Origin of the sequence: Streptomyces sp. NPDC050997 (assembly GCF_040660135.1) — a bacterium.
GTDB lineage: Bacteria > Actinomycetota > Actinomycetes > Streptomycetales > Streptomycetaceae > Streptomyces.
The window spans coordinates 46,124-103,794 of record NZ_JBFAGK010000030.1 but is presented as its reverse complement, the minus strand read 5'-3'; the positions used below and the strand labels follow the sequence as shown (position 1 = coordinate 103,794).

The 57,671-nt window shown below is 70.2% G+C and carries 42 protein-coding genes and 1 pseudogene (1 of these 43 cut by a window edge); 22 read left to right on the top strand and 21 right to left on the bottom strand.

Translation table 11 applies throughout. The annotated features are described in order from the left end of the window. A protein-coding gene (locus AB0H86_RS40530) for a TcmI family type II polyketide cyclase (protein ID WP_362450609.1) crosses the window boundary here: on the top strand, nt 1–159 show its 3' end. The gene continues 174 nt to the left of window position 1, outside the view; the window shows 159 of its 333 coding nt (coding positions 175–333); the start codon falls outside the window, past its left edge; the stop codon is at nt 157–159. Nucleotides 160–234: 75 nt separating this feature from the next. Here the strand turns inward: AB0H86_RS40530 and AB0H86_RS40525 are convergent, their stop codons facing one another. The 4 genes from AB0H86_RS40525 to AB0H86_RS40510 form a co-directional block, all read right to left on the bottom strand. After that, nucleotides 235–1,260, bottom strand: coding sequence for a methyltransferase (locus tag AB0H86_RS40525; protein WP_362450607.1), 1,026 nt, complete (start codon nt 1,258–1,260; stop codon nt 235–237). Between the two features lie 49 nt (nt 1,261–1,309). After that, the gene (locus tag AB0H86_RS40520) at nt 1,310–2,368 is read right to left on the bottom strand and encodes a right-handed parallel beta-helix repeat-containing protein (protein ID WP_362450605.1); all 1,059 of its coding nucleotides are present in this window, start codon (nt 2,366–2,368) and stop codon (nt 1,310–1,312) included. A gap of 94 nt (nt 2,369–2,462) precedes the next feature. Beyond that, entirely contained in the window at nt 2,463–3,083 is a 621-nt protein-coding gene (locus AB0H86_RS40515; RefSeq protein WP_362450603.1) for a LysE family translocator, read from the bottom strand. A gap of 26 nt (nt 3,084–3,109) precedes the next feature. Beyond that, the gene (locus AB0H86_RS40510) at nt 3,110–3,853 is read right to left on the bottom strand and encodes a metallophosphoesterase (protein WP_362450600.1); all 744 of its coding nucleotides are present in this window, start codon (nt 3,851–3,853) and stop codon (nt 3,110–3,112) included. Between the two features lie 166 nt (nt 3,854–4,019). On the opposite strand from AB0H86_RS40510, the gene AB0H86_RS40505 reads away from it, so the two are divergent. After that, entirely contained in the window at nt 4,020–4,637 is a 618-nt protein-coding gene (locus tag AB0H86_RS40505) for a CGNR zinc finger domain-containing protein (protein WP_362450597.1), read from the top strand. Between the two features lie 488 nt (nt 4,638–5,125). On the opposite strand, the gene argG is transcribed toward AB0H86_RS40505, so the two are convergent. Continuing rightward, on the bottom strand, nt 5,126–6,580 hold the full coding sequence (gene argG, locus AB0H86_RS40500) for an argininosuccinate synthase (RefSeq protein ID WP_362450636.1): 1,455 nt from the start codon (nt 6,578–6,580) through the stop codon (nt 5,126–5,128). A 115-nt stretch (nt 6,581–6,695) separates the two neighbouring features. Here argG and AB0H86_RS40495 point away from each other — a divergent pair, with 115 nt between their 5' ends. The 5 genes from AB0H86_RS40495 to AB0H86_RS40475 all read left to right on the top strand — a co-directional run bounded on the left by AB0H86_RS40495 (nt 6,696) and on the right by AB0H86_RS40475 (nt 20,168). Next, complete coding sequence (locus AB0H86_RS40495) at nt 6,696–7,733, top strand: LacI family DNA-binding transcriptional regulator (protein ID WP_362450595.1); 1,038 nt, start codon at nt 6,696–6,698, stop codon at nt 7,731–7,733. A 328-nt stretch (nt 7,734–8,061) separates the two neighbouring features. Next, nucleotides 8,062–10,548, top strand: coding sequence for a CBM35 domain-containing protein (locus tag AB0H86_RS40490; protein ID WP_362450593.1), 2,487 nt, complete (start codon nt 8,062–8,064; stop codon nt 10,546–10,548). A 198-nt stretch (nt 10,549–10,746) separates the two neighbouring features. Beyond that, the gene (locus AB0H86_RS40485) at nt 10,747–13,929 is read left to right on the top strand and encodes a glycoside hydrolase (protein ID WP_362450591.1); all 3,183 of its coding nucleotides are present in this window, start codon (nt 10,747–10,749) and stop codon (nt 13,927–13,929) included. Nucleotides 13,930–14,238: 309 nt separating this feature from the next. Further along, entirely contained in the window at nt 14,239–19,452 is a 5,214-nt protein-coding gene (locus AB0H86_RS40480) for a family 43 glycosylhydrolase (protein ID WP_362450588.1), read from the top strand. Nucleotides 19,453–19,517: 65 nt separating this feature from the next. Further along, nucleotides 19,518–20,168, top strand: a complete 651-nt coding sequence (locus AB0H86_RS40475) for a hypothetical protein (protein ID WP_362450586.1) — start codon at nt 19,518–19,520, stop codon at nt 20,166–20,168. A gap of 68 nt (nt 20,169–20,236) precedes the next feature. Here the strand turns inward: AB0H86_RS40475 and AB0H86_RS40470 are convergent, their stop codons facing one another. Beyond that, nucleotides 20,237–20,677 carry an ATP-binding protein gene (locus AB0H86_RS40470; RefSeq protein WP_362450584.1) on the bottom strand — a complete coding sequence of 147 codons (441 nt, stop codon included), beginning with the start codon at nt 20,675–20,677 and terminating at the stop codon, nt 20,237–20,239. A gap of 312 nt (nt 20,678–20,989) precedes the next feature. Here AB0H86_RS40470 and AB0H86_RS40465 point away from each other — a divergent pair, with 312 nt between their 5' ends. The 4 genes from AB0H86_RS40465 (at nt 20,990) to AB0H86_RS40450 (ending at nt 24,000) form a co-directional block, all read left to right on the top strand. Next, nucleotides 20,990–21,862, top strand: coding sequence for a helix-turn-helix transcriptional regulator (locus tag AB0H86_RS40465; protein ID WP_362450582.1), 873 nt, complete (start codon nt 20,990–20,992; stop codon nt 21,860–21,862). Then, nucleotides 21,859–22,110, top strand: coding sequence for a DUF397 domain-containing protein (locus AB0H86_RS40460; protein WP_362450579.1), 252 nt, complete (start codon nt 21,859–21,861; stop codon nt 22,108–22,110). The genes AB0H86_RS40465 and AB0H86_RS40460 overlap by 4 nt, the downstream gene beginning before the upstream one ends. Nucleotides 22,111–22,198: 88 nt before the next feature. Beyond that, entirely contained in the window at nt 22,199–23,023 is an 825-nt protein-coding gene (locus AB0H86_RS40455; RefSeq protein WP_362450577.1) for an SAM-dependent methyltransferase, read from the top strand. A 200-nt stretch (nt 23,024–23,223) separates the two neighbouring features. Further along, the gene (locus AB0H86_RS40450; protein ID WP_362450575.1) at nt 23,224–24,000 is read left to right on the top strand and encodes a polysaccharide lyase family 7 protein; all 777 of its coding nucleotides are present in this window, start codon (nt 23,224–23,226) and stop codon (nt 23,998–24,000) included. A 64-nt stretch (nt 24,001–24,064) separates the two neighbouring features. Here the strand turns inward: AB0H86_RS40450 and AB0H86_RS40445 are convergent, their stop codons facing one another. From AB0H86_RS40445 to AB0H86_RS40425, 5 genes are all read right to left on the bottom strand, one after another. Further along, a complete protein-coding gene (locus AB0H86_RS40445; RefSeq protein ID WP_362450573.1) occupies nt 24,065–26,212 on the bottom strand; it encodes a beta-L-arabinofuranosidase domain-containing protein in 2,148 nt (715 codons plus the stop codon). 74 nt (nt 26,213–26,286) lie between these two features. Continuing rightward, nucleotides 26,287–28,254 (bottom strand): beta-L-arabinofuranosidase domain-containing protein, encoded by a 1,968-nt coding sequence (locus AB0H86_RS40440; protein WP_362450571.1) that lies wholly within the window; start codon nt 28,252–28,254, stop codon nt 26,287–26,289. Nucleotides 28,255–28,393: 139 nt separating this feature from the next. Continuing rightward, complete coding sequence (locus AB0H86_RS40435; protein ID WP_362450569.1) at nt 28,394–29,215, bottom strand: carbohydrate ABC transporter permease; 822 nt, start codon at nt 29,213–29,215, stop codon at nt 28,394–28,396. A gap of 56 nt (nt 29,216–29,271) precedes the next feature. Beyond that, a complete protein-coding gene (locus tag AB0H86_RS40430) occupies nt 29,272–30,234 on the bottom strand; it encodes a sugar ABC transporter permease (protein ID WP_362450566.1) in 963 nt (320 codons plus the stop codon). Between the two features lie 123 nt (nt 30,235–30,357). Further along, a complete protein-coding gene (locus AB0H86_RS40425) occupies nt 30,358–31,668 on the bottom strand; it encodes a sugar ABC transporter substrate-binding protein (protein WP_362450563.1) in 1,311 nt (436 codons plus the stop codon). 276 nt (nt 31,669–31,944) lie between these two features. On the opposite strand from AB0H86_RS40425, the gene AB0H86_RS40420 reads away from it, so the two are divergent. The 3 genes from AB0H86_RS40420 to AB0H86_RS40410 all read left to right on the top strand — a co-directional run bounded on the left by AB0H86_RS40420 (nt 31,945) and on the right by AB0H86_RS40410 (nt 37,917). After that, a complete protein-coding gene (locus tag AB0H86_RS40420; protein WP_362450562.1) occupies nt 31,945–32,973 on the top strand; it encodes a LacI family DNA-binding transcriptional regulator in 1,029 nt (342 codons plus the stop codon). Between the two features lie 160 nt (nt 32,974–33,133). After that, nucleotides 33,134–36,424 carry a discoidin domain-containing protein gene (locus tag AB0H86_RS40415; RefSeq protein WP_362450559.1) on the top strand — a complete coding sequence of 1,097 codons (3,291 nt, stop codon included), beginning with the start codon at nt 33,134–33,136 and terminating at the stop codon, nt 36,422–36,424. After that, nucleotides 36,421–37,917, top strand: a complete 1,497-nt coding sequence (locus tag AB0H86_RS40410; protein WP_362450558.1) for a family 43 glycosylhydrolase — start codon at nt 36,421–36,423, stop codon at nt 37,915–37,917. The genes AB0H86_RS40415 and AB0H86_RS40410 overlap by 4 nt, the downstream gene beginning before the upstream one ends. 103 nt (nt 37,918–38,020) lie before the next feature. On the opposite strand, the gene AB0H86_RS40405 is transcribed toward AB0H86_RS40410, so the two are convergent. Beyond that, entirely contained in the window at nt 38,021–39,193 is a 1,173-nt protein-coding gene (locus AB0H86_RS40405) for a PP2C family protein-serine/threonine phosphatase (RefSeq protein WP_362450557.1), read from the bottom strand. 100 nt (nt 39,194–39,293) lie between these two features. Then, nucleotides 39,294–40,052: an IclR family transcriptional regulator gene (locus tag AB0H86_RS40400; RefSeq protein ID WP_362450555.1), complete on the bottom strand. Its 759-nt coding sequence runs from the start codon at nt 40,050–40,052 to the stop codon at nt 39,294–39,296. Nucleotides 40,053–40,304: 252 nt separating this feature from the next. Between AB0H86_RS40400 and AB0H86_RS40395 the strand changes: the two genes are divergently transcribed. Beyond that, on the top strand, nt 40,305–41,426 hold the full coding sequence (locus tag AB0H86_RS40395) for a glycosyl hydrolase 53 family protein (protein WP_362450553.1): 1,122 nt from the start codon (nt 40,305–40,307) through the stop codon (nt 41,424–41,426). Nucleotides 41,427–41,691: 265 nt separating this feature from the next. Next, nucleotides 41,692–43,098 (top strand): cytochrome P450, encoded by a 1,407-nt coding sequence (locus tag AB0H86_RS40390; RefSeq protein WP_362450551.1) that lies wholly within the window; start codon nt 41,692–41,694, stop codon nt 43,096–43,098. Nucleotides 43,099–43,188: 90 nt separating this feature from the next. Here AB0H86_RS40390 and AB0H86_RS40385 read toward each other — a convergent pair. Beyond that, nucleotides 43,189–43,424: pseudogene (locus AB0H86_RS40385) on the bottom strand (hypothetical protein); the annotation flags it as partial. 47 nt (nt 43,425–43,471) lie between these two features. Between AB0H86_RS40385 and AB0H86_RS40380 the strand changes: the two are divergent. Further along, nucleotides 43,472–44,137, top strand: coding sequence for a hypothetical protein (locus AB0H86_RS40380; protein WP_362450548.1), 666 nt, complete (start codon nt 43,472–43,474; stop codon nt 44,135–44,137). Nucleotides 44,138–44,277: 140 nt separating this feature from the next. Beyond that, nucleotides 44,278–45,453, top strand: coding sequence for an FAD-dependent oxidoreductase (locus AB0H86_RS40375; protein ID WP_362450545.1), 1,176 nt, complete (start codon nt 44,278–44,280; stop codon nt 45,451–45,453). Nucleotides 45,454–45,474: 21 nt separating this feature from the next. On the opposite strand, the gene AB0H86_RS40370 is transcribed toward AB0H86_RS40375, so the two are convergent. From AB0H86_RS40370 to pgm, 5 genes are all read right to left on the bottom strand, one after another. Continuing rightward, complete coding sequence (locus AB0H86_RS40370) at nt 45,475–46,653, bottom strand: hypothetical protein (RefSeq protein WP_362450634.1); 1,179 nt, start codon at nt 46,651–46,653, stop codon at nt 45,475–45,477. A 167-nt stretch (nt 46,654–46,820) separates the two neighbouring features. Further along, nucleotides 46,821–48,086, bottom strand: coding sequence for a bifunctional glycosyltransferase family 2/GtrA family protein (locus tag AB0H86_RS40365; RefSeq protein WP_362450542.1), 1,266 nt, complete (start codon nt 48,084–48,086; stop codon nt 46,821–46,823). Between the two features lie 259 nt (nt 48,087–48,345). Further along, the gene (locus tag AB0H86_RS40360) at nt 48,346–48,903 is read right to left on the bottom strand and encodes a hypothetical protein (protein ID WP_362450539.1); all 558 of its coding nucleotides are present in this window, start codon (nt 48,901–48,903) and stop codon (nt 48,346–48,348) included. A gap of 10 nt (nt 48,904–48,913) precedes the next feature. Continuing rightward, entirely contained in the window at nt 48,914–49,420 is a 507-nt protein-coding gene (locus tag AB0H86_RS40355) for a SigE family RNA polymerase sigma factor (protein WP_362450537.1), read from the bottom strand. Nucleotides 49,421–49,849: 429 nt separating this feature from the next. After that, a complete protein-coding gene (pgm, locus tag AB0H86_RS40350) occupies nt 49,850–51,490 on the bottom strand; it encodes a phosphoglucomutase (alpha-D-glucose-1,6-bisphosphate-dependent) (RefSeq protein ID WP_362450535.1) in 1,641 nt (546 codons plus the stop codon). 151 nt (nt 51,491–51,641) lie between these two features. On the opposite strand from pgm, the gene AB0H86_RS40345 reads away from it, so the two are divergent. Continuing rightward, nucleotides 51,642–53,180 (top strand): CYTH and CHAD domain-containing protein, encoded by a 1,539-nt coding sequence (locus AB0H86_RS40345; RefSeq protein ID WP_362450532.1) that lies wholly within the window; start codon nt 51,642–51,644, stop codon nt 53,178–53,180. A gap of 100 nt (nt 53,181–53,280) precedes the next feature. Here AB0H86_RS40345 and AB0H86_RS40340 read toward each other — a convergent pair whose 3' ends face one another. Further along, nucleotides 53,281–54,294: an MASE1 domain-containing protein gene (locus AB0H86_RS40340; protein ID WP_362450530.1), complete on the bottom strand. Its 1,014-nt coding sequence runs from the start codon at nt 54,292–54,294 to the stop codon at nt 53,281–53,283. A 51-nt stretch (nt 54,295–54,345) separates the two neighbouring features. Continuing rightward, nucleotides 54,346–55,176 carry a PP2C family protein-serine/threonine phosphatase gene (locus AB0H86_RS40335; protein WP_362450528.1) on the bottom strand — a complete coding sequence of 277 codons (831 nt, stop codon included), beginning with the start codon at nt 55,174–55,176 and terminating at the stop codon, nt 54,346–54,348. Between the two features lie 457 nt (nt 55,177–55,633). Here AB0H86_RS40335 and AB0H86_RS40330 point away from each other — a divergent pair, with 457 nt between their 5' ends. The 3 genes from AB0H86_RS40330 (at nt 55,634) to AB0H86_RS40320 (ending at nt 57,534) form a co-directional block, all read left to right on the top strand. Further along, nucleotides 55,634–56,131, top strand: coding sequence for a hypothetical protein (locus AB0H86_RS40330; RefSeq protein ID WP_362450526.1), 498 nt, complete (start codon nt 55,634–55,636; stop codon nt 56,129–56,131). A 123-nt stretch (nt 56,132–56,254) separates the two neighbouring features. After that, nucleotides 56,255–56,935 carry a class F sortase gene (locus tag AB0H86_RS40325; protein ID WP_362450523.1) on the top strand — a complete coding sequence of 227 codons (681 nt, stop codon included), beginning with the start codon at nt 56,255–56,257 and terminating at the stop codon, nt 56,933–56,935. 149 nt (nt 56,936–57,084) lie between these two features. After that, on the top strand, nt 57,085–57,534 hold the full coding sequence (locus tag AB0H86_RS40320) for a hypothetical protein (protein ID WP_362450521.1): 450 nt from the start codon (nt 57,085–57,087) through the stop codon (nt 57,532–57,534). Nucleotides 57,535–57,671 lie beyond the last annotated feature (137 nt).

Here is a 57,671-nt window from a genome sequence, read left to right as displayed (position 1 = left end):
GGTCCGGCCATCGCCAAGATCACGGGGCATCCCGAGTTCCGTGATGTGAGCGAGCGCCTGTCGGCGTACGTCAGCGCGTACGACCCCGAGACCTGGCGGTCCCCGAAGGACGCCATGGCGCAGCGCTTCTACCTCTGGGAGCGTGACCCGGCCGGCTGACCATACCCACCACGAACGACCGCCGGGCCCGCGACGCTGCGGGCCCGGCGGCCGTCGGTCTGTGGGGAGAGCGGGTCACCCGGGGACGTGGCAGTCGAACGCGTGCAGGTAGGGGTTGACCGGCCGGATGTCGTCGATGACCAGGCCCGCCTCGGTCAGTCGGCCGACCATGCTCTCCGTGGTGTGCTTCGCCCCTCCGACGTTGAGGAGCAGCAGCAGGTCCATGGCGGTGCTGAACCGCATGGAGGGCGTGTCGTCCACGAGGTTCTCGATGACCACGACCCGCGAGCCGGGGCCGCCCGCCTCGATGACGTTTCGCAGTGTCCGCGCGGTGCTCTCGGCGTCCCACTCCAGGACGTTCTTGATGACGTAGACGTCGGCCTTGACCGGGACGAGCACGCGGACGTCGCCGGGCACGATGCGGGCGCGGTGCGCGAGGTCGCCCTCACGCAGCCGTGGCAGGGCGTTGTCGATCACGCGCGGCAGATCGAGCAAACTGCCGTGCATCGAGGGGTACTTGTCCAGCAGGCTTGCCAGCACGTGCCCCTGGCCGCCGCCGATGTCCGCGACCGACGAGCTCCCCGACAGGTCGAGGTGAGCCGCGACGTCCCGCGCCGACTGCTCGCTGGAGGTCGTCATGGCACGGTTGAAGACCGTGGCCGACTCGGGGGCGTCCTCGTTGAGATAGGTGAAGAACTCCTTGCCGTACAGGTCCTCGACGACGTTGTGGTCGGTGCGCACCGCCTCGTCCAGCTTCGGCCACGCGTCCCAGGTCCACGGCTCGGTGCACCACAGGGTGATGTTGCGAAGGCTGTGCGGGTCGTCCTCGCGCAGCAGCCGGGACATGTCGGTGTGTGCGAACGTCCCGTCCGGCCGTTCGGCGAAGACGCCGTAGCAGGACAGGGCCCGCAACAGCCGCTGCAGCGGCCGGGGTTCGGTCTTCACCGCGGCCGCCAGGTCCGCCACGCTCATGGGGCTGTCACCGAGGGCGTCGGCGATCCCCAGCCGGGCGGACGCGCGCAGGGCGGCGGCACAGGCCGCCCCGAACACGAGTTCCCTCAGGCGCATGGACGGCGGTGGGGCAGTCTGAGCGGTCGTCATGTGCCGCCCTCCTTCTTTCTCGGGTCCACGGGTGGTGAGGTTCGGCCGGTCAGCACAGACCCACGGGCTGGGACGCCTTGCAGGAGTTGCCTTCGAAGGTGTTGTCCTTGCCGGGATCCGTGTTCACGATGTCCGCCGGGGAGTTGCCCTCCAGCTTGTTGTCGCTGATCCGGTTCCGCTCGCTGGTGGTGCCGACGAAGCTCTTGAACAGCACGATGCCGCCGGAGAGCGGGGAGGTGCCGACGTTCTCCGTGATCACGTTCCGTGTCACCAGGCTGTCCTCGGCGCCGGTCAGGACGATGCCCGAGCCCTGCAGAGCGTCCAGCCGCGCGGTCTTCGGACAGGACTTGTTGTTGCGCGCGATGAGGTTGTCGCTCACGGTCACGAAGCCGGCCCTGGGCTTGTTCTCGTCCCCGACGACGAACACCGCCGCGCAGTTGCCGGTGATGTCGTTGTGCGCGACGGTGAGGTTGCGCAGGCGCCGGACGGTGACGCCGATCCGGTTGCCCTCCAACCGGTTGCGTTCGACCACCGTGCCCTGGGTGTCCGCCGCGCCCTCCTCCGCCTTGATCGCGTTGGCGAGGAACAGACCCGCGTCGCCGTTGTCGCGGGCGGTGTTCTTCCGGAACACACCGCGGACCGACTGCTCCTGGGCGATGCCCCACACCCCGTTCTTCACCGCCGTCACGTTCCGCACGGTCAGCCCGTCCGTCGCCATGGCGAACACTCCGGTGCCGGCGAAGCCGGACACGGTCAGCGAGGCGACGGTGACGCCCTCGACGTTGCGGTCCTTCGTGCCGATCACACAGATGCCGTTGCCGTTCTCGGCGCAGGCGTTGGCTGTCTTGTCCGTGCCCGGTTCGATCACCGTCTTCCGGCCCTTGCCTCGCAGGGTCAGCCCGGGCGTGGTCACCTTGACGCTCTCGTGGTAGGTGCCGGGCATCACGAGGACGGTGTCACCGGATCGGGCGGTGTCCACCGCTTTCTGGATCGACTCCCCGGCGGTGACGACGTGGGTCGCATGAGCGGGGACCGGCGGAGCGGCCCCGAGCCCCGTCCCGACGACCGCTACAGCGCATGCCAAATACGAAATGCGGCTTTTATTCATATTCCGGACAGTAAGCCAGCGGGGTCCGCGGACGGCCCGGATGGGCCATCCGGCGGCGTGTCATGCGCGGGGTCGGCGATGGTCCGACGTCCTCCTACGTTGCGACGGTCCGGATCCCGAGGGCAAGAAACACCACCGCTGCGATCTTGGCCGCCGTGCGCTTGAAACGGAGTTTCCGCAGGACGCGTGAGGCACGCCGGATGAGGACGGTCCAGGCGAGGAGCCAGAGCGTCGTCAGCAGCGCGTGGGCGGTGGCCAGGATGAGGATCTGGCCGTCGAAGGATTGATCGGCGTCGATGAACTGGGGAACGAGGGTCAAGTAGATGGAGGCCGCCTTCGGGTTGAGGAGGTTGGCGAGCAAGGCTTGGGTGTAGACGGAGTCCGACCGCACCGGCAGATACCGGCGGGCGGGAGCGCGGGCCGGCGCCATGGCGGATCGCCATGTCCATAGGCCCAGGCCGATGAGGTAGGCCGCGCCGATGACCTTGACGGCCGTGAAGGCCTGGCTGGAATGCATGACCAGGGCCGAGAGGCCGGCTAGGGCGAAGGTGGCGTGGATGTACAGGCCGGTGACTGTGCCGAGGATGACGGGAAGAGCCTGGCGGCGGCCATGGTCGGTGACGTACTGGACCAAGAGGGCCAGGCTGGCTCCGGGGGTGGCAACCAGAGGAAGGACCGCCGCCAGGAACCCGAGGATGGCGTAGGGGTGGACCACGATGTCTCCGGGGCGAGCGGGTGGGGTCAGAGCACGACGCGGTAGTGGGTGGTCAGGCGCCGGTCGTCGCCCAGGACATGGAAGGCGAGGCCGGGCGGCTGGTCGCGGTCTGCGGGGCGGTCGCCCTCCCAGGGCATGCGCAGGGTCCATGTGACGGCCGGCCCGACGATCAAGGGGCGGCCGGCGAAGGTCGAGGCGGCTGCGGTGTGGGCGTGTCCGGTCAGGACGGCGACAACCTGCGGGTGTGCGTCCAGCAGGGCGGCCAGTTGCCCGGGCTGTTCGAGCATTCCCGAGTCGGGCAGCGGGTGATGGAGCTCGACCGGCGGCTGATGGAAGGCGATCAGCGCCGGGGTTTCCCGCCGCAGTCCGGTGAGCTGGGTGTCGATCCAGGCGAGCGTCCGGGCGTCGAGGCGCCCCTCGTCGCGGCCGGGGATGGTGGAGTCGCACATCAGGATGGCGGTTCCGGCGATGTGGTGGAGCCGGTTCACGGGGCCCTGGTCGGGTGCCTCTTTGAGGAGGGCCTTGCGATAGGCGGGACGCGCGTCGTGGTTGCCGGGGCAGGTGAGCACCGGGAAGGAGGCCGTCAGAATACGGGCCGCTTCCTCGTATTCGGCTTCCTCACCGTGATCGGCGATGTCCCCGGTGACCAGGACCGCGTCGACCGGGTGCGGCAGGGCCCGCAGGTAGTCCATGACGCGGCCGGCGCGCCGGGTGGCCCTCTCACTGCCATCCAGGTGCAGGTCACTGATCTGGGCAAGCAGCACCGTCATTCTCTGTCCCCTCCCATGGCGGCTCCGGCCGCCGGTTCACACCGAGGCGGGACTGTCACCCCCACCTCAGCCTCTAACGGAAGTTCAGATTTTTCCGTTAGAGACTCTAGGCTGTGCGTGGACATGTGATCAAGTGGTTGACGAACAGGCAGGGAAGGAGACGCTGATGGAGCGCTGGCTGGCACTGGAACTGGCGAGCACTGTCCGCCACGACGGGGACGGTGGCGTCACCGACGATCTCACCACGGCACACGGGGCGACCCGCTGGATCCAGGCGCAGGCCGACCTGCTCGCCGGCCATGTACCGGCTGGGGAAATGGCAGCGGACGAGGACCTCAGGATCGAGCTCGTCGAACTGCGGCGGGCAGTCCGGGCACTGTTCGCCCGAGCGGTCAGTCCCGCTCCCCCCAGCTCGGCGGACGCCCGTCAACTGATGCCGATCGACGAGGCGTTGGCCCACCTCAACACGGTTGCCGCCCGTGAAACGGTCGTCCCGCAGATGGACTGGCCGCCGGACGAGGCCCCCACAGCCCGTCTGCTGTCGGCGGAGAACGATCCAAGGGTTCGGCTTGTGGCGGCTCTTTCCCGCGCCACCATCGACTTCCTGAGCGGCCCTCAGCGCACGCGACTGCGAGCCTGCTCCGCGCCCCGCTGCGTGCGTTACTTCGTCAAGAGCCATGGGCGGCAGGAATGGTGCAAACCGTCGTGCGGAAACCGTGCCCGAGCAGCTCGCCACTACCGGCGTCAACGCGTAGCCACCGATGGCGGTTCCACCTCGTCCTGAACGTCACCTGCCCTGATGCCCGAGCCGTTGATCATTTGGCTTGGGGGTAGCCGCGAAGGACTCGGCTGAGTGGGGCGGGAGACTGGGGGCGTGAGCCCGAACTGTTCCGGTGTGATGCAGAGGCGGTGGGCGAGGACGGTGTGCTCGATGTCCGCTCGCGGGTTCCAACGGCCGCCCATCGGCCGCATCAGCACACCGCCCGAGTCGAAGAGGACGGTGCGGAGAACGTCGGGCGAGGCAGGTCGAGTGGTCATCCGCCCGGTCTGCTGAGCGAACGCCCCCGCGGGTCGCCCCTCCTGACCGGACACCGGGTCGGCCGGACCGGACACCGCGCCTGGCACTGGTCGCGGCGACGGGAAAGGCCGGCGCGACGCCGTTGGCGCCCAGCCGGCCCTTCCGGTGCTGTGACTTTCTCAGAATGCCGAGCTGCCCGCTCGACGGGACCGCGACGGATTTCGGCGAGCCCCGCAGGACCTCGACGGAAACGGTCAGTCCGTGCCGAACTCCATCGCGGCCCGGTCCAGCAGCACATCGTCCTCGGAGACCTCGCCGCGGGAGGCGATGGCCTCGGCGCCACCCTCCGGCATCTCCGGCATGCTGCCGATCAGTCCGGTCGCGGCGGCCTGGGCGGCGCCGATGGCGGGGCTGCCGGTGCCGATCAGGCCGAGCCCGACGTACTGCTCCAGCTTGGCGCGCGAGTCGGCGATGTCGAGGTTGCGCATGGTGAGCTGGCCGATGCGGTCCACCGGGCCGAACGCCGAGTCCTCGGTGCGCTCCATGGACAGCTTGTCCGGGTGGTAGCTGAACGCCGGGCCCGTGGTGTCGAGGATCGAGTAGTCCTCACCGCGCCGCAGCCGCAGTGTCACCTCGCCGGTGACGGCCGCGCCGACCCAGCGCTGCAGCGACTCGCGCACCATCAGCGCCTGCGGGTCCAGCCAGCGGCCCTCGTACATCAACCGGCCGAGGCGCCGGCCCTCGTTGTAGTACTGGGCGATGGTGTCCTCGTTGTGGATCGCGTTGACCAGGCGCTCGTAGGCCGCGTGCAGCAAGGCCATGCCGGGCGCCTCGTAGATGCCGCGGCTCTTGGCCTCGATGATCCGGTTCTCGATCTGGTCCGACATGCCCATGCCGTGACGGCCGCCGATGGCGTTGGCCTCCATCACCAGATCGACGGGGGAAGGGAAGTCCTTGCCGTTGATCGTCACCGGGCGGCCCTGGTCGAAGCCGATCGTCACGTCCTCGGTGGCGATCTCGACCTCGGGGTCCCAGAACCGGACGCCCATGATCGGCTCCACGGTCTCCACGCCCGTGTCGAGGTGCTCCAGGGTCTTGGCCTCGTGGGTGGCGCCCCAGATGTTGGCGTCGGTGGAGTACGCCTTCTCCGTGCTGTCGCGGTAGGGCAGGTCGTGGGCGACGAGCCACTCCGACATTTCCTTGCGGCCGCCGAGCTCGGTGACGAAGTCCGCGTCCAGCCAGGGCTTGTAGATCCGCAGGTGCGGGTTGGCGAGCAGGCCGTACCGGTAGAACCGCTCGATGTCGTTGCCCTTGAAGGTCGAGCCGTCGCCCCAGATCTGGACGTTGTCCTCGAGCATCGCGCGGACCAGGAGGGTGCCGGTGACGGCGCGGCCGAGCGGCGTGGTGTTGAAGTACGCACGCCCGCCCGAGCGGATGTGGAACGCACCGCAGGTGAGCGCCGCCAGGCCCTCCTCGACCAGCGCCGCGCGGCAGTCGACCAGGCGCGCGATCTCGGCGCCGTAGGTCTTCGCACGGCCGGGCACCGAGGCGATGTCGGGCTCGTCGTACTGGCCGATGTCGGCGGTGTAGGTGCACGGGACGGCACCCTTGTCGCGCATCCACGCGACCGCGACGGAGGTGTCGAGGCCGCCGGAGAAGGCGATGCCGACGCGCTCGCCGGCGGGAAGGGAGGTGAGGACCTTGGACATAGGAAGAGTATGCATGATCTCGCATGATCATGCAAAGCCCCGAGCTCCACCCTTCCCGTCGCGACCCCCTCACGGTCCCTTGACGACCCCTTTGCGATCAGTCACAATCCTGTCCATGAATGTGACCGGTCACACGAAACGTCCGGCGAGTATCAGGGATGTCGCCACCGCCGCCGGGGTCTCGTACCAGACCGTGTCCCGGGTGATCAACGACCATCCCAGCGTCAAGCCGTCCACCCGGGAGCGGGTGCTCTCGGCCATCGACGAGCTGGGCTTCCGTCGCAACGCCACCGCACTGGCCCTGGCCAGCGGACGCAGCAGGGCGGTGAACGTGCTGACCGCCAACACCACCCACTACGGCAACGCCTCGATCCTCCAGGGCATCGAGGAGGCCGCCCGTGCCGCCTCCTACACGGTCGGGATCGGCGTTCTCGAATCGGCGGACGAGGCGGCTGTGAACGCCGAGGTGCGGCGGGCGGCGGACACGGGCGGCGGTCTGATCGTGGTCGCCTACGATCCGGCCGGTGTACGGGCCCTGGGTGCCGTGCCCGCCGGACTGCCCGTCGTCGGTGTGGTCGAGACCCCCGCGAGTCCGCCCGGCGGTGACCGTCCCTGGGTGTGGGCCGACGACCGGGAGGCCGCCCATGAGGCGACCCGTCATCTGCTCTCCCTGGGCCACGAGACCGTGCACTACGTCGCCATCCCGTCCAGTACAAGGCGCACCAGTGCCCGCACCACCGGCTGGCGCCAGGCACTGCGGGAGGCCGGAGCACCGGAACCGCCTCCCGTGCAGGGCAGTTGGGGTCCGGCCGGCGGCCACGCGGCAGGCCTGCGGCTGGCGAAGGACCCGGCCGTCACCGCGATCCTGTGCGGCAACGACGACCTCGCGCTCGGGGTGCTGCGGGCCCTGCACGAGTCCGGCCGGTCCGTCCCGGGCGAGGTCAGCGTGGCCGGGTTCGACGACGCCCCGCACTCCGCCTATCTGACCCCGTCGCTGACGACCGTACGCCTGGACTTCACCGGCCTCGGGAGGGCCGCGTTCGCCCTGCTGCACGGGGTGTTGGAGGCGTCCGCGCAGATCGCCCCGCACCCCGTCTCCGTGCCGGAGCTGGTGGTCCGGGAGAGCTCGGGGCCGCCGCCCGCGGATCGCTGAACACCCCGTACGCGCACCGCTGTTCCCAGTCCCGCTTCCTGGCCCTGCGGCAGGAGGAGCCCGCAGCAGGTCGCCCAGGTGATCCAGGACCAGTTCGGACAGCGGTCGGCATCTCGTCCTCGCGTACGTCGTGGTGACGAGCCTGCCCATGGTCGTCGTGTTCCTCGTCGGCCGGCGAAGGATCGTGCCCGAATCACCAGTGGAGCCGTCAAGTGACCGGAGGTCCGACAGCGTGATCATCCCCACCCGCACGACCCTCAGCACGAGAGCGCCTGCCAGGTCCCGTACGAGAACCGCCCTCCTCACCGCCGTCCTGGGAGCAGCCGCCATGGCGAGTACCCTTCCCGCCGCCGGACCCGCGGCGGCCGTCGCCGAACCCGCCGCGGCCGTCGCCGAACCGCAGCGCCTCACCGTCGACCTCGCCGCCTCCGAGGGCCCGGTGATGCGGGGCGCCAACGGGGCGCTGTACGGACTCAGCGACGACGGGGTGCCCAGCGACGCGGCCCTGGCCCCGCTGAAGATAACCAGCGTCTCGCAGAAGCCGGAGGGCGGCGCCCAGCACCCCAACGGTGACGCGCTGTCCGTCTCCACGTCGTTCTTCCGCAACGGCGGCGGCGAGATCAACGTCATGATGCAGGACATCTACGCCAAGTGGCCCTACGAGGACCTCGGCATCGACGACTACCTCCCCAAGATCGCCAAGGAGGTGGCGGCCGACCCGAACAGCGACCGTTTCGTCTACATCCCGTTCAACGAGCCGGACCAGATCTGGTATCAGCTCGGCGTCTCCGACCAGGCGCGGTACGAGGTCAACCGCGACCGGTTCTTCAAGGACTGGAAGACGGTGTACCAGCGCATCCGGGCGATCGATCCGGACGCGAGGATCGCCGGCCCGAACGAAGCCGGTTACCACACACGCCTGTTGACCGACTTCCTCGCCTTCGCGAAGCGCGAGAACGTGCTGCCCCAGGTGATGACCTGGCACGAGCTGGGCTCCGGTTCGCTGCGGGACTTCCAGGGCCACTACGACAACTACCGTTCGATCGAGCGGGATCTGGGCATCGCACCCCTCAAGATCAACATCGATGAGTACGCCAACCGCCGCGACCTGTCCGTGCCGGGGCAACTCGTGCAGTGGGTCTCGATGTTCGAGCGGAACAAGGTGTACGCCAACCAGGCCTACTGGGACGCCGCCGGCAACATGGACGGCAACGTGGTGCGGTCGAACATCCCCAACGGCGGCTGGTGGTTCTTCCGCTGGTACGCGGGGCTGACGGGCGACACCGTCAAGGTGACCCCGCCGCAGGCGAACACCATCGACACCCTCCAGGGCCTCGCCTCCCTGGACACCTCGCGCCGTCAGGCCCAGGTCCTGCTCGGCGGCTCCGCCCAGGACTCCGACGTCGTGGTCCGGGGCGTCTCACGGTCCGTCTTCGGCCGCACGGTCACCGCGACGGTCGCCGAGGCCGCCTGGTCCGGCTACGAGGGGCAGCACGCGACACCGCGCGTCCTCGCGCGGACGAAGGTCAAGGTGGCGGCCGACGGTTCGGTGACCGTCCCGCTGCGCGGCACGCACAAGATGTCCGCGTACCGGATCGTCCTCACCCCGGGCGGCTCCGGGTCCCCCTCCGCCGCCTCCGTCCCCTGGTCCGCGTCGTACGAGGCGGAGGACGCGGCCATCACCGGCGGGCAGGTCTACACCCAGGGCACGGTCAGCAACGCCAACGGCTACGCGGCGTCCGGGACGAAGGACGTCGGCTCGCTGAACCAGGCCTCCAGCAAGGTCGACTTCTCCGTGAGCGTGCCGAAGGCCGGGACGTACGACCTGGCGGTCCTCTACGGCAACCAGTCCGGCGCCCCCGCCACCCAGAAGCTGTCGATCGACGGCGCGGCCCCGGTCGCGGTCACGTACCCCTCCACGGAGAACTGGACCTACCGCGCGAAGAAGGACCTGACGGTCCGCCTCACGGCCGGCGCCCATGTGCTGTCGCTGGCCAAGGGCGACGCCGAAGTCACCCTCGACCGCGTCGACCTGACCGCGCGCACCGGCGCTCCGTCCGCCTCGTACGAGGCCACCCTGGCGGACATCGACGGGAAGCCGTCGTACGACTACTCCTCGTCGGCCGGGGTGGGCACGGGCGCCCTCGTCCTGCGCACCGGGGACAAGGCGGTCTTCGACGTGTACGCCCCGCGTGACGGCTACTACACGGTGGTGTCGCGGGCCTCTGCGGCGGTGCGGCTCACTCTGCACGGCGAGCGGGTCACAGCGGCGCCCGGCCGGCCCCTGCGGCTGTATCTGGTCGCGGGCAACAACCGCGTCGCGGCGACCGCCGGGTACGCCTCCGTGCGTTCCCTCGACGTCTCGGGCGACGGCTCGGCCTCCGGCACGCTCTCCTACGAGGGCGCCTCGGCCACGCTGGCGGGCGGCGCGCGGCTCGTCGACTCCCCGCACGCCTCCGCCGGGTCGTACATCGGACAGCTCGGCAACAGCGCCGACAGCACCGCCGAGTTCACGGTGCGTGCGCCTGAGTCCGGCCGCTATCTGCTGGTCGTCCACTACGCGCACAACGACCGGCGCGACAACGGCCACGCCTACAACACGGACATCATGTCCCGTACGGCGGACGTCACGGTGGGAAGCGCCGCGCCGAGGAAGGTCACCTTCAAGAACACCTGGAGCGTGAACGACTACTGGACCCTGGGCATCCCCGTCGACCTGCGGAAGGGCGCCAACAGTGTGACGTTCGGCAACGCGAGTGGGTGGGCGCCGAACATCGACCGGATCGAACTGGGCCGGGTCGTCGGCCGACCGTAGCCCCGTCACGAACCGGCCCCTCACTCAGCGGTCGGCGGGTGCGAGCCCGCCGGCCGCTGGGACGCGAGGGGGCAGTGGCCCGCCGTGCGGCGAAGGACGCTCACCGTCTTGACGTGTTCATTACTGTCGTCAAGCATGCCTTGAACCCGATTGATTCTGGTCGGTTATGTGAATCCCCGTGCTGTGGAAGGGAGTTCCGTGTTCAACCGACATCGCATCGCCCAGGCGTTGGCGCCCACCATCCCCCTGGTGCTCGGCGCGGGTCTCGTCACCGCCCCGGCCGCCGTCGCGGACGCGCCGACGACGAGCGCGGTCACGGTGCGGATCGACCCGTCCTACCGGCAGCAGGAGTTCGAGGGATGGGGGACGAGCCTCGTCTGGTTCGCCAACGCCACGGGCGGCTACCCGGAGCCCATCCGAAGACAGCTGGTCGACATGCTGTTCGGCGAGGACGGGCTCCGCCTCAACATCGCCCGCTACAACATCGGCGGCGGCAACGCCCCCGACGTGCGCAAGGACTACATGAAGGCCGGCGCGACCATGGAGGGCTTCTGGAAAGCCCCCGAGGGGACCACCCGGCAGGACACCAACTGGTGGGATCCGGACAACCCGGACCACTGGAACTGGGATGCCGACGCGGGCCAGCGCTGGTGGGTCGACCAGATCAAGAAGAAGGTCACCCGCTGGGAGGCATTCAGCAACTCGCCGCCCTGGTTCCAGACGGTGAGCGGTTACGTCTCAGGCGGCTTCGACGCCGGCACGGATCAGATCCGCGCGGACCGCGTCGACGACTTCGCCACCTACCTGGTGCGCGCGAGTGAGCATCTGGAGCAGGCCCACCACATCAGGTTCGACACGATCGACCCGCTCAACGAGCCCAACACCTCCTACTGGGGCACCCAGTTGGGAGCGGACGGTCAGCCCACGGGCGGACGCCAGGAAGGCGCGCACGCCGGACCCGAGCTCCAGCAGAAGGTGGTCCTCGCTCTCGACGACGCGCTCGCCGAGGCGAAGACCGGCGGCAAGGTCTCCGCGATGGACGAGACCAACCCCGGCATCTTCACCCAGAACTGGAACGCCTACGGCGCGTCGGCGCGAGCCGCCGTCGACCAGCTGAACGTGCACACGTACGGCACGGGGATGCGCACCAGCGCCCGGGACATCGCCAAGGGCGCGGACAAGAAGCTGTGGATGAGCGAGGTCGAGGGCACCTGGGGCACGGGCACCGACTTCACCGGGATGGACCCCGGACTCGGGATCGCCGGCCGGATGGTCGACGACATGCGTGAACTGGAGCCCTCCGCCTGGGTGTTCTGGCAGCCTGTCGAGGACGCCGTCCCGCAGGCGGCGGCCGGCAAGAACTGGGGCAGCATCCACGTCCCGTTCAACTGCACGGCCGAGGACACCCTGGAGAGCTGCCCGATCCGGGCCAACTCGAAGTTCCACACCATCCGCAACTTCACCCATTACATCCGCCCCGGCGATCACTTCGTGAAGGCCGACGACCCGTCCAGCGTCGCGGCGGTGCGGAAGTCCGGCCGTGCGGCGACCGTGGTGCACGTGAACAGCGGTACGTCCGCGCGTTCCGTGACCCTCGACCTCTCGCGCTTCGGCGAGGTCGCGCCGGGGGCCACCGTCACACCCGTGGTGACGAGCGACGGCGGCGCCCTCGTACGCGGCACACCGGTCCGGGTCACCGACCGTTCGGCCACGCTCGCCGTCCCCGCGAGGTCGGTCACCACCTTCCTGGTCGACGGAGTCAGCGGCGTGGCGAAGGACGCCGCGCTCGTCCGGTCCGGCCACGCCTACCGACTGCAAGGGGCGCAGAGCGGGAAGTCGTTGGCTCCGTCGGACGACGGCAGTGGTGTCGTCATCCGCGCGACCGACGCCGGCAGTGCCGAACAGCTGTGGTTGGTCCGGCAGTTGACGCCGGGCACCGACAACCGCGAGCGCTACGCCCTGACCAGCGCCACCAGCGGCAGGCGCCTCACGGTGCGCGACAACCAGGCCGTCCTGGAGGACCCGGGCGGCACCCGGGCCGGCGAGGCGGCGCAGTGGATCATGTCGACGACCGGTGACGGCAGTTGGACCTTCGTCAACGTCGCCACCGGCCGTCTACTCGACGTCACCGGGCAGTCCTCGACGGACGGCGCCAGGGTGTCCACGTACACCCCGACCTCGGCGGCGAACCAGCGCTGGAGCGTGACCGACGAGACGGTGCTGCGTACCGAACCGGCCGACGCGTTCACCGTGCCCGGCCTGGCGCCGAAGATCCCGGGGACGGTGACGCCGGTGTACCGGGACGGCGCCCGCGGCTCGCTGCCCGTGGTGTGGAACCCGCCGCCGGACCGGACGTGGCGCGAGCCCGGAACGGTACGGGTGACGGGCCGGGCCACCGATCCGCTCGGACGGACGATCCGCGCGACGGCGGTGGTCACCGTGGACACGATCGCCTCGACCCTCCCCGGCCGCGCCAAGACGTACACGGGCGGCAGACCGGAGTTGCCGGCCACGGTCGTCGGTGTCGGCCGGCACGGCGGCCGGACCGATCTTCCGGTGACCTGGGATCCCGCGCCGGCCGGGGCGTTCGACACGCGAGGTGTCGTGACGCTGCGCGGCGTGGCACGGGTCGTCGACGGCGGCACCGTCGACGCGACCGTGCGTGTGCAGGTCACGACACCGGCGGAGACCAACATCGCGCCGGACGACGATGTCTCGGTCGCGGCCACGTTCACCGAGAGCGGCTACTCCGCCGAGGGCCTGCGCAACGGGAACCTGTCCGAGAAGGCCTGGTCCAACTGGAAGCCGGGCACCACCAAGAACCCGTCCGACACCGTCACCTTCGCGCTGCCGAAGGTCCGCGACCTCACCCGGGTCGTCGCGCACTTCCACCGGGACGGGAACACCGCGTCCTTCCCCGGGAGCCTGAAAGCGCAGGTGCGCGGCGCCGACGGGGCGTGGGGCGACGCGAGCGGCGACATCGAGGTGGGGACCGAGGGCTCGCCGGTGGTCGACGTTCCGGTGACGGCGGGACCGTCGGACGGGGTGCGCGTGGTCATGACCGCCCGCCTGGGCGGCTACATCACCATGAGCGAGATCGAGGTGTACGCCAGAACGCCCGGGGTCTCCGCGGACGCCGCCGCCGCGTCCGTCGAGGTGGCGGGGGTCCCGGTCGCGTCGTTCGATCCCGACACGCACGACTACCGTGTCATCACCGCCGATCCAAGCCGGGCCGTGGTCACGGCGGTCGCCCGCGACCCCTACGCGACCGTCTCGGTCAGGACTACCCGGGAGCCCCGTCGGACCCTGGCCGTCATCTCCGTGACCAGTGAGGACGGGGCGAGGACAGGGACGTACCGGATCGACATCGCACGAGGCTGAGAACGGCGCGGGACGGGGAGCGGTTGCCGCCGCTCCCCGGGCCCCGGCCTGGCCCCGACCCGTCCGCAACCTGGCGGCAACCCGGCGCCGAACGGCGGCCGTTGGGGGTCCGGAAGCCCAGCTTGTTCGGCTGGTCGAACTTCGTTCGAAACTCTTGACGTTGCACCACGCCCCGATTGACACTCTCGCAACACGACGTCACACAGCCGAAACGACCCGGTGCCCCACAACCGAGGCTCCCGTTGCCGGCCCGCTCCCCCTTGCCTTCCGTCCGTCCTCCGTCAGCCATGCCTCAGCAGGGAACCCCACATGACGTACACCGCACGTCCGCGCAGCCGCGCGAGACGCTGGGCGGGCCGGCTCGCCGGTCTGACCACCGCGTCGCTGTTCCTGGGCCTCACCGCGCCCGCCGCCCCCGCACAGGCGGCCGTACCGGCGCAGGCGGCGCAGACCGCGGACATCACCGACGGGCTGGCCCTCTGGTACAAACTCGACGCGGCCTCCGGCAACACCGTCGCCGACGCCTCCGGCAACGGCCGCGACGGCACGGTGAACGGCACCGCGGGCTGGTCCGGCACCGGCCAGGGGCTCGCCTTCAACGGGTCGGACACCTACGTCAAGGTGCCTGACGACGTCATGAAGGGCATGGACGCGATCACCGTCTCGACCGACGTGCTGATCGACTCCGCGCAGACCACGCCGTACTTCGTCTACGGCTTCGGCAACTCCAGCGGCAGCAACGGAAACGGCTACCTGTTCACCACGGGCAACGGCCTGCGGACCTCCCTGGCGACCGGCAACTGGTCGACGGAACAGACCACCAAGCCCGCCGACGGGCACAACCTGACCCGCGCGGTGTGGAAGCACCTCACGTACACCCAGAGCGGCGGTACGGGTGTGCTGTACGAGGACGGTGTCGAGGTCGGCCGCAACGCATCGGTCACCATCACCCCCGGTGCCATCGGTTCCGGCACCACCACCGCCAACTACCTTGGCAAGTCCGTGTACTCGGGCGACAAACTCCTCAAGGGCCGGCTCCGCGACTTCCGGGTGTACGACCGGGCGCTCGCCGACTCCGAGGTCGCGCAACTCGCCCTCCCCGTCGCCACCCAGGGCGTGGCCGACGACAAGGGCGCGCTGGGCATCGGCGACACCAGCGCCGTGACGGCCGACCTGGACCTGCCGAAAACCGGCACCGCCGGCGGTTCCACGATCAGTTGGGCGAGCGACCACCCGGACGTCGTCTCCGCCACCGGCGCCGTCACCCGCCCCGCCGCCGGCGAACCGGACGGCCACGCCACGCTCACGGCGACCCTCAGGAAGGGCACCGTGAGCGACACCAGGACCTTCGACATCACGGTCCTGCCCGCCTTCGACGACGAGACGGCCACGCGACAGGCCGCCGAGGCACTCGCCGTCCACAACCTCGACGACGTCCGCGGCAACCTGACCCTCCCGGCGACCGGCTCCTACGGCACCGACGTCACCTGGTCCTCCGCGAAGCCGGACGTCGTCTCCGCCGGCGGCGTGGTCCACCGCCCCGCAAACGGCGAGGGCGCCACCGCCGTCGAGCTGACCGCCACCGTCACCAAGGGCGAGGCGAGAGCTACCCGCGTCCTGACCGCCACGGTCCCGGAACTCCCCGTCAAGGCAGCCCTCAAGGGCTATATGTTCAGCTACTTCACCGGCGAGGGCACCTCGGACGGCGAGCAGCTCTACTCCGCCCTCAGCAAGGGCAACGACCCGCTGAAATGGCGGGAGTTGAACGACGGCAAGCCGGTCCTGACCTCCACCCTGGGCGAGAAGGGCCTGCGCGACCCGTTCATCATCCGCTCCCCCGAGGGCGACAAGTTCTACCAGATAGCCACCGACCTCAGGATCTACGGCAACGGCGACTGGGACGCCTCCCAGCGCACCGGCAGCAAGTCCATCATGGTCTGGGAGTCCACCGACCTCGTCCACTGGACGAACCAGCGGCTGGTCAAGGTCTCGCCCGACAGCGCGGGCAACACCTGGGCGCCGGAGGCGTTCTACGACGCGAAGCTCGGCGAGTACGTCGTCTTCTGGGCGTCGAAGCTGTACGACAACGCCGCGCACTCCGGCGACACGTACAACCGCATGATGTACGCGACCACCCGCGACTTCTACACCTTCAGCGAGCCCAAGGTCTGGGTCGACCGCGGTTACTCGGTCATCGACTCGACCATGATCCAGCACGACGGGACGTACTACCGGCTGTCGAAGGACGAGCGCGACAACAGCTCCTCCACCCCGAACAGCAAGTTCATCTTCGAGGAGAAGAGCGACTCGATCCTGAACCCGTCCTGGGACGCGGTCGCCGAGGGCATCGGCAAGGGCGCGATGAACGCCGCCGAGGGCCCGCTGGTGTTCAAGTCCAACACCGAGGAGAAGTGGTACGCCTTCCTGGACGAGTTCGGCGGCCGCGGCTACCTGCCGTTCGAGACGACGGACCTCGACTCCGGCGCGTGGACCCCGTCCACCGGCTACGGCCTGCCGGCCAAACCCCGTCACGGCACCGTCCTCCCGGTCACCCAGGCCGAGTACGACCGGCTGCTGCGCGCCTACCAGCCCGACCAGTTGGTGGAGAGCCTCGAGAGTGTGAAGGTGAGGACCAGGACCGGTCAGGCCCCGGTCCTGCCGGCCACCGTGATCGCCGCGTACGCCGACGGCGTCAAGCGTCCCGTCGCCGTCACCTGGGAGGACGTCCCGGAGTCGAAGTACGCGCAGGCCGGTACGTTCACCGTGACCGGCAGCCTGCCGGACAGCGCCGCGATACCGGTCCAGGCCGAGGTGACCGTGTCGGAGGAAGGCGCCGACGTCCCGGCCGACCTGCTCCTGCACTACGACTTCGACGAGACGGGCGGCGACATCGCCCGCGACGCCAGCGGCCACGGCAACCACGGCACCTACGTCCGTACGCCCGACTTCGGGACCGGCGTGCACGGCGGCTCGTTCAAGATGTCCGGCGGGACCTCTTCCCCTTATGTGAAGATCCCGAACGGCGTGCTGAAGAACGCCGACAGCGTGACCGTGTCGACGTACGCCAAATGGAAGGGCGGCAGCAGCTTCCAGTGGCTGTTCGGGCTCGGGCCGGACAGCGACAAGTATCTCTTCGCCACCCCCTCCAACGGCGGCTCCAGCCTGTACTCGGCGATCACGAAGGCGAGTTGGTCGGCGGAGTCGAAACTGACGGCCGGCTCGCAGCTCACGCCCGGCGAGTGGCGGCACGTCACGGTGACCCTCGACGGCCCCACCGGCACGATGGTCCTCTACGTCGACGGCATCGAGGCGGCCCGGGCGACCGGCGTCACCACCAAGCCGTCCGAGCTGTACGACGCCACCAAGGACTACAGCGGCTACATCGGCCGGTCCCTGTACTCGGCCGACCCGTACTTCGGCGGCGAGGTCGACGACTTCCGCGTCTACGACCGGGCCCTGTCGGCCGCGGACGTCATGGAGCTCAGCGGCAACACCACCGGCATCGCCAGGGCGACGCACCCGGCGCTGAAGGTCGACGCGCTCATCGACAACGCGGGCAGCGGGATCACGCTGCCGCTGAAGGAGGGCACCGATCTCACCGCCCTCGCACCGGAGTTCACCCTGGCGAACGGCGCGGCGATCAGCCCCGCCTCCGGCAGCGTCCACGACTTCACGAAGCCGGTGACGTACCAGGTGACCGGCTCCGACGGGCAGAAACGCACCTGGACGGTAGCCGCGCTCATCATGAAGAGCCCGGTCCTGCCGGGGCTCAACGCCGACCCGAACATCGTCCGCTTCGGCGACACCTTCTACCTGTATCCGACCACCGACGGCTTCGAGGGCTGGAGCGGCACGCAGTTCAAGGCGTACTCCTCCACCGACCTGGTCCACTGGAAGGACCACGGCGTCATCCTCGACCTCGGGCCGGACGTCTCCTGGGCGGACAGCAGGGCCTGGGCGCCGACGATCGCCGAGAAGGACGGGAAGTACTACTTCTACTTCTGCGCCGACGCGAACATCGGTGTCGCGGTCTCCGACTCGCCGACCGGACCGTTCAAGGACGCCCTGGGCAAGCCGCTGCTCAAGGCAGGCCAGTACAGCGGCCAGATGATCGACCCGGCCGTATTCACCGACGACGACGGACAGTCGTACCTCTACTGGGGCAACGGCCACGCCTACGTGGCTCCGCTCGGCGACGACATGACCTCCCTCGACACCTCGAAGGTCGAGGACATCACCCCCAGCGGCTACAACGAGGGCACCTTCGTCGTCGAACGCAAGGGCACCTACTACTTCATGTGGTCGGAGAACGACACCCGGGACGAGAACTACCGCGTCGCCTACGCCACCGGCCCCTCCCCCACCGGCCCCTGGACCAAGCGCGGCGTGATCCTGGAGAAGGACCTCTCCCTCGGCATCAAGGGCCCCGGCCACCACTCGGTCGTCCAGGTGCCGAACACCGACGACTGGTACATCGCCTACCACCGCTTCGCCGTCCCCGGAGGCGACGGCACCCACCGCGAAACGACCGTCGACAAGCTGGAGTTCGACTCCGACGGCCTGATCAAGAAGGTCGCGCCGACGCTGACGAGCATCGACCCGGTGACCATCGTGCACGCCGGCGACGCCGTCAGCGGGACGGAAGGCGACGCGATCGCGCTGAACGGCACCATCTCCGGTGCGGGCAGCCCGAGTTGGACCGTCGAGGACGGAGCGCCCTGCACCGTCGCCGACCCCGGCGCGGCGAAGAGCACGATCACCTGCACCGACAACGGCACCTACACGGTCACCCTGACCGGCGGCCGCAGCCGCGACACGGCGACCGTCAAGGTAGCCAACGCGGCACCGGTCATCACCTCCGCCAAGGGACCGCAGTCCGCCGCATCGGTCGGCCAACGCACGCTCGTCACAGCCGAGTTCACCGACCCGGGCGCGAACGACACCCACACCTGCACAGTCGACTGGAAGGACGGCGGCGACCCGCGGCCCGGCACGGTCACCGCCACCGGCTGCCGGGCCGAGCACACCTACGCCAAGGCGGGCATCCGTCGCCCGGTGATCACCGTCACCGACGACGACGGGGCCTCGGACAGCAGGACCCTGCCCGAGTTGATCGCCTACGACCGCGCCGCCGGGCCCGCGCTCGGTGTCGGCGTCCTCACCTCCCCGGCCGGCGCCTACCCCGCGAAGCCGGACCTGGCCGGCCAGGCCGCCTTCTCCTTCGCCGCGGCCTACACGAGAGGAGCCGTCGCCCCGCTCGGAAAGGTGACCTTCGACTTCGGTCGGGCCCGGCTGAAGTTCCGCTCCACCGGCTCCGACTGGCTCGTGGTCACCGGCTCCCAGGCCGTATACCAGGGCTCCGGAACGGTCGACGGCGCCGGAGGCTACGGCTTCCGCATCATCGCGACCGACGGCCCGGACAGCTTCCGTATCAAGATCTGGCGGAAGGCCACCGGTGATGTGGTCTACGACAACGTCACCGCCACCAAGATCGTGGGTGTCATCACCATCGGCACCCACTGACCGCACGAACCGGTCAGACCGTCACCCCCCACCGACGGCCCATCTCCCACAGGAGGACCTCCCCCATGAGTCCACTGAGTGCACGACAGACCGCGGTTCCCACCGTCCGAACGGCGACACCCTGGCGCGGCACGGCGGTCACCGCCGTACTGGCGGCCGCCCTGCTGGCCGGACCCGGCGTGGCGCAGGCCGCCGCCCCGGAGGCGGTGCCGGCCTCCCAGGAGCAGGTGGCGGCGGCCAGTATCACCTGGACCCTCGAACGGGCGGCCAACCCCACCCAGGACCAGTCGACGGCGTACAGCCTCATCACGTCGGCGATGAACGCCGCGGTGGCGAGGTACAACAACCTCAGCGACCTCGGAAAAAGCATCACCGTCCGTTACGACCCGAGCGTGCCCACCGCCGACGGCAACATCAACGGAACCATTCGCTTCGGCAACCGCGGCTACATGACCGAGCGGACCGCTCTGCACGAGATCGCCCACACCATCGGCGTGGGCACCAGTGCGGGCTGGTCCTCCCTCGGCGGCAGCGGAACCTGGCGCGGCAGCCAGGCCACGGCCCTGGTCAAGCAGTTCGACGGTTCGGGCGCCACGCTGTCCACCGGCGGCGGGCACTTCTGGCCGTACGGCCTGAACTATGAGAACGAGTTCTCGAACACGGCGGCCGATCGCCACGTCCAGATCGTCGCCGCGATGGTGCGTGACGGTCTGTAGAACCTCAAGGAGAGATTCAAAGACAGGTGAGCGGGGGCGGTCGCGCGGCGACCGCCCCCGCTCACCTGTCACATGACCAGCGTCGCCCACACCGCGTTGCCGCCGGTGAGCCGGGATCGGTCGATCCCCCAGGTGTCGGCGATCTCATCGACAAGGAACAGACCGCGGCCTCTCTCGTCCTCGGGCCCCGGCTCACAGCGCGGCAGCCCGCCGATGGCGTACGCGTGGTCGTGGACCTCGACGCGGAGGCAGTCGTCCGCGATGAGCCCGACGCCGCACAGGATCCGCACGCTGGAGGTGTGGCACACCGCGTTGGCGGCCAGCTCCGACAGGAGCAGCACCGCGTCCGCGGACATCTCGTCGGGCAGCCGCCAGGCGGCCATGTGCGCGCTCACCGAGCGGCGGGCGACTCCGACACTGGAGCGGTGCCCGGGCAGTTCGATCCAGTGCGTACGCTCCGGGCTCGCGACGTCCGAGAGCTGGGGGGAGGAAGCCGTGTGGGGGGACACGCTTGTCGCCTTCCGTCGAGGGGCCGCGGTGGGGAGACGGGGCCGAGGAGAGGGCCTGCCAGGGAGGGGTGTTCCCGGCAAAACGGCCGTGTGGGACCGAACTGTCGACGGATGCCAACTCCGCGCGGTGACACGGACGATGACGGCGATGCGCTCCCGGTCGACCGGATCGCCACACAAGTAACTATGCTCTCAGGCAAGTTCACACTGCAACCGTCCTCCTGATAATTTCAGCGCGACGGTATCCGTCTGACGGCGTCATCAAGTCATCGTCAGGTGACGGTCAGTGACGGTTCATCAGGAGGAGGCGCAGTGAGCGACGCTCGTTCCGGCGCGGGCACCAGCGCACCGACCGTCCTGCGCATGATCCTCGGCCGACGGCTCCAGGAGAGACGTCTCGGCGCCCATGTGTCGCTGGACGACGCGGCCAAGGCCCTGCGCGTGACATCGCTGACCATCCGCCGCCTGGAGAAGGCGGACGTCGGCCTCAAGCCGCTCTACGTGGAGAAGCTGCTCCAGACCTATGGGGCCGGCCAGCAGGAGATCGACGAGTTCGTCGAACTCGCCGAGCGCGCCAACGAGCCCGGCTGGTGGCACGCCTACCGCGATGTGGTGCCGAGCTGGTTCACCGCCTATGTGAGCCTGGAGAGCGGGGCCAAGACCCTTCGCACCTACGAACCCCACTATGTGACGGGGCTGCTGCAGACGCACGGGTACGCGCGCGCCGTGCTGCGCGGAGGGTTCCCCAACGAGAACGAGGAGGACCTGGAGCGGCGCGTCGATCTGCGGCTGCGGCGCCAGAGCCTGCTGGAGAAGCCCGACGCTCCCACGCTGTGGGTGGTGATGGAAGAGGCCGTCCTGCACCGGGTGGCGGGCGGCGCCGAGATCATGCGTGAGCAGATCGACCGGCTCCTGGAGGTCTCGGAGCTGGAGCACATCAGCGTGGACGTCGTGCCGTTCTCCGCGGGCGCGCACGTCGGAGCATGCGCGCCCTTCACCTACTTCCGGTTCGAGGAACCCGAGCTGCCCGACATCGTCTACAGCGAGATCCTGTCCGCCTCCGTGTACCTGGACCAGCGTTCCGACGTCTCGGCCCATCTGGAGGCGCACAACCGGATGTCGCTGGCGACCTCCTCCGCGGACAGCAGGGCTCTGCTGCTCCGCATGCGCAAGGAGTACGCATGACCATCGCCGACGGCCGTGTCTACAACGGAATGCCGGCCTCCGACCTCGGCGAGCAGGGCTGGGAGTGCCCCTGGAGCGGCCCCAACGGGGGTCAGTGCGTGGAGACCAAGCGGCTCGCCGACGGCCGGGTGGCGCTGCGGCAGTCGACCGACCCGACCGGACCGGCACTCATCTACACCCCGGAGGAGATCGGCGCCTTCGTCCGGGGAATCAAGCGGGGCCTCGCCGACCACCTGACAGCCCGCTGAACCGAACCGCGAGCGGGAACGAACGAAGTCGGCCCCGGCCGCGACCCGCCGCCCCGCACCCACCACGCACACCACCGAAGGGGACAGGATGAGCAACACCCAAGGCGCACGGGGCATAGACACCAGCAGGCCGCACTCGGCCCGAATGTACGACTACTACCTCGGCGGCAAGGACCACTTCGACATCGACACGCAGGCGGCCGAGACGGTCGCCGCGGCCTACCCCGGCATCTTCGTGTGCGCCCGCGAGAACCGGGCCTTCATGCACCGCGCCACCCGGGTCCTCGCCCAGGAGCACGGCATCCGCCAGTGGCTCGACATCGGCACCGGCATCCCCACCGAACCGAACCTCCACCAGGTCGCCCAGAGCGTCGTCCCCGAGGCCCGCGTGGTGTACGCCGACAACGACCCCCTCGTCCTCAAGTACGCGGAACGCCTGATGCGCAGCACCCCCCAGGGCCGCACCACGTACATCGAGGCGGACGTCAACGACCCGGACGCGCTCCTCAACGCCCCCCAACTGGCCGAAGTCCTGGACCTGAGCCGGCCCGTGGCTCTGTCCCTGAACGCCCTCATGCACTTCGTCACCGACGCCCAGGACCCGCACGGAATCCTCACCCGGCTGCTCGACGCCCTTCCGTCGGGCAGCGCACTGGCCCTCAGCCACTGCACGCCCGACTTCGACCCGCTCACCTGGCAGAAGGTCACCGACATCTACACCTCCGCCGGGACGCCGGTGCAGTTCCGCTCACAGAACGACGTCGCGCGCTTCTTCGACGGGCTCACCCTGCTCGACCCCGGGGTCACCGTCGGCCACCGCTGGCGTCCGGACGCGTCGGCAGGGGACGAGGCCCCGCAGACGCTCACGGACGCCGAGGTCAGCCTGTGGACCGGGGTGGGCATCAAGCCCTGATTCCGGCTGCGGGAGGCGCGGCAGGGCGAGGACGGCGACGGGCCGGCTGGGGCCGGCTCAAATCCCCTCCATGTGCGACCACTTGACGAGTTTGGTCCAGACCTTTACCGTCACGACACGCACATGGGTTCACAGGAACACTCGCTGTTCACTGATATGAACACCGCCTCGTCCTCCCCCCATCACCGAAGGACGGCACCATGATCCGTACCAGAGTTCTCGCGACGGCCGTCGTCACAGCCACCGTCACGGCGGTGACCTTCCTGGGCAGCCCCAGCGCGGGCGCCGCCGATCCCAAGGTCGCCCCGGGCGGCAACTTCGACCTGTCCGTCTGGCAGTTGCAGGAACCCGTGGGCTCCCCCGGCTCGCCCACCACCATCTCCTCGTCCCGGCTGCAGGGACCCAACGGCTTCCAGGACACGTACTTCTACACCGACACCCGCGACGGCGCGATGACCTTCTGGGCGCCCGAGAAGGGCGTCACCACCCCCAACTCCAACTACGCCCGCTCCGAGTTGCGCGAGATGAACCGCAACGGCGGCGCGGCCGACTGGTCGCTCGGCGGCAGCCACCGGCTGAGCGCGACCCTGCGCGTGGCGTCGGTGACGTCCAACGTCTGCGTGGGCCAGATCCACCTCGGCTCCGGCGGCTCCTCCACCAAACCGCTGGTGGAGCTGTACTACCGGGCGAGCGGCGACATCGTGGTCGGCACCGAGAACTCACCCGCCGGCGGCCAGACGCTGCACACCGTGGGGCATGTGTCGGTCGGAAAAACATGGACCTACACCATCGCCGTCTCTGGCGGCGACACCATCGACCTGACGGTCAACGGCAGCACCACGCACTACTCGATCCCGTCGTCGTTCTTCCCGTACAAGCAGTACTTCAAGGCCGGTTCGTACAACCAGTCCTCCTCCGACAGCACCACGAAGGGGGCACGGGTCGCGTTCTACGGGCTGACCGTCGCGCACAGCTGACAGACGACCGCGGGGCCGGGGCCGGGTCGCATCGGCCCCGCGGGTCGCGTCGGGCTCCCGGCCCTCAGCGCCGCAGGTCCGCGCGGGTCGCCGCCGCGACCACGCGGTCCCGTTCGGTCGGGGTGAACAGCCCCTCGGCCAGCCAATCGGCGGCGAGGGCGCGCACCGCCGCGACAAAACGGCCGGAGGTCGTGAAGGGCGCCCGCGCCCAGAGCATGTCGAGGAAGGTCAGACCGTCGCCGCGGGCGCGGTTCGGCACTCCCGAGTCGGTCGCGCCGAACACGACGACGGGTTCCGAGCGTCGGAAGTAGGCGTGGTAGCGGGTGTCGTCCGCGATGTGGAACGGTGCGAGGGTCAGGCCGTGTGTGGTGAAGTGCAGCGGCCTTCCCTCGGGTTCGATCGCGTCGGCGAGATCGCCCCGGAGCGTGAATTCCCGGTAGAAGGAGAACGAGCGGAACGCCGTCTCCGCGCTCTGCGCGACGAGCAACACCGGCCCGTAGAACAGGGACTGGACGGTGGGATCGTCCAGCGCCCTCTCGACGCGCAGGCGGTAGGGAGCGGAGATCCGGACCCGGTCACCGCGCCGCCAGTCCCTGCTCAGCGTGAGGTAGCTGTCGGGCACCGCCTCCACCTGCTGCCGGACCCCGTTGACGGTGACGATGAAGCCTCCCGTGGCCCAGGACGGAACCCTCAGCTTCAGGTCGAGCCGTCCGCCGCCCTCACGGAACGTCAGCGTGCGTACACCCTCGGCCGGGTAGGCGCTCGACTGCTCGATGACGAAGCCGCGTTCCGGCCATCGCAGGGTCGAGGCGAGGGAGAGGTTGACGTACAGGGCGTCGCCGTCGGCGGAGCGGAAGTAGACCGAGTCCTGGTACTTGGTGTGGTTCTCCATGCCGGTGCCGCCGCAGCAGGTGCCGGTGTTGTCGTACTCGCGCACGACTCCCGGACCCATGCCGACGAAGTACGTCACCTCAGGGCCGCTCGTGCTGGGGGCGTCCCGCCGGGAGGCGAGGATGTGGTTGGTCAGGCCCCGCTCGTAGTAGTCCATGTAGGCGGCGTCGGGCTCGTGGAAGAACAGCTGCCGGCTCAGCTTGAGCATGTTGTACGTGGCACAGGTCTCGGCGTTGTCGGCGTCCAGCGTGGCCGCGATGGCTCCTCTGGCCCGGAACATCTCGCCCTGGCCCGTGCCGCCCAGGCTGTACATACGGGGATCCACGACCATGCCCCAGAAATTGCGGGCAGCGGCCGCGTACTCCTCCTCCCCCGTGTGGTCGAACAGCCGTAGATAGCCGGTGAATTGGGGAATGTGCTGGTTGGCGTGCCGCCCGTTGAGGATGTCGCGGTCCTCGGCGCAGGCGTCCAGCAGCGCGGTGTTGTCGAAGCAGCGGGCGGCGGCGAGGTGTTCCTGCTTGCCCGTGAGGGCGTACAGGTCGGCCAGCACCTCGTTCATGCCGCCGTACTCACCGGCGATGTAGATCGACCACATGCGCTCCAGCTGCGCCGTCGGCAGCCGGCCCAGCCGGCTGTGCACCCAGTCGCCCATCTTCGAGGCGATGGCGAGGGCCTGCGCGTTCCCGGCCAGGGTGTGCGCGTCGAGGAGACCCCGCATGATCTTGTGGCAGGTGTAGTAGGGCGCCCAGATGGTGGGGTACGTCGTGTAGCTCTCCAGCAGGATGAACTGGGTCTCCGGGTACGCCGCCAGATAGCCGGGGTGGCTGGGTCTCGGCGAGCCGTGATCCGCCAAAGCCTGCTGGCACTCGCCGAGCGCGCCGACAAGGTAGTCGAGCTTCGCCTTGAGCGCGGCCTCCCTGGTGTCGGCGTACGCCTGCGCGATCAGGGTGACGAAGTGCCCGCCGAAGTGGCCGCGCAGGTTGCCCTCGGAGGTCTCCCAGCCGCCTGGCGGCCGGGCTCCTCGGGTGTCGAGCCCGGCGTTGGCCCGGAAGACGGCGAGGATACGGTCCGCCGGGTAGGACCTGGCGTAGCCGAGCATCAGGTCGCGCTTGCGGCGGAACACGCCGTCGCCCAGGGTCACTTGATCGAGGGCGAAGGGGCGTACGGCCCAAGTGGGCGGCGGGGTCGGAGCCGCCGACGGGGTGGCCGCCGGGGAGGCCGGGGCGGCCTGGGCCGGTGTGGCCGCATGGACGAGGGGCACGGCGACCGCCGTACCGGCTGCGAGACTCAACAGACGGCGGCGGGTGGGGGGTTGGGACATGCGCGGTCTCCGATCGTCAGTCGTCGGTCTTCGGTCGTCGGCGGGTGTGGGCCGTCATGGGCCGTCATGGGGCGTCATGGGGCGACGACGCCGCCGTCCGATCCGGGTTCTGTCGTCGGCAGCCACACGCGCATCGTCGAGGGCCCGCGGTTGGCCCAGGAGTGGTAGGGGCCCAGGACGATGGCGCCGGGTTCGGCGGCGAGAGCGGTTGTCCAGTGGAGCGGCGGGTACGGCCATGCGGCGTCGTGCGGTTCACCGGGTTCGGCCAGTTCACCGGGTACGACGACGGTGGCACCCGTGCCGTCCGGCCCGTCCTCCGGTTCGGCGGACGGATCCACCCGGACGGCGTCGACCTCGTGCCCGTCGGGCAGGTCGACGGACTCTGCGCAGTACACCAGCGGACCGCGCTGCACGGCCACCGTTCCGCGTACCGCGTCGATGCGCGGGTCGGCGCGGATCCAACGCGGCCGTACGGGCAGTTCGAGGCGTACCTCGTCGCCGGGCCGGAAGACCCGGGTGGTCTCGGCCGTGCCCGGGGCGACCGCGCGGCGCCGCCCGTCCGGGTCGACCAGCCACGCGGTGTCGCCCGCCGTCCAGTCGGGCACGCGCAACGACAGGGTCCACGGGTGATCCGGGGACCGGCCGATCCGCACGGTCACGGTGCCGCCGGACGGGTAGTCGGTACGGATGCGGAGGGCGGCGCCGTGCCCTCCGGCGAGGGAGGTGGCGATCTCCGCGTCGGCGTACTGGTGCACCTGCACGCCGTGGTCGTCGGCCGTCGCCAGATACGCGGGCAGCTGGGCCAGCGTCCGTGCCACGTTGGTCGGGCAGCAGGACACCGCGAACCAGGGGGCTCGCAGACTCGACTCGGCGCGCGGGCTCGGGGTCTGCGCGGCGGGTACGGCACCACGAAGGCGCCGGTGCAGGGTGTTGGCGTAGAAGAAGGACCGGCCGTCCGCCGACGGCGAGGTCGCGACCACGTTGAACAGGGTCCGCTCGGCGAGGTCGGCGAAGCGCGGCTCGCCGGTGGCCAGCAGCAGTCGCCAGCTGAGCATGACGGAGGCGACGCCGGCGCAGGTCTCCGAGTAGGCGCGGTCCGGCGGCAGCACGAAGTCGTCGCCGAAGGCCTCGTCCCGGTGGTGCGAGCCCATGCCGCCGGTCAGGTACGTCCGCCGGGCGACCGCGGTCTCCCACTGCCGTACGACCGCGGCGAGCAGGTCGTCGTCGCCGGTCTCCACGGCCACGTCGACCGCGCCGGCCGCGAGGTAGAGGGCGCGGACGGCGTGCCCGCGCAGCGCCGTGGCCTCGCGCAGCGGCATGTCGTCCTGGTAGTAGGCGCGGCCGAACTCGATGTCGGCGAGCGTGCGGTGGCCGCGCCGGTCGACGAACAGCGCGGCCTGGTCGAGGTAGCGCTGCTCCCCCGTCGCCCTGGCCAGTTCGACCAGGGCCGTCTCGATCTCCGGGTGCCCGCAGACGCCCTCGATGCCGCCCCGCCCGAAGGTGGCGCAGACATGGTCGGCGGCCCGCCGGGCGATCTTCGCCAGCTCGCCCTCGCCCCGGGCCCGCGTCTGGGCCACGCCCGCCTGGATCAGGTGCCCTTGGCAGTACAGTTCGTGGCCCCATTCGAGGTCGCTGTACCGGGGCTGCTGACCGGGGCGGCCGAAGGCGGTGTTCAGATAGCCGTCCGCCTCCTGGGCCGGTGCTATGACCTCGGTGAGTGCGGCGATGTCGGCGTCGAGGGCAGATCCGGTGCCGGACTGCCAGGCCATCGCTTCGAGGAGTTTGTAGAGCTCCGAGTCGGCGAACTCCCGTCCGCGCCGGTCCCGGTGGATCCGGCCCTCGGCGGCGGCCCGGAAGTTGCCGGTCCAGCCGACGCGTTCCGTCCAGTCGCGGCAGTGGCCGAGTGTCGCGGTCTCGTTGGTGTTCCGTCGCTCGGCCCAGAAGCCCCCGGTGATCCTGACCTCGTCGAGGCCGAGCGGTCGCAGCCGGCCGCGGGTCGGTGCCACCGGCAGTACGGACGACCGCCCCGTGTTCTCCCTCACCAGTTCATGCCTTCGGTTGTCCCTTCGGTCGGCGCCTTGGCCCGTTCGGTGTGAGCGGTTCGTGTGCGGTTCGGTGTGCGCGGTTCGGTGTGTGCAATTCGGTGTGTGCAATTCGGTGTGTGCGTCGGCCCGTTGGCTTTCAGCCCTTGAGCGCGCCGGACATGAAGCCCCGTATGTAGTGCCGTTGCAGCAGCAGGAAAAGGAGCAGACAGGGCACGGCCAGGACCACCACGCCCGCCTCGGTGGCGCCGTAGTCGACGGCGCCCATGCTCTGCTGCCGCAGGTTCGCCACGGCCAGCGGCAGGGGTGCCTTCTCGCTGTCGGAGATGAGGATCAGCGGGGCGATGAAGTCGTTCCAGGCCGCGAGGAAGGCGAACAGCCCCACGGTGATCAGTCCCGGCCGCACGGCCGGGAGGAGGATCCGGCGCAGTGCTCCGGCCGTGCCGCAGCCGTCGACGAGCGCCGACTCCTCCAGTTCACGCGGGACCGCCTCGAAGGAGATCCGCATCATGAAGGTGGCGAACGGCAGTTGGAACATGGCCAGTACCAGGCTCAGTCCGATCAGCGAGTTCTGCAGGTGGAGCCGGCCGAGCAGCACGTAGAGCGGGATGAGGAGGGTGGCGTACGGGACCATGAGGATGGCGAGGGTGAGCAGGAACAGCAGGTTCTTGCCCGGGAAGTCGAAGCGGGCGAAGGCGTAGCCGCCCAGCAGGGACACCCCGAGGGTGAGGACGACGGTCAGCGTCGAGACGACGGTGCTGTTGAGGAGGTATCGCCACAGTCCGGCGTCGTAGTCGAGCAGCGTCCGGTAGTTGCCGAGGCCGTAGCCGGATTCCTGCGCGGTGCCCGGCTGTCCGCTGACCGAGGCCCAGGCGTTCCACAGCAGCGGGAACACGAAGATGACGGCCAGACCTCCGGCGACGACGTAGTGGGGCGTCCGGCCGAGGGCTCGGGTGCGCACCGTGGTGTCCCTTCTCGTGGCATGGGTGTCATGACTCGTCGGCGCGGCCGGGGGTGTCATGACTCGTCGGCGCGGCGCAGACCGCGGAACTGGAGGGCGTTGAGCAGGAGCAGCACGGCCAGCACGGTGATCGACAGCGCCGCGGCGGTGCCGAGGTTCAGCCGTTGGAAGGCCTCTCGGTAGATCAACTGGACGATGGTGACAGTGCTGTTGTCCGGTCCGCCCTTGGTGAGGATGAAGAACTGGTCGAAGGCGAGCAGGGATCCGGTCACGCACAGCAGCAGGCTCAGGGCGATGGACGGGCGCAGCAGCGGCAGGGTGATGGAGCGGAAGATCTGGCCGCGGCTCGCGCCGTCCATCCGGGCCGCCTCGTACACCTCGTGGGGGATGCGCTGGATGCCCACGAGAAGGATCAGCATGTAGAAGCCGGCGAACTTCCAGACGATGAGGAAGACCGTCGACAGCAGAGCGGCGGTCGGTGTGCCGAGGAAGGACACCGGGTCGTCGACGAGGCCGAGCTTTTCCAGGGCGCGGCTGAGCGGTCCGGTGGTGGGGCTGTACAGGCCCCAGAACAGCAGGGAGGCGGAGGCGAGTCCCAGGGCGCCGGGCAGGAAGTAGACCGTGCGGAAGAAGCCCGCGCCGGGGCGGGACTCCTGCACGAGCAGGGCGAGCAGAAGCGCCAGGCCGAGCAGGGCGACCGTGACGATCGCCGTGTACAGGAGCGTGAAGCGGACAGCGGGCCAGAACAGGGTGCTGTCGGTGACGTCGGTGTAGTTCTCGGGGGCGTTGACACCCCGGTCGCCGGCCAGCAAGGGCCAGTCGCTGAGCGACATCTGCCCGACGAGCAGCAGGGGGAGCAGGAAGAAGACGGTGACGAACACGGCCGTGGGGGCCGCGTAGGCGAGCCCCTTGACCTTGCGGGACCGCCGGCGGGGCGCGGCCGCGCGGGGCGGACGGACCCGGCGTGCCGGCCGGTTCCGGCGTTCGGCCGCCGCGGGGCCGGCCACCTTCACCTCCATGGCTCTCCTTTGCCGTGTGACGTGCGAGGGATGTGCCGGGTACGGAGTGGGGTGTGCGGCGCGATCGGGGGTGAAGCCGGTGGAGCAGGAGCGAGGGGCGCGCGCCGGGCCGCCGGACGCCGCTCAGTCGGCCAGTGACGCGGAGACCGCCTCGTTGTCCTTGTCGACGGAACTCCCGTCGCCGAAGACGGCGTCGCGCATCAGGGTCAGCCAGGGCCCGTTGGGGTCGTTGAAGGTCTGGCCGAACTTCATCGCGTACGGCGTACGGCCGTCCGCCACCAGTTCGTTGATGGTCACCAGCCGCGGATCCGCCTTGGAGTACTTGTTGGACGCGAGGTCGGTGCGGGCCACCACGTCCTTGTGCGCGGCGACCACGTCGACCTGCGCCTCGTCGCCCAGGGTCCAGGCGAGGAAGTTCCAGGCCTGGTCGGTGGACTTGCTGGTGGCGGAGATGCCGATCGCGTCACCGCCGACGAAGGTGGACCTGCCGCCGTCCGGTCCGGGGATGGGCGCGACCCCGAGGTCGAGGTCCTTGGGCATCAGCCCCAGGGTGGTCGACGGCATGGGCATGACTCCGACCTTTCCCTTCGGGAAGACGCCGGTCCAGGTGACGCCCGTCTCGTCCCGCGCGCCGGGGGCGACGATGTCGTCCTTCACCCACCCGCGATAGGTGTCGTAGACCTTCTTCGCGGTGCCGGAGGCGAGCCGCGCCTCGGTCCCCTCCTTGTTCAGGACGTCCTCGCCCGCGGCCCAGATGGAGGGCCACCAGGTGAACACGCCGCAGCCGCCGCAGTTCCCGCCGAAGAAGGTGCCGTCGACGCCGCCCAGCGCGTCCACCGCCCGCGCCTGGCTGTCCCATTCGCCCAGCGTGGTGGGCGGCTTCTCGGGATCGAGTTTCGCCCGCCGGTAGAGCTCCTTGTTGTAGAAGAGCACCGACAGGTCCAGGGTGTGCGGGACGACGTACTTCTTGCCCTCGTACGTACCGGCCTTGATGTGCGACTGCGCCAGATCCTTGGCGAAGGGCAGGGCGTCGACGCGTTCGGTGAGGTCGGCGAAGAGCCCGCTGGAGGTGTAGTTCGGAACGAACACCACGTCGGAGGCGAACAGGTCGGGCAGGTCCCGGGATCCGGCGGCGGCACCGACCTTGGCCTGGTAGTCGTCGGTCGGTACGACGGTCAGTTCGACCTTGTTCTTGTGGCTCGCGTTGTACGCCTTGACCAGGGCCTCGCTCTGCGGGCGGGTCGCCGCGCGTGTCCACATGGTGAGCTTGGCGCCGTCGTCGACCCCCTTGGCGTCGGCCGGTCCGCCGCCTCCCCCGCCCGAGCCGTCCTCCCCCGACCCGCAGGCCGTGACCAGACTCGCGGCGGCGAGCAGCGCGACGGCACCGGTGACGAAGCGGCGCAGCTGCCCACGTGGTCCGACCGTGCTCCCCATGGTCGATCCCCCTTGTGTTGCGGCGGGCCGTGCAGGGGCCGGCCGGTCGGGACGATGGATGTGGTGGCACTGAACCGAGCGACGGAAAGGACCGAAAAGGCTTTCTGTGACGCTAGGACCCTGCCCAGTACCCGTCAATCCCCTTGCAGGGAACGGCAGTAGACGGATCACCGAAACCCGCGCGAGCACCCTCACCGAAATCTTTCGCGTACTGTTTTACGCATGGCGTGCCGCCCTCCACGGCGTCGGCAGGCCACGTGAGACAGGAGAGCGCCCATGTCACAGGCCGCCGGCCCGGCCCGTCCGCAGCCCGCCACGCTCGTTGAGGTCGCCCGGCTGGCGGGCGTGTCCGTCGCCACGGCGTCCAAGGCCCTCAACGGCCGCAGCCAGGTGCGCGCGGAGACCAGACAGCGGGTGATCGAGGCGGCCGAGCGGCTGTCGTTCAGGCCCAACCAGGTGGCCCGCGGCCTGCTGGCCGGGCGCACGGGCACCGTCGGTCTGCTCACCAGCGACCTGGAGGGCCGGTTCAGCATTCCGATCCTGATGGGCGCCGAGGACGCCTTCGGGGCGGGCGAGGTCGCGGTGTTCCTCTGTGACGCCCGCGGCGACGCGATCCGCGAACAGCACCATGTGCGCGCGCTGCTCGGGCGCCGGGTCGACGGCCTGATCGTGGTGGGCAGCCGCACCGATCCCCGCCGCTCGCTGGGCCGGGAGCTGCCCGTGCCCGTCGTCTACGCCTATGCCCCGTCACAGGATCCGGAGGACCTGTCCATCGTCCCCGACAACGTCGGCGCCGGCCGGATCGCGGTGGACCACCTGCTCGCCTGCGGCCGGACCCGGATCGCCCACATCACCGGCGATCCCGGATACCTCGCCGCACAGGACCGGGCCGCGGGCGCCCGGGCGGCGCTCGCCGACGCCGGCCTCGCCCTGGTCGGTGAACCGCGGTTCGGGGCGTGGTCGGAGGGCTGGGGGCGGGCGGCCACCGCGATGCTGCTCGACCGGCACCCGGACGTGGACGCCGTGCTGTGCGGCAGCGACCAGATCGCCCGCGGTGTCATGGACGTGCTGCGTGAGCGCGGCCACCGGGTGCCGGAGGACGTCGCGGTCATGGGTTTCGACAACTGGCAGGTCCTGACCTCCTCCTCCCGGCCGCCGCTGACCAGCGTCGACATGAACCTCGAACAGGTCGGGCGGGCGGCCGCGCACGCCCTGTTCACCGCGATCGGCGGGGCCCGGCGACCGGGGATCGACACCCTGCCCTGCCGTGTGGTGATCCGGGGGTCCACGGCGGCCCTGTCCTGAACCGTCCCGTGCACAACCTCGGTCCCCCACACCCCTCTTGACACCCAATCAGCTCGCTCCTACGTTGCGAAAACCTTTTAGGTCCGTTTCCGTGCTCTACGGACCATGAACGTCGGCGTCATCGTGAGCAAGCGCTTGTCAACGGGACAGGGAGCATCCGATGAGAAGACCGCACGCCCTACTGGTACGGCGCAGACGCACGAGGTGTCTCCTCGTCGCCCTGGCGCTCAGCTTCTGTTCCGTCGTCACCGCGACCCCGGCCGCCGCCGCCCAGACCATCAGGTTCCCCACCTTCACCGGCCCCGCGATCCCGGCCCCGCCCGTCGGCTACACGCCGGGCGACATGATGCGGACCATCTACGACGCGGAGAGTTCGGGAACCGACTTCTGGATGGACCGGCTGCTGGCCCGTTCGGGCAACGACCCGGCCGGCCCCTGGCTGATGAGCCGAGGTCGCGCGGTCTTCATGAAGGAGCACGACCCTTCCCGGCTCGGCTTCGGCGGCAAGGTCGCCTACTGGGAGAGCATCAACGACAACAACGCCTACACCGTCGCGATCACTCCGGGCACCTTCACCGAGCAGGTCTCCCAGCGCCGGCAGACGCCCAGCCACTGGAAGAGTGTGCACACCAGCGGCTCGGTCACGGTCGACCAGACCAAGTTCATCACCGACAACAACGTCGCCGTGACCAACCTGTCGATCAAGAACAACGGCAGCAGCTCGACCACCCTGCAGCTGCGGGCGACCTCGCCGTACGCCACGACCGGCACCGGCGGTGAGCTGACCGGGCAGGTGAACGCCTACAACAACCTCACCACCATCCGTCCGCGGCTGACCGGCGACGGTTTCGCCGTCTCGAGCGGCGGGCTGAACCGCTCCGTGACGATCGCCGCGGGAGCCACGGTGACCGCCAAGGTGGTGATGGGCTTCGTCACCGACGAGATCCCCGAGTCGCTCAGCGAGTACAACGCCTACGCGGGCTATTCCAACGCCACCGCGTTCGCCACCCACGTCAGGGCCTACAACCTGTGGTGGGCGCAGAACGTGCCCTACATCGACGTGCCCGAGCCCGCGATCAAGAAGAGCGTCTACTACCGCTGGTGGCTGATGCGCTTCAACAACCTCGACGCCGACATCCCCGGGCAGACCTTCCAGTTCCCGACCTCGACCGAAGGCGTCCTCGGCTACAACAACGCGATCGCGCTCACCCAGCCCATGCACATCGACGACCTCAAGTACCTGCGCAACCCCGCCTACGCGTACGGCGACTGGCTCAGCGTCGGCCAGACTTCGAAGGGCGGACGCTTCCTCGACAACCCGGGCGACCCGGAGAACTGGTCCAACAGCTACACCCAGTACATCGCCGAGGCGGCCTGGAAGAGCTACCAGATCCACGGCGGCCAGCCGGCCATCGCCGCCAACCTCGCCCGCTACGCGGAGGGCGACGTCAAGGGCCAACTCGCCTACTACGACCACGACAACAACAAGCTCATCGAGTACGACTGGGGCGCCCTGACCGGCAACGACGCCGACGCGGTGTCCTTCCACTGGAAGCCCGGGAACATGGACCGCGCCGAGTCCGCCTACCAGTACAGCGGTGCGCTCGCCGCCGCGCAGGCCTACGAGGCGACCGGCAACACGGCCAAGGCGGCCGAGCTGCGCACGCTCGCGGCGCAGATCAAGGACGCCATCGTCAACGTGCTGTGGAACCCGAACAGGCAGCTGTTCGAGCACCGGCTCAAGTCGACCAACGAGTGGGTGCCCTGGAAGGAGATCAACAACTACTACCCGTTCTCGGTCGGAGCCGTCCCCGACACCGCGACGTACAAGCAGGCCCTGCGTCTGTTCGACGACCCGGCCCAGTACCCCGTCTTCCCCTTCTACACGGCCAACCAGGCCGACAAGAAGGCGGCGGCCGACGCCGGGAACCCGGGCTCCAACAACTTCTCCACCATCAACTCCACCGTGCAGTTCCGGCTGTACTCCTCGGTGCTGCGCAACTACCCCAACTCCTGGATGAACGCGACCGACTACAAGAAGCTGCTCTACTGGAACGCCTGGGCGCAGTACGTCGGCGGCAACACCCAGTGGCCCGACGCCAACGAGTTCTGGGCCGACTGGAACGGCACCGGCATCGACTACCGGTCCTGGATCCACCACAACATCCTGGGCAGCAGCAACTGGACCGTGATCGAGGACGTCGCCGGTCTTCGGCCGCGCAACGACGCGAAGGTCGAGCTCTCCCCGATCGACATCGGCTGGGACCACTTCACCGTCAACAACCTCCGTTACCGGGGCGCGGATCTGACCGTCGTCTGGGACGACCCGGCCGACGGCGTGGTGCGCTACCCGGGCGTTCCCGAGGGTTACTCGATCTACGTCAACGGAAGCCGGGCCGCCACCGTCGACTCGCTGGTCCCCTTCACCTGGGACCCGGCCACCGGAGACGTCACCACGAGCGGCACGGTCACCCACCACACGGCCGTCGCCGGGCTGAAGGCCCCCAACCAGGTGGTGCAGAACAGCCCGCGGATGGTCGACATGCTCGCCAAGGCGGGCGTCGACCTGACCGCCGACCTGACCAACCTCGCCTCCGGAGCGACCGCGTCCGCCTCCTACACCGGCTCCGGCAGCAGTGTCGCCGGCGCGGTCGACGGCTACCCCACCAATGAGCCGTTCTGGGGCGCCGGCGGCTCCCCCAACAGCCAGGACTGGTACGAGCTGAACTTCGGCACCGCCCGCACGCTCGACGAGGTGCGCCTGTACTTCAAGGACAGCCGCCCGGCCAGTACGACCTACCGGGCGCCGTCCGCGTACACCATCCAGTACTACGACGGCAGTGCGTGGGTGAACGCCCCGAGCCAGACCAGGAGCCCGGCGGCGCCCCGCGCCAACTACAACGTGGTGCGGTTCCCCGCGCTCAATGCCCAACGCGTACGGGTCCTGGCCACCAACGCCACCGGCGCCAAAACAGGCCTCACCGAGGTCAAGGTGTTCAACCGGGGCGGTGTCCAGCCACCGGCCAACCAGGCGACCTCCGCGACGGCGTCTGCGTCGTACACCTCCTCCTGGGAGAGCGTCACCGCGGTCAACGACGGCATCGACCCGCCCTCGTCCAACGACACCGTGAACCCGCGCTGGGGCACCTGGCCACAGACCGGGCAGCAGTGGGCCGAACTGACCTGGCCGTCGGCCAGGAACCTCACCAAGGCCGAGGTGTACTTCTTCGACGACGACCAGGGCATCGACATGCCCGCCTCGTGGAAGCTCCAGTACTGGAACGGCAGTGCCTACGTCGACGTGCCCGGCGCGAGCGGCTACCCCCTGGCCAAGAACCAGTACAACACCGTCACGTTCACCGCGACGAACACCACGCGACTACGTGTGCAGCTCACCGGTAACGGCACCAACTCCGTCGGCCTCCTCGAAGCAAAGGTGTACGGCCCGTGACCCGTTCCAGGTGTCTGTCCGCGCTCATCGGCGTACTCACCATGGTGGTCGCCTTCCTGGTGGCGCCTCCACCCGCTGCCGCGGCCGTCACGTTCACCTCGACCGGGGTGAACCAGAACGGCGGCAACTGCCTTGACCTGCCGAACAGTTCGTCTACCGACGGAACTCAGCTGCGCGCGTTCACGTGCGGTTCCGGAGCGAACCAGAACCTCGGCTTCACTCCCGTCCCGGGGACGAGCGACACGTACACGATCACCACCCAGTCCGGTCGGTGCGTCGACGTCTACGGCGCGTCCGCCGCGGACAACGCGGCGATCATCCAGTGGTCCTGCCACGGCGGGACGAACCAGCAGTGGCGACTCGCACCGGTGACGGTGAGCGGAACCGACAAGACCTTCAACCTGGTCTCCGTCAGCTCCGGCAAGTGCGTCACACCGAGCGGCGGTTCGTCGGCCTCGAACACCAACCTGGTGCAGCTGCCGTGCGCCACGGCGAACGGCAGGGTGTGGCGGCTGCCCGGCTTCACCGGCGGCGGCACCAGCACCAAGACCTTCACCAACCCGCTCTCGCAGCACGGGCCCGACCCCTGGCTGACGTACTACGACGGGTACTACTACCTCGCCACCACGACCTGGAACTCGACGGTCACCATGCGCAAGGCCGGCACGCTGGCGGGCCTCGCCACGGCCACCGACCAGGTGATCTTCAACCTGAGCAGACCGAACGGTGCGGGCACGATGTGGGCCCCCGAATTCCATCTGCTCGACGGCCCGAGCGGGAAGCGGTGGTACTTCTACTACACCGCCGGGCGGGAGCCGTACGACCTCGGCACGCAGCGGATCCATGTCCTCGAGAGCGCCGGTCTGGACCCGATGGGGCCCTACACCTTCAAGGCCGATCTGCTCGACCCGACCCAGGACAACACCTGGGAGCTGGATCCGAGCATCCTCCAGCTGAATGGCCGGCTGTACCTGCTCGGCACGTTCTACAACGGCTCGCAACCCATGTTCATCCGGCCGCTGTCCAACCCGTGGACCGCCGAGGGCACCCGCCGGGTACTGTCCACGCCGACCTACAGCTGGGAGACGGTGGGCGGCGCGGTCAACGAAGGCGCCGAGGTGCTCCAGCGGGGCGGCAAGACCTTCATCGTCTACTCCGCGAGCCACTGCTCCACGCCGGACTACAAGTTGGGGATGCTGACGTACAACGGCGGCGACCCGCTCAGCTCCTCCTCCTGGGTCAAGTCGCCGACCCCCGTCTTCCAGCGGTCCAACGCCAACGGTGTGTACGGGCCAGGCCACAACGGCTTCTTCAAGTCGCCCGACGGGACCGAGGACTGGATGGTCTACCACGCCAACAACTCCGCCTCCGGCGGCTGCGACATGAACCGCACCACCAGGGCACAGAAGTTCACCTGGAACGCCGACGGCACACCGAACTTCGGTACGCCGGTGGCTCTCGGCGTCACACTGCCCGCACCGTCCGGGGAGTGATCGGAGCGTCAGCGGGGCGTCGGCCGGACGCCCCGCTGACGCGGCTGATCACGCGTCACCGCGGTCCGGGCCGTCCCGGTCAGGGCGACACGGCCAACAGCCGTCATACAACGGCCGGTTGGGGGACCGCCGGTTCGGGAACGGACGGTTTGCGGATCAGCAGCAGTGCCGCGTCGTCGTGCAGCCGACCGCCCACATGGGCCAGCAGTTCGTCGTGGAGCGCGGTGAGAGTGCGCTCCGGCTCGTCGGACACGTGGCGCATCAGGCCTTCGAGGAGCGGGTAGAACTCACGGCCCCGGTCGCGGGCCTCGGTGACCCCGTCCGTGTACAGCAACAGTTGGTCCCCGTCGGCGAACGGCAGCACCTGAAGGCCGGGACCCTGGCCCGCGAGGGCGCGCAGCCCGAGGGGCGGGGCCGGACGTGTGGGCTCCACGGCCACGACGTCTCCGGACTCGCGCACCAGCAGCGGAGGCGCGTGGCCGCAGTTCACCAACTCCAACTGCCCCGCCCTCGGGTATCCGGCGACCACAGCGGTGACGAAGTCGTCCGAGCCGAGGTTGCGCGCCAGGCTCCGTTCGATCCTGTCGACGACGGCGAGCAGGTCCGGCTCGTCATGGGCGGCCTCCCGGAAGATACCGAGCACCAGGGCGGCGGTCCCCACGGCCGGCAGCCCCTTGCCGCGCACATCGCCCACGATCAGCCGGACCCCGTACGGGGTGGGTATCAGTGCGTAGAGATCCCCGCCGATACGGGCCTCGGCCGCCGCGGCGCTGTAGCGGACGGCCGCCTGGAACGGGCCGACGGTCGCCGGTACGGGCCTGAGCAGCACGTGCTGGGCGGTCTCCGCGACCGAGCGGACGGCGGCGAGCACCCGTTCCCGACGCCCGCGCAGCGCACTGGCCAGTCCGCTCGCCAGAGTGACGGCCACCAGGGCGGACAGTACGGCCGCCAGTTCACGTGCCGGAACGCTGTCCCGGGATCCCAGCGTCGCGCCGAGCGCCGCGGCGAGGGCACCGACGCAGAGAACACCGCGGGGTCCGTTGGTGGTGGCGGCCAGCGCGGGGCCGGCCGCCAGCAGGGGCAGCCAGATCATCCCCGCTCCGCCGAGAAGGTCGGCGAGCACGACGAGGGAAACGATCAGCACGGGCAGTACGGGTGTCCCGGCGGCCAGCTGGGCGGCGGCCCGCCTGCGGGCCGGGGCCCCGGGTCCGGCCGCCCGGTCTCTGAACGACCGCGTAGGCCACTGGTCGCGACCATGCTCTCGGGCCTGGCTCATGTCTTGTCCGCTGTCCTCACTTGCGCACAGGGCGCATTCCTGAAATGTCCGCTTTCATCCAGGAAACGGATTCGGCCCGATTGTCACAAGAAGCAGGATTTCAGATAGTGAGCGAGAGGCTCCTGGTCACGCGGCTCGCGGTCGGGAGCAGCCGCTCCTGGACCTCCCGCAGCCGGGGGAGCCGGCCGGCCGGCAGCGAGACGCCGAGCGAGCCCAGAACGTCCCCGCTGTACACGGGCACGGCGACGCAGACCGTACCGAGGCTGTACTCCTCCAGGTCCGTGACGGCCGGGGCCACCGGCGAGGAGTCGAGTCGGCGCAGCAGCTCCGGCTGACTGGTGATGGTCCGCGGGGTGAGGTCGGCGAGGTGATGCCGGGAGAGGTAGTCCTTGCGGGCCTCCACGTCGAGTTCTCGCAGCACGGCCTTGCCCAGCGCGGTGGCGTGCCCCGCGTCCTCGAACCCCACCCAGAGATCGACGCGGGGCGTCCGCGGGCCGTCGACGATCTCCGCGACCCGGATCTCGCCATCCTCGTAGAAGGTGAGGTAGGCGGCGGCCGCGATCTCGTCCCGCAGCGCGGCGAGCGTGGGACGCACCCGGCTGAGCAGCGCCTGCCCCCGGCTCGTGGTGTGCAGGGTCTGCACCTTGTCCCCGAGGACGAATCCGCCGTCGGCGAGCTTGCGCACATAGCCGTCGTGGACCAGCGTCCGCAGCAGGTGGTAGGCGGTGGCCAGGGGCAGGCCGGTCTCCCGCGCCAGCTGCTTGGCCGGCGCGCCGTTCTCGTGTGCGCTCATGGCCTCCAGCAGCCGGAAGGCCCGCTGGACGGACGTGATGAGCGTAGGGCCGTCGTACCCACCCATGGGACCAGCGTGCTCCCGGCACACCGTGCAAGCAAGACTCGCCGGTCGAGAAGCCGGGACTGTACATGACACTGTGCACGTACCCAATGCGATCCCATGAGTCAACCGCCTCCCAACTGCACGAAATATCGACGACACATGTATTTACAGTGCAGACGGCCCTCTCTACTGTGAACGTTCACGGATTTCCACCATGCGCATGTCAGGGCCCTTCGGCCTCGACGTCGCCACGTCTCGAGCAAAGGAGTCGGGATGACCGTGAACGGCTCAGGCCGCACGATGAAGGCCGCCCTGCTGATGGCGGTCGTCGCCCTGCCGGCGACCCTGCTCACCACGCCCACGAGCGCCTCCGCCGCGAACTCGCTCAGCATGCTCGGCGCCGACGTCTCGACCGCGCAACGAGCACTGGACCTCGGCGCCAAGTACTACGACGCGAGCGGCACCGCCAAGGACCCGCTCGACGTCCTCAAGGGCCTCGGCGTGAACTACGTCCGCCTGCGGGTGTGGAACAACCCCGCCAGCGGCTACAACAACAAGGCCAAGGTGCTGACGTACGCGAAGCAGGTCAAGGCCAAGGGTCTCAAGCTGCTGGTCGACTTCCACTACTCGGACACCTGGGCGGACCCGGGCAAGCAGTACAAGCCGGCGGCCTGGGCGAGCCACGGCATCAACCAGCTGCAGACGGATGTGTACAACTACACGTACGACGTCTGCAACAGCCTCAAGTCCCAGGGCACCACCCCGGACAGCGTGCAGATCGGCAACGAGATCAACGTCGGCATGCTGTGGGACGACGGCAAGGTGGTCAACAACGACTTCACCAACCTGAGCCTGCTGCTGAAGTCGGGATACAACGCGACCAAGGCGTGCAACAGCGGCACCCAGGTGATCATTCACACCGCCAACTCGGACAGCGACGCGCACGCGCGCTGGTTCTACGACGGCATCAAGGCGAAGGGCGTCAGCTGGGACATCACCGGGCTGTCCTACTACTGCCCGTGGCACGGCACACTGGCCAACATGGGCAGCGTCGTGTCCGACATGAAGTCCAGGTACGGCAAGGACGTGGTGATCGCCGAGACGGCCTACCCGTTCACCTCGGCGAACGCGGACGGCACCGGCAACTCGATCACCTCCGGCTGCTCGGGCTACCCGCTCAGCTGGCAGGGCCAGGCCGACAACTTCACCGCCGTACAGAACACGGCTCGCAACGCCGGCGCGATCGGCGTCTTCTACTGGGAACCGACCTGGTACGCGGTCACCGGTAACGGATGGGATCCGGCCGACATCACCAACAGCGGAAACGGCTGGGACAACATGGCCATCTTCAACTGGACCGGCCAGGTGAACCCGAACATCAAGTGGGCCCCGTAGAGCGGGAGTTCGGCGATAGATCACACCCAGGAGGGCGAGGCCCGCGATCAGCGTCCGCGGCGCGCGGCGATCCGCGCGCCGCACCGCCTCGTCGCGCCGTAGCCGTGGCCTCGGCACCGGTGTCGTATCGAGCGCGTGGCAGCAGCACTGTCATGAGATCCGCCCCCGCTGTAGGCCCCCGGTGGTCGATCATCTTTACTCTGTCAGATCGTCATGTCCACAGCGTTCCGTGACAGGAGCGGCGCTTGACAGAGAGAAGGAAGCCATGGGGTCCCAACTGAGCAAGGGGTCGACGGCCCGTCACGAGCCGCTGGAGTCGATGAGCCTGGAGCCGCTCATGACCCGGGATTACGAAAGCCGCCCCGCGCTCGTCTACGAGCGGCTGCGCCAGGCGCACGGTCCGGTCGCACCGGTGGACCTGCTGGGAGTGCCCGTGTGGTTGGTGTTGGGGTACAAGGAGGCGCTGGAGGTCCTGCAGAACGACGCCGCCTGGCCGAAGGGTCTGGAGAACTGGCGGGCGCGGGAGGAGGGCCGGCTGCCCGAGGACTGGCCACTGGCCCCGTCACTCGACGTCAACCACGTACTGATCCAGGGCGGTGAGGGCTACCCGAGCCTGCGCGGCGCGTGGGACGCCGCTCTCAGGCCGTTCCAGGACCCTCGGCAGCCCCAGGCCCGGCAGCTCAGGGCGAAGATCACCCGCGACGCGGACGAGCTCATCACCTTGCTCTCCCAGGGAGGCCGCAGCGGCTGGGCGGATCTCTCCGCCCAGTTCTCACGGCCCTTGCCGCTCATGGTCGCCAGTCATCTGCTCGGCTTCCCCGGCTCGCAGCACGACGACACGCTGATGGACATGTGGCGGGTGCTGGACGCCGGCCCCGATGCCGGGCCGGCGCTGGAGCGGCTGCTGGCCGCCCTCGCCGAGCTGGGGGCCTGGAAGATGAAACAGCCGGGCGACGACTTCCCCTCCTACCTGCTCGCCGCCCACCCCGGCCTCGGCGTAGAGGAGTTGTCCCGCGAGCTGATGATGCTGCTCGGCATGACCTCGGACCACGTCGGCATCCTGATCTCCAACACGGTCGTCGAGGTGATCGGCGGGAACAGCTCGGCGCGCGCCAGTCTGTCGGCGGGAATGATGAGGGAGACCATGAACCGGGTGGTGATGGAGAAGCCCCCGCTGGTCAACTTCGTGCCGCGGTTCCCGCTGACCGACACCCGGCTGGGCGACTACACCATCGCCGCGGGCGACCCGGTGTGGGTGTCCGTCGGCGCCGCGCACGCCGACCCGGCGTTCTCCGACAAGGTCTGCCCCGCCCAGACGATCAGCACCCGGGCGCACCTGGCCTGGGGCGCCGGGCCCCGCCAGTGTCCGGCCAGGGAACTGGCGACCACCACGGCGTCGATCGGTGTGAGCCGACTGCTGGAGCGGCTGTCCGGGCTGGAGTTGTCCCTGCCGATCGACCAACTGCCGTGGCGGTCCTCCCCCTTCATGCGCGGCCTGCGCTCGCTCCCGGTCCGCTACACGCTCGCCGACACGCCCGCTCCCCCGGCCTCGGAGGCGGCCGGACTGCCCGCCGTCCCTCCCCCGCCCGGTCATCCACCGGCCGTCGACGGCGCCGAACGGCCGCGTTCATCGCTGTGGCGCTATCTGGCGGGGCTGGTCCGGGGACGGTGACGCTGCCTCGGACATTGTCCGCGGACCCGGGTGTCGCCGCGCGCAGGGTGAGCATCCAGGTCCTTCCGCTGGTGCGAAGCCGAGAGCGGTGGAGGGCGCCGCCGCCGCGCGGGGAGGGCGGCCCTGCCGATCGCGTGCGCCATGTCGTGCGCCATGTCGCGCGCCATGTCGCGGCGGCTGCCGACGGTTCGTGCCGCCTCTTCGTCAGCCCGGCGTTCCGCGGTGGAGGACACGGCCGTACCCAGCGGGCGCAGGAGCGGGTCGGCGCGCGCCGCCGGCCGGGCGGCGCGCGGGAACCGGTGGTGCCGGCCGGCGAGGTGGGCGCGCGCACCGCGTCCACGACCGTCGCCACCCCCACCCATGAGGAGACCCTGTGAGCGAACCGTCCGGCCTCCGCCCCGAGCACCGCGCGGACTTCGAGGCGGTGCTGCACCTGGCACTGAACACCCCGGACATCCGCAGCGCCCTGCGCGCCGATCCGGCCGGCCTGGCCGCCCGTCGCCTCCGCGTCCGTGCGCTCGCGGACGCCGAGGAGATAACCGCCGCGGCACAGGCCGATTACCACGCGTATCTCGACTGTCTCGATCTGGACGCGCCGGTGACGGAGGTCGAGTCGGCCGGGGCGCGTCGGCACGCCGAGGAGACCGGGCCACATCGGCGTGCCGAGGCCGGGCCGCTGCCGGCGCCGGTCGTTCTCACGCCCCTCATGGCGTCCTCGTCCGCCGTCGCCCTGCTCGTGCTCGGCTACCTGCTCCAACTGGCCGACGTAGGCGGCACACTGCCCGGTTCGCTCACCACCGCCGGCTGGATTCTCGCTCTCGTGGCGGCCTTGAGTACCCTCGTCGCGCTCCTCGCGGTGATGGGCGCGGCGGTGCGCGGACGTCTCGGTTCAGCGCACTTCGCCCGGCGGGATCAGACGTGGCTGGACTGGCGGCAGGCCCTGTTGGAGCGGGGCATGCTGCCTCATCTCCGGCGGTGCATCGAAGAGGATCCGTCACTGTGGCCCTCCCGCGCGGGTCGGCCGCGAACCCGCGACTGAGGCCCCGCCGCACGCGGTCCGGCCGTCCGGCCGTCCGGCCGTCCCACGCCCGTTCCGGCGGAACCGTCGCCGCCGCCCGGACGTTCACCTGCAAGGAGCCGCGGCCACGGGGGCCGGACCGGGAGCGAACGGGGTGTGATGTGGTGCGCGTACTCGTCATCGGCGGCGGAATCGCGGGTACGGCGGCGGCTGTGGCCCTGCGCAAGGCGGGGATCGACGTCGCCGTGTACGAGGCACACCCCGAGTCGGCCGAGGACATCGGCGCGTTCCTCACCCTCGCGAGCAACGGCATGCGCGCCCTCGCCCAGCTCGACGCCTCCGCCGCGGTCACCGCGGTCGGCTTCCCGCTGACCTCGATGCGCGTTCTCGACGGCGCGGGCGCGGAGGTGGCGCACGTCCCGCTCGGCGAGGCCGCGAACCCCCGGCTGCGCTACCGGTGCCTGCGCCGCGGCGAACTCAACACGGCCCTGCAGGCGGAGGCCGCACGCCGCGGCATCGACATCCGGCACGGCGCCCGGCTCGCCTCCGTCGAGGACGGCCCGGGCGGCGTCACCGCCCGCTTCGCCGACGGCAGCACCGCGACCGGCGACGTGCTCGTCGGCGCCGACGGACTCAACTCCACCGTGCGCCGGGCGATCGCGCCCGCCACCAGACCGGTCCACGCGGGCCAACAGGTCTTCTACGGCTACACCAGCGCCGCCCCGCTGCCCGGACCGGACGCCTCCATCACCATGGTGCGCGGCGGCCCGGGCGGCTTCGGCTGCGCGGTGTCACCCGACGGGGAGACCTACTGGTTCGCGCGCGTCCCCGGTGATCCCCTGCCCACGGACGAGATCACCCGGGGCACCGCCGCCGGGTGGCGCGACCTGCTTGTGCCGTTGCTGCGCGAGGACACCCCCGTCGCCGCGGACGTCGTGGCGGCCACCACCGACGACATCATGGTCACCAACGCCACCGAGCTGCCCCTGGGCGCCCCCTGGCGCACCGCCCGCACGCTGTTGATCGGCGACGCGGCCCACGCGGCCTCCCCCGCGACCGGGCAGGGTGCGTCCATGGCACTGGAGGACGCCGTCGTCCTCGCCAAATCCCTGCGCGACGCCCCCGACACCGAGACCGCTCTCTCCTGCTACGAGTCACTGCGCCGCCCGCGCACCGAACACAACACCACCGTCAGCGGAAACATCTCCCGCGGCACCCACACCCCCTCGCGCCCCGCCAGTGGAGCGCCCCCGTCCCGGCCCGGGGACGACGACCTGGCCCGGCTCCTGGAATGGGACTCCGACATCATGACCATGCGGCCCGCGCACCAGGGGTAGGTAGCGGGGCGGCAACGGGGCCTACGGGACTCCCAGTTCGAAGAGCACGTATCCCGCGTACGAGCCCGACGCGACCGCCGAGATGCCTAACAGGGTGAACAGCGTGGGCAGACCGAGGCCGCGCAGTTTGACGGCCAGGGGGATGAAGAGGGGGAAGACCGGGAGCAGATAGCGGGAGACGTTGCCGAATATCTGTCGGCTGCCCAGGACCAGGGCGATGGTGAGGAGCGTGTAGACGACCAGGACGGCGGGCGGGCGCAGGCGGATCAGCAGCGGGATCAGCAGCACCGCCGAGAGGACGACGACTGCCCCGATGGTGTCCTCGAAGGGGTACGCGAAGAGGTAGTCGAAGCGGCCCACGGCGATGGAGGTGAGGACGTCGCGGGTGTGTTCGCCGTAGTCGAAGGTGTGCGCCCAGGCTCCGGTCTGGAGCTTGAAGTAGCCGCTCAGGTCGCCCATCCGGTTGCCGACCCAGAGCAGGTAGCCGAAGAGCCCGAGCGGCGCGATCAGAATCGCGGTCCATGGACGGGCGATGTCGTCCTGACGACGGTGGAGGGCCACCAGCGCGGCGACGGTGAGCGCGGCGATGAGTGCGACGGCGGTGGGGCGGTTGAGGCCGGCGGCGAAGGTGAGGATGCCGGCGGTGAGCCAGCGGTCACTCATGACGGCGTGACAGGCCCAGACGGCGAGGGCGACGTAGAGGGACTCCGAGTAGGCCGACCACTCCATGCCCGAGCCGGGCCAGACGGCCCACAGTCCGGCCGCGGCCAGCCCGGCCCGCCTGCCGCCGAACCGGGCGGTGACGGCGTAGACGCCGAGGGCGGCGACGAACGAGGCGACGACCGACACGAGCATGCCGGAGCCGTACAGACCGAGCCCCGTTCCTTCGGAGACGATCCGCATCGCCGCCGGGTAGAGCGGGAAGAACGCGGCCGAGTTGCCTTCGAGGGTGATGAGTCCCTTGGCGTCGGGGACCCGGACGAGAGCGGGGTCGTAGCCGTACGCGGCGATCTGCTGGTACCACCAGCCGTCCCAGCTCGCCAGCACGTCCCAGGCATGGGCGCCGCCGCCGAAACGCGGGTGCTTCTTCCGGTACTCCCCCGCCGAGCTGAGCAGGTACATGAAGACGGAGAAGCCGATGAGCTTCAGTACGCCGTACAGGGCCAGCACGGGACCGTGGTGTCTGACCCAACGGCTCAGGCTGGAAAGCCAGTTGTGCCTCCAGTCGTGGTTCGGGTCGTGACTCGGATCGTGACTCGGGTCGTGACTCGGATCTCGGCTCGGATCGTGGGCGGGGCCCCGGCCGGAATCAAGGGGCTCGAAGTGGTCGGCCCCGGGGCGGATCGCCGGTGTCGTCATCGTGTGGTTCACGCGGCCGTGGACCCCGTCGCGCGGCGACGGGTGGGAAACACCCAGGCCCTCAGGAGCAGGAAGCGCAGGAGTGTCGCGGCCAGGTTGGCGGCGACCAGCACCCCGATCTCCGTGGGGCGCGCGGGTCTTGGTACCACGTGGTGCAGCACGGCCAGTGATCCGCTGGTCAGGATCAGCCCGACCGCGAAGACCAGCAGGCCTTTGGCCTGGTGGCGCAGCGCACCGCCCCGGCCGCGCAGCCCGAAGGTGAGCCGGCGGTTCGCGGCCGTGTTGGCGACCGCGCAGATCAGCAGGGCCAGCGCGTTGGCGGCCTGTGGTCCGGTCGGCGGGCGCAACAGCGCGTACAGCAGCACGTATCCGACGGTGCTCACGGCTCCCACCGCCGCGAAGCGCAGCAGTTGGCCCGCCAGACCGCTGGGCGTGTGGTCGGCGCCGCCGCGGCGCAGCCCGGCTGTCGGAAGTGTGCCGCGGGCCAGGGACCGGCCGATCCTGGCGATGCCACGCAGGTCGGCCAGCGCCGTGGAGAGGATGTCGACCCGGCTGTCGGGATCGTCCACCCAGTCGACCGGCACCTCGTGGATGCGCAGCCCGGCCCGTTCGGCTATCACCAGCAGTTCGGTGTCGAAGAACCACCCCGAGTCCTGCACAAGGGGCAGCAACCGCTCGGCGACATCACGTCGTACCGCCTTGAATCCGCACTGCGCGTCGGAGAAACCCACGGCGAGGGTGGAGCGCAACAGGACGTTGTAGCAACGGGAGATGACCTCTCGCCCGGGGCCCCGCACCACTCGGGCACCACGGGCCAGGCGGGTGCCGATCGCGATGTCGGAGTGGCCGGAGATCAGCGGGGCGACCAGCGGCAGCAGCGCCGCCAGATCGGTCGACAGGTCCACGTCCAGGTAGGCGAGCACCGGCGCCCGCGACCTGGACCACGCCGCGTGCAGCGCCCCGCCGCGTCCCTTGTCGGCCAGCCGCAGCCACTGCGCCTCCGGCAACTCGGCGGCCAGCCGGGCCGCTATCCGCGGGGTGTCGTCGGTACTGGCGTTGTCCGCGACAGTGATCCGGAACGGGTACGGGAAGGTCTCGCGCAGATGCGCGTGGAGCCGCCGCACGCTCGGCTCCAGGTCCGCCTCCTCGTTGAACACCGGGACCACCACGTCCAGAACCGGCTCCCGGTGGTGCGCCGACACCGGTGTGCGGAGCGGCAGTTGGCCCAGCGGGCAGTCGGTCGCGGAGTCCCTCGGGTGATCCGGATGATCCATGGAGTGGCCCTTCAATGCGGCCGTCCCGGTGTTTGTCACGATGTGTCCGTGTCTGTGTTCTGTCGCAGGGCATGCCGAAGACACTCGCGGCGATGGTGCGACCAACGGGCAGGGGGTCAGGAGTTACGAGGTGCCGGTCACGGCTTGACGTCGCCGGTCACGGCTTGACGTCGCCGGTCACGGCGTGGCTTTGACGCTCACGGCGTCGCTTTGACGCTCACCGCATGTCGTCGCCGGTCAGGGAAAACGTGGAGGCCCCCTATCCGGCATCGGCCGAACTCTCCGGCGCCGACGAGCCGACATTCGTAGGCAGGGTCGCCGGTGCGGACGGAGTGCGCGTCGCCCCCGAGTCCGAGTCCGAGGTCGGCGGCAGGGTGGTGGTCGAGGGGGCACCCGGGCCGGAGGGCACCATGTCCGAACTCCGGACCGTGGTCGGCGTCCCGGTCGGGCCGACGGTCCCCTCGACGCCCTCCTCGACGGTCGCGTCGGCGGTTTCGCCGGTCGTCGTGGCGGACGAGGTCCCGGACGGGGACACGTCCGGTGCCTGCGTCGAAGTCATGGTCGGTGCGGCCGGGCTCGTCGCGGGCCGGGGAAGGGGAGCCTGCGGCCTGTTCTCGACGGAGTCGCGGGGCAGCAGGAGGAAGCCGATGCCGAGTCCGGCGACGACCAGGGCGGAGCCGAGGGCCCGCTGTGCCACGCGGGCCCGCTGCCGGGACCGTACGCCCGACCGGAGGCGTTGGCGGTGCCGCTGCTCGAAGGGGGCTTGTTCCTGGGTGTCGCGCATCATCTGCGACAACTCCCGCTCGAAGTGATCCATGGCCTCCCCTTCACCCCACCGGCTCGATGACATCGGCCAGGATCTGACGCAGCCGAGCCACACCACGTGACGCATGGGATCGGGCGGTGCCCACGGGACACCCCAACACCTCTGCGACCTGCTTCTCCGACAGGTCCTGGTAGTAACGCAGCACCACCGCGGCTCTTTGCCGCGGCGGCAACTGGGCCAGCGCGGCTTCCAGCCGGGAGCGCTCCGCCACGGCGGCGAAGACGTCCCCCGTCTCCGCCAGGTCGGGCAGCTGCTCCACCGGGCGCTCGCCCCACCAGCGCCGCCGCGCCGAGCGCGCCGCCGCTCGTGCCAGCACCTTGCGCAGGTACGCCTCCGGCGCCTCGTCGGCGATCTTGGGCCAGACGAACCAGAGCTTGACCAGTGCCTCTTGGAGCAGATCCTCGGCGCGGTGCCGATCGCCTCCCACGAGGAGACGGGCCAGGTGCAGCAACGCCGACCAGCGGGCCGCCACGAACCCGTCGAACCCCTCGGCTCGACTCTGCTCCATCCGCACCGTCCCCGTTCCGGCCAGCCCTGTACATCTAGGTAAAGACGGTGGCCCCCACACCACGATGCACTCCGACCCTATGATCCAGATCACACCGCGCCCCGGACGGAGCCGGGCCGGGCGGCCGGGCGGCACGGAGGCCGGCTCGCCGCACGCGGACGTCCTTGTCGCGCCGCGGCACGGCGATGGCGCCGGGCGGGCCGCCCGGCTCGTGCACCAGCCGGTCGGGCCGCTCGCGCAGCGTGTGGTCGTCCGACGGACCGGGGGGCGGCACCGGCGGTCGTGCTCACGGCCGCCGGGATCAGTGCGGCGGACAGGCGGCGCGGCTGCGGGAGGCGTCACCGGAGGCTCCTGAGGGCTCCTGAGGGCTCCCGGAAGTGGGCTGAACTGTGGGTTCAGCCTCCCGAGCCGGGTGTCCGGATGTTCGCCTCAGCCGCCGAGTGTCGTACGGACCACCGCCTTGGCCTCCTCCTGCACCTGGGCGAGGTGGTCGGGGCCGAGGAAGGACTCGGCGTAGATCTTGTAGACGTCCTCGGTGCCCGAAGGGCGGGCCGCGAACCAGGCGTTGGCCGTGGTGACCTTGATGCCGCCGATGGGCGCCTGGTTTCCGGGCGCCTCGGTGAGTACGGCGGTCACCGCCTCGCCGGCCAGGGTGTCCGCGCTGACCTGGGCGGGCGAGAGCTTGCCGAGCAAGGCCTTCTCCTCGCGGGTGGCGGGCGCGTCGATGCGGGCGTACGCGGGCTCGCCGAACCGGGCGGTCAGCGCGGTGTAGTGCTCCGACGGCGTCTTCCCGGTGACCGCCGTGATCTCGCCGGCCAGCAGCGCGAGGATGATGCCGTCCTTGTCGGTGGTCCACACCGAGCCGTCCCGGCGCAGGAAGGACGCGCCGGCCGACTCCTCGCCGCCGAACCCGAGCGTTCCGTCGACGAGTCCGTCCACGAACCACTTGAACCCGACGGGCACCTCGACCAGCCGGCGCCCCAGGTCGGCGGCGACCCGGTCGATCATTCCGGACGACACCAGCGTCTTGCCGATGCCCGCGTCGGCGGACCATCCCTTGCGGTGGGAGTAGAGGTAGGAGATGGCCGCGGCCAGGTAGTGGTTGGGGTTCATCAGCCCCGCGTCGGGCGTGACGATGCCGTGCCGGTCGGCGTCGGCGTCGTTGCCGGTGGCGATCTGGAAGCGGTCGCGCTGCTCGATGAGGGAGGCCATGGCGTACGGCGACGAGCAGTCCATGCGGATCTTGCCGTCCCAGTCCAGCGTCATGAACCGCCAGGTCGGGTCGGCGAGCGGGTTGACCACGGTCAGGTCGAGCCCGTGCTCCTCGGCGATCCGGCCCCAGTAGTCGACCGAGGCCCCGCCCAGCGGGTCGGCGCCGATACGGACGCCCGCCGCGCGGATCGCGTCCAGGTCCAGGACGCTGGGCAGGTCGGCGACGTACGTGCCGAGGAAGTCGTAGCGCCCCGTGCCCTCGGCGCCGAGTGCCCGGGTGTAGGAAATGCGCCGTACGTCCTTCAGGCCGCTCGCGATGATCTCGTTGGCCCGGTCCTGGATCCAGGTCGTCGCCAGGGAGGCGGCCGGGCCGCCGTTCGGCGGGTTGTACTTGAACCCCCCGTCGGCGGGCGGGTTGTGGGACGGGGTGACGACCACGCCGTCCGCGAGGCCCGAGGTCCGCCCGCGGTTGTGGGTGAGGATGGCGTGCGAGACGGCCGGGGTGGGCGTGTAGCCGTCCGCGCTGTCGATGAGCACGGTGACCTCGTTGGCGGCGAAGACCTCGAGGGCGGTGACCCTCGCCGGCTCGGACAGCGCGTGGGTGTCGGCTCCCAGGAACAGGGGGCCGTCGGTGCCCTGGCCGGCGCGGTACTCGCAGATGGCCTGGCTGGTCGCCGCGATGTGCGCCTCGTTGAACGAGGTCGCCAGTGACGATCCGCGGTGCCCGGACGTTCCGAACGCGACCCTTTGCCCCAGTTCAGCCGGGTCCGGGTGCAACGCGTAGTACGCGGTGACCAGTTGGGCGACGTCGACGAGGTCCTCCGGACCGGCCTGCTTGCCCGCTCGCTCGTGCTGCATGCCCGCTCCCACAGATGGTTCGGCCTACGGTGAAGCCCCCATCCTTCCTCGTCACGGCGGTGTTCCGCGAGTCCGCCTCGGGTTTGGCGCGGGAGCCGCGGAAGCGGTTGTGCGGTGTTTGATTCCCGCTGAGACGTGTACGTGGATGTACATGGCCCAGTCGATACGAGAGACAGAGCGAAAGTACGAGGCTCCGGCGGCCGACGACACCTCCTGGCTGCCCGACCTCACCGACGTGGACGGCATCGCGTCCGTGGTGGACCGGGGCACCGACGACCTCGACGCCGTGTACTACGACACCGTGGATCTGCGGCTGGCCGACACCTCGGCCACCCTGCGCCGCAGGACGGGCGGCTCCGACGCCGGCTGGCACCTCAAGCTGCCGCTGCCCGGCGACAGCCGCGAGGAACTGCGCGCCCCGCTGTCCGACACGGTCCCGGGCGACCTGCGTGACCTGGCGGTCTCCCGTACCCGGGGTGCGGAACTGAGGCCGGTGGTCCGGCTGCGCACCGAACGGCACAGGCGGGAGTTCGCCGATGCCGAGGGCACCGTGCTGGGCGAGCTGAGCATCGACGCGGTCGAGGCGGAGTCGCTGCTCGCCGGGGAGACGCGGGCCTCGTGGACGGAGCTGGAGGTCGAGCTCGGCGAGGACGCCGACCCGGAGCTGCTGGGCGCCGTGGACAAGGTGCTGCGCGAGGCCGGCGTCGAGCGGCTGCCCGGTCCCTCCAAGCTCGCCCGCGCGCTGGAGGAGACGAAGGTGGGCACGCCCCGGCTGCCGGACGCGCGGGCCGAGGACGTGGTCGCGGACTCGGCCGGCGAGCTGGTCCTCGGCTATGTGGAGAAGCAGGTGCGGGCCCTGGTCGAGCTCGACCCCGCGGTCCGCCGGAACCTGCCGGACTCGGTGCACAGGATGCGGGTCGCCTGTCGTCGACTGCGGAGTGTGCTGCGCTCGTACCGTTCGGTCCTGGACCGCGCGGCCACCGATCCCGTGCGCGATGAACTCCAATGGCTGGCCGGTGAACTGGGCGCGGAACGCGACCACGAGGTGCTTCAGGAACGACTCGACGCCGGGGTCGGTGCCCTGCCGCGGGAACTGGTCCTGGGGCCCGTCACGGCCCGCCTCCAGGCATGGCACGTCACCAAGAGCTCCGAGGCCCGGTCACGTACGCAGGACGCCCTGGCCTCGCCCCGCTATCTGGCCCTGCTGGACTCGCTGGCCGGCCTGGTCACGCGGCCTCCGCTGCGCCGCAAGGCCGCCTGGAAGCCGAAGGGCGTGATGGCCGAGGCGGTCCTCAAGGAGTACGACCGGCTCGCCGGCCGTGTCGAGGTCGCCCTGGAGACGCCCCCCGGCGCGGACCGGGACGCCGCTCTGCACCAGGGTCGCAAGGCGGCCAAGAAGGCCCGGTACGCCACGGAGCCGGCCCGCGCCTCGCTCGGCAAGCCCGCCAAACGCCTCGGCAAGCGCGTCAAGGGCGTCCAGAAGGTGCTCGGCGATCACCAGGACAGCGTGGTGGCCCGGACCGAGCTGCGCCGAATGGCGGTGGCGGCGGAAACGTCCGGTGAGGCGAGCTTCACCTGGGGCCTTCTGTACGGGCGGGAGCAGGCGGCGGCCGGCGAGCGGCAACGGGAACTGCCTCACGTGTGGGCCCGCGCCTCGAAGCCTGCGCTTCGTAAGGCACTCGGGCACTGACGGCTGCGCGAGGCACTCAGACGCTGACGGCTGCGCGAGGCACTCAGGCGCCGACTTCCAAGGCCGCGGACTCGTGTCGTTCGACCGCCACGGCGGCGCGTCACGGCGGCCCGGGCCGGTCGCCGCGTTCGTCCGTGTCTCCGGGCGGCCGGGTGTGTGGGGTGTCGCCGGCTGTGAGGTGCTCCAGGATCTCGACCAGCTCCTGGCAGGCTCGTTCCACCGAGCGTCTGGTGTTGCGTTGCTCGGTGACGACGGCCGACAGGAGCAGGGCGATCATGGCCATGGTGCCGTTGAAGGCCTGCAGTTTGATCATCACATCGATGCTGGTCAGCCCGTCGAAGGGGCCGATCCCGTCCGTCGCGGCGAGGGTGGCCATGACGGACGTGAACAGGGCACAGAGCATGCTGCCGACCAACCGGAAGCGCAGAGCCGCCCAGATCAGCAGCGGATAGGCGAGGAACAGCAGGCTGGCCTCGTCGCGTGTGGCCACCGGTACGACAACGCAGGCGATGGCGGCCAGCCCCACGGCCTCCTTCCACCGGGCCATGGGCAGCGGTCGGCGCGCCCCGTGCAGCAACAGCAGGAGCGGGGTGACGATCAGGACGCCCATCGCGTCGCCCACCCACCACGCGAGCCACACCGGCCAGAAACTGTCGGTGTCGAGCCGGTCGGTGACCACGAGCATGCCGACGCCCACCGTGGAGCTGATCAGCATGCTGGTCAGGGCCCCCAGGAACACCAGGGCGAGGCCGTCCCGCAGCCGGCTGAGATCGGTGCGGAAGCCCACCCGGCGCAGCAGGAGGTACGCGCACACAGGAGCGACGGTGTTGCCCGCCAGGTTGCCGAGCACGTCGGGACGGAGCGTGGTGAGGTGCACGATGACGAGCAGGACACCCAGTGCGATGCCGGGCCAGGCGCGCAGCCCGAGGATCAGCAGACAGGCCACCGCCACACCCGTGGGCGGCCAGATGGGTGTGAACACCGCGCCCTCGACGACCATGTCCCGCAGAAGTCCGAGTCGCCCTGCCGCGTAGTAGCCGCCGGCGACTGCCAGCGTCTGGAGGGCGAAGGCGCCGGTGCGGCGCAGATCCTCGATGCCCACCACACCAGCCATCAGACACCGGCGCCGCCGTCCCGGCGAGACGGGGGGCCGCGCGCTGCCGCCCTATGGCTGAACCTCTGGCCCGTCGTAGCCGAGGACCAGCACCGCGGCGTCGTCCTCGTGGCCCACGCGATCGGCGCCCTTGATCACGGCGGCGGCCAGTGAGTCCACCGTCATGCCCGCCACAACGGCGACGCCCGCCAGCCGGACCACCTGGTCCAGCCCCTGGTCGACCTCCATCAGGGGGCCTTCCACCACGCCGTCCGTGAGCAGGACGAACACTCCGCCCGTGGTGAGCCGGTGCCGGGTCACCGGGTAGGTCATTCCCGCCTGGATGCCGAGCGGCGGGCCCCCGTTCCCGTCGGCGATGCCGGACCTTCCGTCCGCGGTGGCCCAGACACAGGGGATGTGTCCGGCCCGGGCGCTCTCCAGCACACCGGTCGACGGGTCGAGGCGCATGAACGTGCAGGTGGCGAACAAATCGGTGCCGAGGGAAAGGAGCAGGTCGTTCGTCCTGGCGAGGAGCTCGCCGGGCTCGCTCGTGACGGAGGCGAGCGCCCGCAGCCCCACCCGCACCTGGCCCATGAAGGCGGCGGCCTCGATGTTGTGGCCCTGGACGTCGCCGATCGACAGCCCGATGCGGCCGTCGGGCATCGTGAAGGCGTCGTACCAGTCCCCGCCCACGTTGAGGCCGTGGTAAGCCGGTGCGTAGCGGACGGCGAGGTGGTAGCGCGGCGCCGCGGGCATGTGCGCGGGCAGCATGCCGCGTTGCAGGGCGATCGCCAGCTCGACCCGGGAACGCTGCAGTTCCGCGTGTTCGCGCGCCTGCGCGGTCAGCGATCCGAGCCTGGTCAGCAGCTCGTCGCCGTCGTCCGTGGGGCGCTTGCGGGACATTGATCGCTCCGGAGGATGTCGACCCTTTCAGGGCGATACCCCTAAATGGTCTTTATCGGATGATAGCGACGCCAGGGCGCGGCCCGGAAGCCAGGGCCTCGCCCCGCCCTCGTGCACTGCGGGGGCACGACCTCTCCGTCGTCGAGCGGGCACCCCGCTTCCGTACCGGCGGATCACCGGTCGCCATCCGGGCCGACGCGATCACCACCGCCGTCGTCCGACACCGCGCCGGACCTACGCCCTGACGGAGACGGAGACTGCCGGGAAAGCGCCCGACGTCCCTGCGCCGCACCCCGCTTCGAGGTCGGCCGGGAGGCCTCCAGCCCCGTCTGTTCGCCCGTGTGAGCGCCTTGAGTGGTGGGATCGACGGACGTGACTGACGGTGGATCATGTCGAGGCCGGGTCAGTCCAGCTGACGCGACGCCAGCTGCCCAGGCCGAGACGGAAGGAATTCCGGATGCGCTCCACACGGATGCTTCTGGCCACCGCCGCCGCCTCCGCCGTTCTCGCGATCACCGCACCCGGCGCCTACGCGGCCGACAGTGACTGGGGCCACGAGGACTCGTCGTCATACAGCAAGGAGAAGGAGCACGGCAAGGAGAAGGAGCACGACAAGGACAGCGGCCACAAGTCGCCGCACGGCGGGATGCACACCGGTGGCGGTGCGCTGACCATGGTGAACGAGGACGAGTGGGGTACCGCCAAGGACCCCAAGTACGACCCGGAGACCTACAAGGACAAGGACAAGGACAAGGGGTACGAGAAGGAGTCGTCCGGCGGGTACGAGAAGGAGTCCTCCGGTGAGGACCACCACGGCAAGCCCCACGGCGGGGTGCACACCGGTGGGGGCGCGCTGGCCTCGCCGGGCATGACCGGCGCCGGTATGGCCGTGCTGGGCGTCGCCGCGACCGGTCTGTACGCGGCGCGGCGCAGGTCGGCCGGAACCGCGGCCTGACGTCATGCCTGACGCGATAGCAGCCGGGCCGCCACCCAGCAGCGCTCGGCGGCGGCCCGGCTCGCGTTCCGCGTCCCCCTCCCCCTGTGCTGCCGCGCCCGAGCGAGAGTGAGGTGCTGTCCGATGGCAGCCGGTCCTGCTTCCCCCACCGACAGCCTGCCGGTACCGCCCGAGCAGAGGTCCGGCCACAACATGGCGGCGATCTGCGCCGTGGCCGCCCTGATCCTGGCGGTGAGCCTGTTCGGCGAGAAAGACCCGTCGTCGGATGCCATCCGCCCACCGCAGGGCGCGCAGGCCGCCGCGCCCGCGGGCACGTCGGCCGCGCCCACCGCGTCCCGGACGGGCAAACAACTGCCGCGGTCGAGGCCGCTGCGCCTGATCATCCCGAAGATCTCGGTCGACGCCCCCTTCACCGAACTCGCCATCGATCGGACCGGCCAGCTCGAAGCCCCGCCCGCCGACGACACCAACCTGGTGGGCTGGCACGCCCTGGGGACCTCCCCCGGAGAAGCGGGCACGGCCATCATCGCCGGGCACGTCGACACGGCCACTTCCCCGGCGGTCTTCGTCGGCCTCGGTGAACTGGAGAAGGGCGACACCTTCCGGGTCCTGCGGGCCGACGGGCGCACGGCGACCTTCGTGGTCGATGACTCGGAGACGTTCGCCAAGAACGACTTCCCCGACCGGCGTGTGTACGGCGACACCCCGCAGGCCCAGGTCCGGCTCATCACCTGCGCGGGTGCCTACGACCGTTCGGTCCGGGACTACAAGGACAACCTGGTGGTCTTCGCCCACCTCATCTGACGCGGGCGGACGCCCGCCCGCACCCTGACATGTGTCAGGCACCGGTCGCCGGTCGGTTCTTCTAGGGTCGCCGGAGCAAGCGGTGGTCAGCCGCGCAGTCGGCCGTATGCCGCTCGTCCAGCACTCCGCCGACACAGGAAAGAGGGCTCATGAGCCGCCGATCACTCTCGACTCTGCTGGCCGCGGGGGGCGCCGCCGCGGTGATGGCGCTCACTCAGGTCTCCGCCCAGGCCGCCTCGTTCCAGGGGGGCAACTACGGGGCGTACGGAATGGAGGGCCAGTACCCCACCATCTCCAGTTGCGCGGGCACGTTCCAGCAGGTCGGTGCCACACGCTACTCGGAGGGCATGGCGCTGAAGTACTTCTACTCCTCGAAGTGCGGGTCCTTCGCGAGGATCGAGAACTCCCGCGCGAACTGTGCCGCCGTTCTGCAGCGGTCGAACTCCGGCACCGGGCGCGTCGACGGCTGGGTCTCCGAGACCGTCGACTCCGGCATCGACTACGCGTACACGAAGATCGGCAACAACCTCAACGGCCGTGTCTCGCGGGCCCTGCTCTCGTGCGACGGCCACGACGCGGTCTATACCAACTGGTACTGACGTCTCGTCGGCCGACACCGACACGCACTGAGCGGTGGGGGGGGGGCGCCGGGGGGGCCCACCTCCCAGGAGCCACGTTGTGGTGAGGGGGCGGGGCCAAAAGACCGGGGGGGGGGGGGGGGGGGGTGAACCGTCGC

Excerpts from the sequence above, each read along its gene's own strand:
- AB0H86_RS40525 (WP_362450607.1), bottom strand. The coding sequence starts at position 1,260 with ATGACGACCGCTCAGACTGCCCCACCGCCGTCCATGCGCCTGAGGGAA.
- AB0H86_RS40520 (WP_362450605.1), bottom strand. The coding sequence starts at position 2,368 with ATGAATAAAAGCCGCATTTCGTATTTGGCATGCGCTGTAGCGGTCGTC.
- AB0H86_RS40510 (WP_362450600.1), bottom strand. The coding sequence starts at position 3,853 with ATGACGGTGCTGCTTGCCCAGATCAGTGACCTGCACCTGGATGGCAGT.
- AB0H86_RS40505 (WP_362450597.1), top strand. The coding sequence starts at position 4,020 with ATGGAGCGCTGGCTGGCACTGGAACTGGCGAGCACTGTCCGCCACGAC.
- argG (WP_362450636.1), bottom strand. The coding sequence starts at position 6,580 with ATGTCCAAGGTCCTCACCTCCCTTCCCGCCGGCGAGCGCGTCGGCATC.
- AB0H86_RS40495 (WP_362450595.1), top strand. The coding sequence starts at position 6,696 with ATGAATGTGACCGGTCACACGAAACGTCCGGCGAGTATCAGGGATGTC.
- AB0H86_RS40490 (WP_362450593.1), top strand. The coding sequence starts at position 8,062 with ATGGCGAGTACCCTTCCCGCCGCCGGACCCGCGGCGGCCGTCGCCGAA.
- AB0H86_RS40480 (WP_362450588.1), top strand. The coding sequence starts at position 14,239 with ATGACGTACACCGCACGTCCGCGCAGCCGCGCGAGACGCTGGGCGGGC.
- AB0H86_RS40475 (WP_362450586.1), top strand. The coding sequence starts at position 19,518 with ATGAGTCCACTGAGTGCACGACAGACCGCGGTTCCCACCGTCCGAACG.
- AB0H86_RS40460 (WP_362450579.1), top strand. The coding sequence starts at position 21,859 with ATGACCATCGCCGACGGCCGTGTCTACAACGGAATGCCGGCCTCCGAC.
- AB0H86_RS40455 (WP_362450577.1), top strand. The coding sequence starts at position 22,199 with ATGAGCAACACCCAAGGCGCACGGGGCATAGACACCAGCAGGCCGCAC.
- AB0H86_RS40450 (WP_362450575.1), top strand. The coding sequence starts at position 23,224 with ATGATCCGTACCAGAGTTCTCGCGACGGCCGTCGTCACAGCCACCGTC.
- AB0H86_RS40445 (WP_362450573.1), bottom strand. The coding sequence starts at position 26,212 with ATGTCCCAACCCCCCACCCGCCGCCGTCTGTTGAGTCTCGCAGCCGGT.
- AB0H86_RS40430 (WP_362450566.1), bottom strand. The coding sequence starts at position 30,234 with ATGGAGGTGAAGGTGGCCGGCCCCGCGGCGGCCGAACGCCGGAACCGG.
- AB0H86_RS40425 (WP_362450563.1), bottom strand. The coding sequence starts at position 31,668 with ATGGGGAGCACGGTCGGACCACGTGGGCAGCTGCGCCGCTTCGTCACC.
- AB0H86_RS40420 (WP_362450562.1), top strand. The coding sequence starts at position 31,945 with ATGTCACAGGCCGCCGGCCCGGCCCGTCCGCAGCCCGCCACGCTCGTT.
- AB0H86_RS40415 (WP_362450559.1), top strand. The coding sequence starts at position 33,134 with ATGAGAAGACCGCACGCCCTACTGGTACGGCGCAGACGCACGAGGTGT.
- AB0H86_RS40405 (WP_362450557.1), bottom strand. The coding sequence starts at position 39,193 with ATGAGCCAGGCCCGAGAGCATGGTCGCGACCAGTGGCCTACGCGGTCG.
- AB0H86_RS40400 (WP_362450555.1), bottom strand. The coding sequence starts at position 40,052 with ATGGGTGGGTACGACGGCCCTACGCTCATCACGTCCGTCCAGCGGGCC.
- AB0H86_RS40395 (WP_362450553.1), top strand. The coding sequence starts at position 40,305 with ATGACCGTGAACGGCTCAGGCCGCACGATGAAGGCCGCCCTGCTGATG.
- AB0H86_RS40390 (WP_362450551.1), top strand. The coding sequence starts at position 41,692 with ATGGGGTCCCAACTGAGCAAGGGGTCGACGGCCCGTCACGAGCCGCTG.
- AB0H86_RS40365 (WP_362450542.1), bottom strand. The coding sequence starts at position 48,086 with ATGGATCATCCGGATCACCCGAGGGACTCCGCGACCGACTGCCCGCTG.
- AB0H86_RS40360 (WP_362450539.1), bottom strand. The coding sequence starts at position 48,903 with ATGGATCACTTCGAGCGGGAGTTGTCGCAGATGATGCGCGACACCCAG.
- AB0H86_RS40355 (WP_362450537.1), bottom strand. The coding sequence starts at position 49,420 with ATGGAGCAGAGTCGAGCCGAGGGGTTCGACGGGTTCGTGGCGGCCCGC.
- pgm (WP_362450535.1), bottom strand. The coding sequence starts at position 51,490 with ATGCAGCACGAGCGAGCGGGCAAGCAGGCCGGTCCGGAGGACCTCGTC.
- AB0H86_RS40345 (WP_362450532.1), top strand. The coding sequence starts at position 51,642 with ATGGCCCAGTCGATACGAGAGACAGAGCGAAAGTACGAGGCTCCGGCG.
- AB0H86_RS40340 (WP_362450530.1), bottom strand. The coding sequence starts at position 54,294 with ATGGCTGGTGTGGTGGGCATCGAGGATCTGCGCCGCACCGGCGCCTTC.
- AB0H86_RS40335 (WP_362450528.1), bottom strand. The coding sequence starts at position 55,176 with ATGTCCCGCAAGCGCCCCACGGACGACGGCGACGAGCTGCTGACCAGG.
- AB0H86_RS40330 (WP_362450526.1), top strand. The coding sequence starts at position 55,634 with ATGCGCTCCACACGGATGCTTCTGGCCACCGCCGCCGCCTCCGCCGTT.
- AB0H86_RS40325 (WP_362450523.1), top strand. The coding sequence starts at position 56,255 with ATGGCAGCCGGTCCTGCTTCCCCCACCGACAGCCTGCCGGTACCGCCC.
- AB0H86_RS40320 (WP_362450521.1), top strand. The coding sequence starts at position 57,085 with ATGAGCCGCCGATCACTCTCGACTCTGCTGGCCGCGGGGGGCGCCGCC.